The 57,671-nt window shown below is 43.2% G+C and carries 55 protein-coding genes and 1 riboswitch (1 of these 56 running past the window's edge); of the genes, 19 read left to right on the forward strand and 36 right to left on the reverse strand.

Features of this window, described 5'->3' with window-relative positions:
• Positions 1-292 precede the first annotated feature (292 nt).
• Positions 293-1,156 (reverse strand): nucleotidyltransferase-like protein, encoded by an 864-nt coding sequence (locus ACIQXH_RS16870; RefSeq protein WP_402871363.1) that lies wholly within the window; start codon positions 1,154-1,156, stop codon positions 293-295.
• Positions 1,157-1,345: 189 nt separating this feature from the next.
• Between ACIQXH_RS16870 and ACIQXH_RS16875 the strand changes: the two genes are divergently transcribed.
• A complete protein-coding gene (locus ACIQXH_RS16875) occupies positions 1,346-1,699 on the forward strand; it encodes a YgzB family protein (RefSeq protein WP_402871365.1) in 354 nt (117 codons plus the stop codon).
• Between the two features lie 67 nt (positions 1,700-1,766).
• Here the strand turns inward: ACIQXH_RS16875 and perR are convergent, their stop codons facing one another.
• From perR to ACIQXH_RS16900, 5 genes are all read right to left on the reverse strand, one after another.
• Positions 1,767-2,210 carry a peroxide-responsive transcriptional repressor PerR gene (gene perR / locus ACIQXH_RS16880; protein WP_402871367.1) on the reverse strand — a complete coding sequence of 148 codons (444 nt, stop codon included), beginning with the start codon at positions 2,208-2,210 and terminating at the stop codon, positions 1,767-1,769.
• A 144-nt stretch (positions 2,211-2,354) separates the two neighbouring features.
• Positions 2,355-3,299 carry a D-2-hydroxyacid dehydrogenase gene (locus tag ACIQXH_RS16885; RefSeq protein WP_402959285.1) on the reverse strand — a complete coding sequence of 315 codons (945 nt, stop codon included), beginning with the start codon at positions 3,297-3,299 and terminating at the stop codon, positions 2,355-2,357.
• Between the two features lie 145 nt (positions 3,300-3,444).
• Positions 3,445-4,554: an aminopeptidase gene (locus tag ACIQXH_RS16890; protein ID WP_403124869.1), complete on the reverse strand. Its 1,110-nt coding sequence runs from the start codon at positions 4,552-4,554 to the stop codon at positions 3,445-3,447.
• A gap of 11 nt (positions 4,555-4,565) precedes the next feature.
• A complete protein-coding gene (bcp, locus tag ACIQXH_RS16895; protein WP_403124873.1) occupies positions 4,566-5,036 on the reverse strand; it encodes a thioredoxin-dependent thiol peroxidase in 471 nt (156 codons plus the stop codon).
• A gap of 62 nt (positions 5,037-5,098) precedes the next feature.
• Positions 5,099-5,521, reverse strand: coding sequence for a potassium channel family protein (locus ACIQXH_RS16900; protein ID WP_402871377.1), 423 nt, complete (start codon positions 5,519-5,521; stop codon positions 5,099-5,101).
• A gap of 282 nt (positions 5,522-5,803) precedes the next feature.
• Positions 5,804-6,001: riboswitch (cobalamin riboswitch) on the forward strand.
• A 140-nt stretch (positions 6,002-6,141) separates the two neighbouring features.
• On the opposite strand from ACIQXH_RS16900, the gene metE reads away from it, so the two are divergent.
• Together metE and ACIQXH_RS16910 are read left to right on the forward strand one after the other, a co-directional pair.
• A complete protein-coding gene (gene metE / locus ACIQXH_RS16905; RefSeq protein ID WP_403124876.1) occupies positions 6,142-8,448 on the forward strand; it encodes a 5-methyltetrahydropteroyltriglutamate--homocysteine S-methyltransferase in 2,307 nt (768 codons plus the stop codon).
• A complete protein-coding gene (locus tag ACIQXH_RS16910; protein WP_402871382.1) occupies positions 8,441-8,917 on the forward strand; it encodes an acyl-CoA thioesterase in 477 nt (158 codons plus the stop codon). Before metE ends, ACIQXH_RS16910 begins: the two co-directional genes overlap by 8 nt.
• Positions 8,918-8,957: 40 nt before the next feature.
• Here the strand turns inward: ACIQXH_RS16910 and ACIQXH_RS16915 are convergent, their stop codons facing one another.
• Genes ACIQXH_RS16915 through ACIQXH_RS16925 form a run of 3 tightly spaced genes read right to left on the reverse strand, consistent with a single transcriptional unit; the run spans position 8,958 to position 11,588 of the window.
• Entirely contained in the window at positions 8,958-9,743 is a 786-nt protein-coding gene (locus tag ACIQXH_RS16915) for an ABC transporter permease (protein WP_402871385.1), read from the reverse strand.
• A 4-nt stretch (positions 9,744-9,747) separates the two neighbouring features.
• Positions 9,748-10,539, reverse strand: coding sequence for an ABC transporter permease (locus tag ACIQXH_RS16920; protein WP_402871388.1), 792 nt, complete (start codon positions 10,537-10,539; stop codon positions 9,748-9,750).
• A gap of 41 nt (positions 10,540-10,580) precedes the next feature.
• Entirely contained in the window at positions 10,581-11,588 is a 1,008-nt protein-coding gene (locus ACIQXH_RS16925) for an ABC transporter ATP-binding protein (RefSeq protein ID WP_403124879.1), read from the reverse strand.
• Positions 11,589-11,738: 150 nt separating this feature from the next.
• Between ACIQXH_RS16925 and ACIQXH_RS16930 the strand changes: the two genes are divergently transcribed.
• On the forward strand, positions 11,739-12,059 hold the full coding sequence (locus tag ACIQXH_RS16930; protein WP_402988845.1) for a hypothetical protein: 321 nt from the start codon (positions 11,739-11,741) through the stop codon (positions 12,057-12,059).
• 50 nt (positions 12,060-12,109) lie between these two features.
• Here ACIQXH_RS16930 and chbG read toward each other — a convergent pair whose 3' ends face one another.
• On the reverse strand, positions 12,110-12,856 hold the full coding sequence (gene chbG, locus ACIQXH_RS16935) for a chitin disaccharide deacetylase (protein WP_403124882.1): 747 nt from the start codon (positions 12,854-12,856) through the stop codon (positions 12,110-12,112).
• Positions 12,857-13,075: 219 nt separating this feature from the next.
• On the opposite strand from chbG, the gene ACIQXH_RS16940 reads away from it, so the two are divergent.
• The 4 genes from ACIQXH_RS16940 to ACIQXH_RS16955 all read left to right on the forward strand — a co-directional run bounded on the left by ACIQXH_RS16940 (position 13,076) and on the right by ACIQXH_RS16955 (position 21,764).
• On the forward strand, positions 13,076-14,365 hold the full coding sequence (locus ACIQXH_RS16940; RefSeq protein ID WP_402959298.1) for a glutamate-1-semialdehyde 2,1-aminomutase: 1,290 nt from the start codon (positions 13,076-13,078) through the stop codon (positions 14,363-14,365).
• 345 nt (positions 14,366-14,710) lie between these two features.
• Positions 14,711-19,183: a glutamate synthase-related protein gene (locus ACIQXH_RS16945; RefSeq protein WP_403124885.1), complete on the forward strand. Its 4,473-nt coding sequence runs from the start codon at positions 14,711-14,713 to the stop codon at positions 19,181-19,183.
• 301 nt (positions 19,184-19,484) lie between these two features.
• Positions 19,485-20,576, forward strand: coding sequence for an FUSC family protein (locus tag ACIQXH_RS16950; protein WP_402871399.1), 1,092 nt, complete (start codon positions 19,485-19,487; stop codon positions 20,574-20,576).
• Between the two features lie 267 nt (positions 20,577-20,843).
• On the forward strand, positions 20,844-21,764 hold the full coding sequence (locus ACIQXH_RS16955; protein WP_402871402.1) for an EamA family transporter: 921 nt from the start codon (positions 20,844-20,846) through the stop codon (positions 21,762-21,764).
• A 500-nt stretch (positions 21,765-22,264) separates the two neighbouring features.
• On the opposite strand, the gene ACIQXH_RS16960 is transcribed toward ACIQXH_RS16955, so the two are convergent.
• The 5 genes from ACIQXH_RS16960 to fabL form a co-directional block, all read right to left on the reverse strand.
• Positions 22,265-24,010 carry an ABC transporter ATP-binding protein gene (locus tag ACIQXH_RS16960; RefSeq protein WP_402871405.1) on the reverse strand — a complete coding sequence of 582 codons (1,746 nt, stop codon included), beginning with the start codon at positions 24,008-24,010 and terminating at the stop codon, positions 22,265-22,267.
• Between the two features lie 113 nt (positions 24,011-24,123).
• Entirely contained in the window at positions 24,124-24,654 is a 531-nt protein-coding gene (gene ntdP / locus ACIQXH_RS16965) for a nucleoside tri-diphosphate phosphatase (RefSeq protein ID WP_402871408.1), read from the reverse strand.
• A 226-nt stretch (positions 24,655-24,880) separates the two neighbouring features.
• Positions 24,881-25,135: a YgaB family protein gene (locus ACIQXH_RS16970; RefSeq protein ID WP_402871412.1), complete on the reverse strand. Its 255-nt coding sequence runs from the start codon at positions 25,133-25,135 to the stop codon at positions 24,881-24,883.
• A gap of 279 nt (positions 25,136-25,414) precedes the next feature.
• Complete coding sequence (locus tag ACIQXH_RS16975; protein ID WP_402871417.1) at positions 25,415-25,591, reverse strand: gamma-type small acid-soluble spore protein; 177 nt, start codon at positions 25,589-25,591, stop codon at positions 25,415-25,417.
• Positions 25,592-25,661: 70 nt separating this feature from the next.
• The gene (fabL, locus tag ACIQXH_RS16980) at positions 25,662-26,411 is read right to left on the reverse strand and encodes an enoyl-[acyl-carrier-protein] reductase FabL (protein WP_403124888.1); all 750 of its coding nucleotides are present in this window, start codon (positions 26,409-26,411) and stop codon (positions 25,662-25,664) included.
• 64 nt (positions 26,412-26,475) lie between these two features.
• Here fabL and ACIQXH_RS16985 point away from each other — a divergent pair, with 64 nt between their 5' ends.
• Positions 26,476-26,700, forward strand: a complete 225-nt coding sequence (locus ACIQXH_RS16985; RefSeq protein WP_402871421.1) for a hypothetical protein — start codon at positions 26,476-26,478, stop codon at positions 26,698-26,700.
• A 111-nt stretch (positions 26,701-26,811) separates the two neighbouring features.
• Here ACIQXH_RS16985 and mutY read toward each other — a convergent pair whose 3' ends face one another.
• The gene (mutY, locus tag ACIQXH_RS16990; protein ID WP_403124890.1) at positions 26,812-27,924 is read right to left on the reverse strand and encodes an A/G-specific adenine glycosylase; all 1,113 of its coding nucleotides are present in this window, start codon (positions 27,922-27,924) and stop codon (positions 26,812-26,814) included.
• Positions 27,925-28,124: 200 nt separating this feature from the next.
• On the opposite strand from mutY, the gene ACIQXH_RS16995 reads away from it, so the two are divergent.
• The gene (locus tag ACIQXH_RS16995) at positions 28,125-29,102 is read left to right on the forward strand and encodes a metal-dependent hydrolase (protein ID WP_402871425.1); all 978 of its coding nucleotides are present in this window, start codon (positions 28,125-28,127) and stop codon (positions 29,100-29,102) included.
• 61 nt (positions 29,103-29,163) lie between these two features.
• On the opposite strand, the gene ACIQXH_RS17000 is transcribed toward ACIQXH_RS16995, so the two are convergent.
• On the reverse strand, positions 29,164-29,430 hold the full coding sequence (locus ACIQXH_RS17000) for a YfhJ family protein (RefSeq protein WP_402871428.1): 267 nt from the start codon (positions 29,428-29,430) through the stop codon (positions 29,164-29,166).
• 113 nt (positions 29,431-29,543) lie between these two features.
• Here ACIQXH_RS17000 and ACIQXH_RS17005 point away from each other — a divergent pair, with 113 nt between their 5' ends.
• On the forward strand, positions 29,544-29,699 hold the full coding sequence (locus ACIQXH_RS17005) for a small, acid-soluble spore protein K (RefSeq protein WP_402871431.1): 156 nt from the start codon (positions 29,544-29,546) through the stop codon (positions 29,697-29,699).
• A 42-nt stretch (positions 29,700-29,741) separates the two neighbouring features.
• Here ACIQXH_RS17005 and ACIQXH_RS17010 read toward each other — a convergent pair whose 3' ends face one another.
• Both ACIQXH_RS17010 and recX read right to left on the reverse strand, forming a co-directional pair.
• Complete coding sequence (locus ACIQXH_RS17010; protein ID WP_402871434.1) at positions 29,742-30,053, reverse strand: YfhH family protein; 312 nt, start codon at positions 30,051-30,053, stop codon at positions 29,742-29,744.
• 73 nt (positions 30,054-30,126) lie between these two features.
• Positions 30,127-30,924, reverse strand: coding sequence for a recombination regulator RecX (gene recX, locus ACIQXH_RS17015; protein WP_402871436.1), 798 nt, complete (start codon positions 30,922-30,924; stop codon positions 30,127-30,129).
• Between the two features lie 124 nt (positions 30,925-31,048).
• On the opposite strand from recX, the gene ACIQXH_RS17020 reads away from it, so the two are divergent.
• The 3 genes from ACIQXH_RS17020 (at position 31,049) to ACIQXH_RS17030 (ending at position 32,431) form a co-directional block, all read left to right on the forward strand.
• Positions 31,049-31,957, forward strand: coding sequence for a TIGR01777 family oxidoreductase (locus ACIQXH_RS17020; protein ID WP_403125022.1), 909 nt, complete (start codon positions 31,049-31,051; stop codon positions 31,955-31,957).
• A gap of 53 nt (positions 31,958-32,010) precedes the next feature.
• The gene (locus ACIQXH_RS17025) at positions 32,011-32,133 is read left to right on the forward strand and encodes a YfhE family protein (RefSeq protein WP_402871438.1); all 123 of its coding nucleotides are present in this window, start codon (positions 32,011-32,013) and stop codon (positions 32,131-32,133) included.
• 112 nt (positions 32,134-32,245) lie between these two features.
• The gene (locus ACIQXH_RS17030; RefSeq protein WP_402871439.1) at positions 32,246-32,431 is read left to right on the forward strand and encodes a YfhD family protein; all 186 of its coding nucleotides are present in this window, start codon (positions 32,246-32,248) and stop codon (positions 32,429-32,431) included.
• Positions 32,432-32,688: 257 nt separating this feature from the next.
• Here ACIQXH_RS17030 and ACIQXH_RS17035 read toward each other — a convergent pair whose 3' ends face one another.
• From ACIQXH_RS17035 to ACIQXH_RS17060, 6 genes are all read right to left on the reverse strand, one after another.
• A complete protein-coding gene (locus ACIQXH_RS17035) occupies positions 32,689-32,880 on the reverse strand; it encodes a hypothetical protein (RefSeq protein WP_402871442.1) in 192 nt (63 codons plus the stop codon).
• 82 nt (positions 32,881-32,962) lie between these two features.
• Positions 32,963-34,528, reverse strand: a complete 1,566-nt coding sequence (locus ACIQXH_RS17040) for a fatty acid--CoA ligase (RefSeq protein WP_403124894.1) — start codon at positions 34,526-34,528, stop codon at positions 32,963-32,965.
• Between the two features lie 90 nt (positions 34,529-34,618).
• Positions 34,619-35,776, reverse strand: a complete 1,158-nt coding sequence (locus tag ACIQXH_RS17045; protein ID WP_403124897.1) for a thiolase family protein — start codon at positions 35,774-35,776, stop codon at positions 34,619-34,621.
• A gap of 25 nt (positions 35,777-35,801) precedes the next feature.
• On the reverse strand, positions 35,802-36,947 hold the full coding sequence (locus tag ACIQXH_RS17050) for an acyl-CoA dehydrogenase family protein (protein WP_403124900.1): 1,146 nt from the start codon (positions 36,945-36,947) through the stop codon (positions 35,802-35,804).
• Positions 36,948-37,001: 54 nt separating this feature from the next.
• Positions 37,002-37,769 (reverse strand): 3-hydroxyacyl-CoA dehydrogenase, encoded by a 768-nt coding sequence (locus ACIQXH_RS17055; protein ID WP_402871453.1) that lies wholly within the window; start codon positions 37,767-37,769, stop codon positions 37,002-37,004.
• Positions 37,770-37,801: 32 nt separating this feature from the next.
• Entirely contained in the window at positions 37,802-38,182 is a 381-nt protein-coding gene (locus ACIQXH_RS17060; protein ID WP_402959310.1) for a MerR family transcriptional regulator, read from the reverse strand.
• Between the two features lie 161 nt (positions 38,183-38,343).
• On the opposite strand from ACIQXH_RS17060, the gene ACIQXH_RS17065 reads away from it, so the two are divergent.
• From ACIQXH_RS17065 to ACIQXH_RS17075, 3 genes are all read left to right on the forward strand, one after another.
• Positions 38,344-38,769: a universal stress protein gene (locus tag ACIQXH_RS17065; protein WP_402871457.1), complete on the forward strand. Its 426-nt coding sequence runs from the start codon at positions 38,344-38,346 to the stop codon at positions 38,767-38,769.
• Positions 38,770-38,929: 160 nt separating this feature from the next.
• Positions 38,930-39,814 carry a cidABC operon transcriptional activator CidR gene (gene cidR, locus ACIQXH_RS17070; protein WP_403124903.1) on the forward strand — a complete coding sequence of 295 codons (885 nt, stop codon included), beginning with the start codon at positions 38,930-38,932 and terminating at the stop codon, positions 39,812-39,814.
• Between the two features lie 165 nt (positions 39,815-39,979).
• On the forward strand, positions 39,980-40,351 hold the full coding sequence (locus ACIQXH_RS17075; RefSeq protein ID WP_402959312.1) for a hypothetical protein: 372 nt from the start codon (positions 39,980-39,982) through the stop codon (positions 40,349-40,351).
• Between the two features lie 64 nt (positions 40,352-40,415).
• Here the strand turns inward: ACIQXH_RS17075 and ACIQXH_RS17080 are convergent, their stop codons facing one another.
• The 6 genes from ACIQXH_RS17080 to ACIQXH_RS17105 form a co-directional block, all read right to left on the reverse strand.
• Complete coding sequence (locus tag ACIQXH_RS17080) at positions 40,416-41,138, reverse strand: amino acid ABC transporter ATP-binding protein (RefSeq protein WP_402871463.1); 723 nt, start codon at positions 41,136-41,138, stop codon at positions 40,416-40,418.
• Entirely contained in the window at positions 41,135-41,791 is a 657-nt protein-coding gene (locus ACIQXH_RS17085; RefSeq protein ID WP_402871465.1) for an amino acid ABC transporter permease, read from the reverse strand. Before ACIQXH_RS17085 ends, ACIQXH_RS17080 begins: the two co-directional genes overlap by 4 nt.
• Positions 41,792-41,867: 76 nt before the next feature.
• The gene (locus ACIQXH_RS17090; RefSeq protein ID WP_403124905.1) at positions 41,868-42,686 is read right to left on the reverse strand and encodes a basic amino acid ABC transporter substrate-binding protein; all 819 of its coding nucleotides are present in this window, start codon (positions 42,684-42,686) and stop codon (positions 41,868-41,870) included.
• Between the two features lie 306 nt (positions 42,687-42,992).
• Positions 42,993-44,021 (reverse strand): AI-2E family transporter, encoded by a 1,029-nt coding sequence (locus ACIQXH_RS17095; protein WP_402871469.1) that lies wholly within the window; start codon positions 44,019-44,021, stop codon positions 42,993-42,995.
• A gap of 206 nt (positions 44,022-44,227) precedes the next feature.
• Positions 44,228-44,461 (reverse strand): excisionase family DNA-binding protein, encoded by a 234-nt coding sequence (locus ACIQXH_RS17100; protein WP_402871471.1) that lies wholly within the window; start codon positions 44,459-44,461, stop codon positions 44,228-44,230.
• A 131-nt stretch (positions 44,462-44,592) separates the two neighbouring features.
• Positions 44,593-45,597 (reverse strand): Ig-like domain-containing protein, encoded by a 1,005-nt coding sequence (locus ACIQXH_RS17105; protein ID WP_402959316.1) that lies wholly within the window; start codon positions 45,595-45,597, stop codon positions 44,593-44,595.
• A gap of 265 nt (positions 45,598-45,862) precedes the next feature.
• On the opposite strand from ACIQXH_RS17105, the gene ACIQXH_RS17110 reads away from it, so the two are divergent.
• Positions 45,863-46,783, forward strand: a complete 921-nt coding sequence (locus tag ACIQXH_RS17110; protein WP_402988878.1) for a glycine-rich domain-containing protein — start codon at positions 45,863-45,865, stop codon at positions 46,781-46,783.
• A gap of 128 nt (positions 46,784-46,911) precedes the next feature.
• Here ACIQXH_RS17110 and ACIQXH_RS17115 read toward each other — a convergent pair whose 3' ends face one another.
• The 5 genes from ACIQXH_RS17115 to ACIQXH_RS17135 all read right to left on the reverse strand — a co-directional run bounded on the left by ACIQXH_RS17115 (position 46,912) and on the right by ACIQXH_RS17135 (position 56,752).
• Complete coding sequence (locus tag ACIQXH_RS17115; RefSeq protein WP_402871480.1) at positions 46,912-47,766, reverse strand: transglutaminase family protein; 855 nt, start codon at positions 47,764-47,766, stop codon at positions 46,912-46,914.
• A gap of 73 nt (positions 47,767-47,839) precedes the next feature.
• Complete coding sequence (locus ACIQXH_RS17120) at positions 47,840-48,802, reverse strand: alpha-E domain-containing protein (protein ID WP_403124908.1); 963 nt, start codon at positions 48,800-48,802, stop codon at positions 47,840-47,842.
• Positions 48,795-50,252 carry a circularly permuted type 2 ATP-grasp protein gene (locus ACIQXH_RS17125; RefSeq protein ID WP_402871486.1) on the reverse strand — a complete coding sequence of 486 codons (1,458 nt, stop codon included), beginning with the start codon at positions 50,250-50,252 and terminating at the stop codon, positions 48,795-48,797. Before ACIQXH_RS17125 ends, ACIQXH_RS17120 begins: the two co-directional genes overlap by 8 nt.
• A gap of 189 nt (positions 50,253-50,441) precedes the next feature.
• Positions 50,442-55,118 carry a caldesmon family protein gene (locus ACIQXH_RS17130; RefSeq protein WP_403124911.1) on the reverse strand — a complete coding sequence of 1,559 codons (4,677 nt, stop codon included), beginning with the start codon at positions 55,116-55,118 and terminating at the stop codon, positions 50,442-50,444.
• A 437-nt stretch (positions 55,119-55,555) separates the two neighbouring features.
• Positions 55,556-56,752 carry an MFS transporter gene (locus ACIQXH_RS17135; RefSeq protein ID WP_403079873.1) on the reverse strand — a complete coding sequence of 399 codons (1,197 nt, stop codon included), beginning with the start codon at positions 56,750-56,752 and terminating at the stop codon, positions 55,556-55,558.
• A gap of 261 nt (positions 56,753-57,013) precedes the next feature.
• Between ACIQXH_RS17135 and ACIQXH_RS17140 the strand changes: the two genes are divergently transcribed.
• Positions 57,014-57,671, forward strand: the start of a protein-coding gene (locus ACIQXH_RS17140) for a hypothetical protein (RefSeq protein ID WP_403079874.1). The gene runs 686 nt beyond the window's last position; 658 of the gene's 1,344 nt are visible here — the first part of the coding sequence; the start codon lies at positions 57,014-57,016; its stop codon lies off the right edge, out of view.

The following is a 57,671-nucleotide window of genomic DNA, read 5'->3' on the forward strand; positions in this document are numbered from 1 at the left end:
GAAATGTTTGACTTGCTCATTTTGCTTTTTTATAGTGTGTGCTCACTCAAAATTTACGTTGGCGCTTTGTTTTGTTCAGTTTTCAAAGAGCAATTTCGTTGTCGTTTACTTCGTAAGCGACTTATACATCTTATCATGTTTTCGTTTAAGTTGTCAACATGTTTTTTGATGTTTTTTTATTTCGTAAAGCTTCGTTGAAGCTGCGAAAGCTGATGTCCCGCAGCGACATGTATTAATATAACACCTATATTATTATTGGTCAATACTAAAAATGATTTTTTAGTATATTTTTTTAAACTTTATAAAATCGGTGATAAACATCGTGCCCTTTGGTCTCGACTATAATGGTATCCACTACTTTCTTTTCAATTAAGTATTCTAAAAGAACGCCTAGATCGATTGAATAATAACTTAGTTCTGGATGCTCCATTAACTCCGCTATGGTCCAAGACCCTTCTCTAGCATTCATTATTTCCAGTAGGTGTTGAGAACCGGCATTGGTACGGGAATAAATAAGGAACTCACTAGCTAGAAAAAGAAGCTCCAACCTTTTCTCCAGGGTTTCTTCACTGCTAATCAGTTCTTCGTACAACTTATATATTTCAGGTTCCATATGCTTCACTTGATTCCAAACCGTCACCTCTGGATGAAAACCTTGTTCTATTATTTCCAATCGGGCTAGATGATGTAGCGAGTGAACAATATGGTTATAGGCATCCAGGTAATGGCCATTCTCAAAAAAGTCTTTTCCATCCCTATACCTACGAATTAACTTTGCAAATTCCATTCCCATCTTCAGCTTTCTTCCATAGAAGGGAAACTCACGGATTTCGGTTTTTAAATGCTCCAGGTATTCATTTCGGTCGAATAAAATCTTCCCATTATAAATCCAATCCACGACTTTACGATTCGACCCTAATAAAATCCATTCCTTGACTTGCTCTTCTTTCACAACATGTAAAGCCGCTTTCTTATCCTGATAGGTATAGTGCTTTAAAAATACAGGTTCCTCTGCATCATCCACGATGACAAATAGGACATAATCAAACGTATCAGTGATGGGGCTTTTGTGCTCCCTTTTTTCTATTAACAAAATCCCTAATGTGGACTTCAAACTTGCTCGCTCTTGATAAATCGGGCGAAGGATATCTTCCATAATAAATTCCTCCAAAACCATTTTTCTTTTTACATTCGACAATTCTCTTCAAAAATCCTGTTTTCTGAACCTAGATGTTCTTTCCTATTTTTCCGATGGCCAACCATAAGTAATTTGTATCCTTTATTTCTTTTTTGTTCCAACCTTAGTTTATGTTATAGTTAAAGTTATATTTTAGGAGGGTCTAACATGGCTAAATATTCTAGCAAAATCAATAAAATCCGTACATTTGCTTTAAGTTTGATCTTCGTTGGCTTTATCGTGATGTATATCGGTCTATTCTTTAAGTCGCACCCTATCGTCATGACGCTCTTCATGGGTCTTGGACTTCTATTCATTATCGCAAGCACGGGCGTTTACTTTTGGATTGGGATGCTGTCCACAAAGTCGGTACAGGTTATCTGCCCGAACTGTGGGAAGCCTACGAAAATATTAGGTAGGGTCGATATATGTATGCATTGCAATGAAACGCTGACCCTTGATAAAAAGCTGGAAGGCGAAGAGTTCGACGAAAAATATAATCGCAAAAGCCTGAACGACTGAATGGAATGGATTTTAGTTACAGTGCTTTTGCAACAAAAAAAGTTCCAACCAAGTGGCGGAACTTTTTTTAATGCGCTTCTTTCTTTGCACAATCCGTGCATTCCCCATAGATTTCCATCCTATGGTGACTTACGTTGAATCCGGTGACCTGTGCTGCAAAGTGCTCGACCTCATCCAATGCAGGATAATCGAAGTCGACGATTTTACCACAGCTTTCGCAGATAACATGATAATGATTCGTTGTTACGAAATCAAATCTAGCTGACGAATCGCCATAGGTAAGCTCTTTGACCAATCCCACTTCACGAAACACACGCAGGTTGTTATAAACCGTAGCCACACTCATATTCGGAAACTTGCCTTCTAACGCTTTATAAATATCATCAGCAGTAGGATGCGACATGGAGTCTATCAAATACTCAAGAATTGCATGGCGTTGAGGAGTTATTCTTACACCGGTATCTTTAAGGGAATCCAACGCTTCTTTCAACTGAACTTCAGACACCGTCATCCACCTCTTTTTCTAATTAAGTATGAATTATTACATTGTAATGTTTATAAATAGTGTACTCCCCATAAGCAAGCTTTGTCAATATATCTACACCCTTAGTTTATTCCTCATTCATTTAATTATTTCCTGTTTTTCTAGTTGGTCCTAGTATCCCTTTTTAGGGTCGATGATATTAATGAAATCCTTTCCGTCTTTTAGGTAGACTTTCATGTTTTCCTCAAAGATTGCAAAGGTCCTTGGTAAATATTCGCCGCTTTTGCTTGATAGGTGCGGGGTTACCGTGACCTGCTCCATTTTCCAGAATGGGTGGCCCTTCACTAGCGGTTCAGGTTCGAATACATCCAGTATCACATGAGCGAGTTCATGCTCCTGCATGGCCTCTATGAGCACGTCTTCCTTGAACAGATCTCCCCGTCCTATATTCACGAAGACGGCTGTACGTTTCATTGCTTTAAAATGTTCTTTCTTTAACAAATCCTTCGTTTCATCCGTACTAGGCAAGACGCTTACGATATAATCCGCTTTGGGCAATGCTTTCTCAAGCTCCGTAAGGGCGTATAGATGATCGATGTGTTCGACGGCTTTCCCACTACGATTCACTCCGAGGGTCGTCATTCTAAAAGCCTTGGCAAGACGTGCCACTTCCCCTCCAATTGCCCCCGTTCCTAGGATCAGCATCGTTTTTCCATTCAACTCGCCTACTTCTATCTTCCGGTCCCAGATTTCTCCCGCTTCATTCTCAATTAGTTGTTTTAATTTCTTTTCATACTGTAAAAGCATGCCGATTGTATATTCAGCCATCGGGATTTTATGGATGCCCCTAGCGTTGGTCACCATGATTCCGCGTTTCTCAATGGCGGCAAAAGGCATTAACTCCAATCCGGCACTCATGACCATGATCCATTTCACGTTCACTGCCTCTTCAATGATTTCATCGGTTAAATCTTCTCCATATGTAATAAGAACTTCGGCTTCTTGGAGCTTTTCATCCGCCCAAGTTTCTTGATACATAAATGTCAAATCGGGAAATGCTTGTGCCATCTTCTTTTGAATGTCTTCATTCGGAATGATTGTTGAAAATACTAACATGATTATCTCTCCTTTTCTTTACATAAAAAAACACGGGCACTGAATGTCCCGCGCAACTTTCTATGAGGAGGTATTCCCTTACTAAATCATATTCAGGGGTCCTCTATTTGAGTTGGACAAACGCCTCTCCCTATTAAAAAGGGCTTTATTTTAATTGATTTGGATTCAATTCGCATAATTCCCGTGGCACGAATAAACCGTCCTTACGAACCAGTATATCATCAAAGTAGATCGCTCCGCCGCCATATTCGGGTCGCTGGATCAAGACCATGTCCCAATGAGACGATGATTGATTTCCATTATCGGCCTCTTGGTAAGCTTGACCAGTGGCAAGATGGAGGCTGCCGCTAATCTTCTCATCGAATAGGATATCACCCATCGGTTCCATGATATACGGATTGATTCCCAGGGCGAATTCCCCGATGTACCGGGACCCTTCATCCATATCGAGCAAACGATTCATTTGGTCCGACTGATTGGAAGAAGCTTTCATGATTTTTCCCTTTTTAAATGTAAGGGTTATCCCATCAAATACCTCTCCTTGATAGGCGGAAGCAGTATTGAAGGAAATCGTGCCATTGACACTGTCTTTTACCGGTGCCGTGAACACTTCACCATCTGGAAGATTGTTTTTACCAGCGCAAATGACAGCGGGGATATTTTTAATGGAAAAAGCCAAGTCAGTCCCCGGCGATATGATCCGGACTTGATCCGTTTGATCCATCCAATCCTTTAGAGGCTTCATGGACTTTTCCATTTTGTGATAATTCAGTGTGCACACGTTTAACAAGAAATCTTCATACTGTTCAAGGCTCATGCCGGATTTTTTTGCAGAACCAATGGTCGGATAATTCAGTAACACCCAGCGCCGGTTATTGACGAAGAACATGGTGGACGTTTTCATGGCATCCTCCTGAAGGCGATATCTCTCATGAGGGACACTCACTCCTCGCCCTTCGTTTCCATCGCCCGATATGATGATGACTGCATCCACATCTTCGTATTTCTTATAATTCCATTTCGATAAGGTATCGAGCTGTTCCTTAACATTCCCTTTTAGCAGATGACTGGTAATTTCGTCATCTTCAAGTTCCGCATAAGGATAGGCCCCCATTCTATAGGCTTCGTCAATCAGTTCCTTCAATAGGGCCTTTGCTGCAACAGGCCCACGGATCAAGACCCGCTCTTTCGCCTGCAGCCTCAGTGAATGATGAATCAGCTGCTTGGCAAGCTTGATAAGTCGCTCATCCTTCATTAGCCTGTACCTTATTTTTCTAGGTCACGAAGAGTTTCCAACGCTTCTTCGACGTGGCCCTTTACTTTGACTTTACGCCATTCTTTAACGATCGTTCCTTCCTTATCAATCAGGAAAGTCGAACGCTCAATGCCCATGTATTCCTTACCGAAGTTCTTTTTCAATTTCCATACGCCATATAATTCAGCGGCTTCTTGCTTTTCATCAGCAAGCAACAGGAAAGGCAACCCATGTTTTTCAATGAATTTTTTATGACGTGTTACCGGGTCCGGGCTAATGCCTATGATGACAGCATCAAGCTCTTCGAATTGTTCATTAGCATCACGGAAATCACAAGCCTCCGTCGTGCAACCGGGTGTCATGTCTTTTGGGTAAAAATATAATACAACGTGTTTACCCTTGAACCCTGATAGGGTAACTTGTTCTCCGTTGTTTGCTGGTAATTGAAAGTCTGGTGCTTTTTCTCCAATTTCGACCGTCATTCTAAACCCTCCATTTCTTTCATCATGGTAAGCGTACCCAATAATTGAAAGAAACACAACTTTCATTTCTTGTTCTTTCTTTCCTTCTGTTCAAAATCGATGACAGCCCTGATCACAAATGCCGCAGGTAGCGTATAGCCAATGAATGCTTGGATTGTCGCGATCATCCGGCCAATACCGATTGGGGAGATATCCCCGTATCCGACGGAGAACATCGTCATCGCACTAAAATAAAATGAAGTCTTCAGCTGCTCGGAAAAGGTCCCATCCAAGCGATTGCCCATATCAAGAATCACCGAATGATTCTGAAGCTCGTATAATAAATAAATCAGTGCAAAACCGACTAATAATGTCGCATATAAATTGCCGAGCCACAGCATATCTTCAAGAGAAAACTTCTTTGCCTCCGACTCAGAAAGAAATAAGGTCCGAATGCTCATCACCATGCAAAAGATAATCCCCACAATCAAAATATAAAAGGTCATCCCCCACGCCTCATTTCAAAAACAACCCACTTCCCTTATACATACTCTTTTGCGAGTCAATATATGCTCGTTTTAGGGGTCAGACCCTATTTCCCAGCTGCTGCACCATCTAGGAAACATAGATACAGCATGGGATCTCGTGCCACATGGTGGGGGTCAGACCCCATTTCCCGACTTTTTCCTTGTTGACCCATTTGGTCGGGGTATGCTAAGATGGGTTAAGTTTTTATAATATTTTGTAAATTTCAGCGTCCGTGTTTATGCGGACGGAGTTTTTTATGAATTTCATATGTGGAGATAGGTTCCTAAGCTTTTAGGATTAAAAGGGAAGTCCGGTGTAATTCCGGCACGGTCCCGCCACTGTAATGGGAATGTATAGCGCTTTTGTTTGATGCCACTGGTCCTTTTGGATTGGGAAGGCTCTTAGTGCTAAGTAAGAGTTCCCTGAGTCAGGAGACCTGCCTATTTCGACAACACTGTTTTAACCTACGGGAGATAGGGAAGTGTTAGGGACCTTATAATGATAAGGGGTATTTTCGTGCCCCTTTATTTTAAGCATTTCTAACTTTCTCTTTTGACGGTTAGGGGTGCTTTTTTTGTTGTTATTTCATTAAAAGGAGATGGATGTGTTGAAAAGTAGTAATATAGGGTACCCACGAATCGGTGAAGATCGTGAATGGAAACGTACATTAGAGGCCTATTGGGCTGGAACATTAAATGAAACGGAATTCATGGCGCAATTGGAAGCGATCCGTTTAGGCAATTTGCAAAAACAAAAAGATCAAGGCATCGATATCATCCCGGTCAACGACTTTACGTTATATGATCAAATGCTCGATATGTCCGTCATGTTCGGCCTGGTGCCAGAACGCTATTCGGCTTATAAGGGTGGCACGGTCCCCCTTTCCGTTTATTATTCAATGGCCCGTGGGAACAAGGATGAAGTCGCTTCCGAAATGACGAAATGGTTCAATACAAATTATCACTATATCGTTCCAGAGCTAAAACAGTCCCAGCTTACGTTGACAGAAAACAAGCCGCTCGCCGCTTACCGCGAAGCCAAGGAAAAACTAGGAATCGATACGAAACCGGTTATAGTCGGACCTTACACATTCATTTCTTTGTCAAAGGGCTATGAAAAAAGTGATCTTCCGGCCATCATCCTGAGCCTGTTGCCTTTATACACAAAAATTTTGCGAGAGCTGGAACAAGAAGGCGTGAAGTGGGTGCAGATCGATGAACCTTCCCTTGTTTCTTCCCTTTCCAAAGACGAGATGAAAACTGTTACATACCTGTATGAAAAATTGAACGAAGCTGTCCCCAACCTGAACATCATGCTGCAAACATACTTTGATGCTGTAGAACACTACCAAGAAGTGATCGACTTGCCCGTTCAAGGAATCGGCCTTGATTTGGTCCATGACAAAGGAAAAAATCTCAGCAATCTTCAAACAGTCGGTTTCCCGCAAGATAAAATACTTGGGGCCGGTGTGATTGACGGGAAAAACATTTGGCTTTCTGACTTGACGAAAAAAATCAAGTTGGTCGAGTCCATTACGAAACACGTAGCCGAAGATCGAATTTGGCTTCAACCTTCCTGCTCCCTGCTACATGTTCCAGTGACGGTTCGAAACGAGACAGAACTGGCTAGCGAAGTGAAAGAAGCCCTTGCCTTTGCTGATGAGAAACTAGAAGAAATCACACTTTTGGTCAGAGGAAACAACGAAGGTCCAGAATCAATCGAAGAAAAGGTGACGGCAAACAAAGCTGCATGGCAGACCTTAAATAATTCAAAGGCCAGAAACCATAAAGACGTTCAATCCGCTGTCGAACAGGCGAAGCAGCAATCCCATGGCCGTACCCTGCCATTTAAACAGCGCTATCAAAAACAACAGGCGTATTTCAACCTGCCCTTCCTTCCAACCACGACAATTGGAAGCTTTCCGCAGACCGCGGAAGTTAAACAGGCCCGCGGGAAATTCAAACGCGGTGAATGGACGGCTGATCAATATGAAGCATTCGTGAACGAGGAGATTGGCAGATGGATTGATATCCAGGAAGAAATCGGATTGGACGTCCTTGTGCACGGCGAGTTTGAACGAACCGATATGGTCGAGTTTTTCGGCCATAAATTGGGCGGCTTCGTCTTCCTTGAAAAAGGCTGGGTTCAATCATACGGCTCCCGCTGTGTCAAACCTCCCGTTATCTATGGAGATGTCCATTTCATCGATCCGATGACGGTCAAAGAAAGTGTGTATGCACAAGCCTTGACGAAAAAAACGGTGAAGGGAATGCTGACCGGTCCTGTTACGATTCTGAACTGGTCGTTCGTCCGTGACGATATTTCACGGGAAAATATCTGCTATCAATTGGCATTGGCCTTGAAACAAGAAGTAGAGGCACTGGAATCAGCAGGGATCAAAATGATCCAAGTCGATGAACCAGCCCTGCGTGAAGGCCTTCCATTGAAAAAAAGCGACCGTGATGAGTACTTAAACTGGGCGGTCCATTCATTCCTGATTTCCACTTCGAGCGTCGAAGACACAACACAAATTCACACCCATATGTGCTATTGTGATTTCAATAGCTTCATGGATGTCATCTCTTCCCTGGACGCTGATGTGATTTCCATTGAAACGTCCCGCAGCCACGGCGAGCTCGCTTCCGCATTCGAGGAGAAAACATATGAAAAAGGAATCGGCCTTGGTGTGTATGATATTCATAGCCCTCGCGTTCCTGCAGTGGAAGAAATGGTCGATATGATCGAACGTGGCATCAAGGTACTGGATAAAGACCAATTTTGGATCAACCCTGACTGTGGCCTGAAAACAAGGGGCGTTCCAGAAACCGTCGCTTCACTGAAAAATATGGTCGAAGCCGCAACGGTTGTCCGGAATAAGCTATTGGTCCAACAGGAAAATGACTGATTTAACAACAGGCATTCCCGTTCAACAGTCACGGACGTTTTTAACGGACCTCGTTTTTCCACCTGATACGAACCATCACAATACCATCTTTGGTGGAAAAGTGATGGCGTATGTGGATAAAATCGCCTGCATTGCAGCGATGCGCCACTGCCGGAAACCGGTCGTAACCGCTTCAAGCGACTCCTTTGACTTCCTGGCCCCCATCAAGACCGGGGATGCTATCAATTTGGAAGCCTATGTCACCTGTGCCCATCGAACGTCAATGGAGGTATTCGTAAAAGTAGAACGGGAGAACCTGTTGACTGGCGAAAAGCAACTCACCGCCCGCGCTTTTTTAACGATGCTTGCGATAGACGAAGATGGAAAGCCTATACCGGTTCCACAAGTCCAACCGGAAACGGAAGAAGAAAAGCGGCAGTACGTCCAAGCACAAGCTAGATATCTCGAGAGAAAAAACAAACGCATATAAGCAAAAAATCCCTTCAACAAAATTGTTGAAGGGATTTTTTTTAGTTTCCTGCTCCGCGGTACCTTTTCACACCCTGATTCCAAATGAAGATTGAGATCATGAAAAAGACGACCCCTATAACAGGTGTGGCGAATGCATACGCGTACCACTCTTCTTTTCTAAGAAAATAGGAAGCGGGATACACACCGACAAAGGCAAACGGCAGCACCCAAGTCAGAACAAAGCGGATGACCTTATTATAAATATCAACCGGATAGCGCCCGTAGTTCCCGATGTTGTACATCATCGGCATGATGGACGTTTTGGCATCAGACCAGAAGCCGATGCTTGCAATCGCAACAAAGATGGCGGCATACGCGAGTGCCCCGCCGATTGCAAAGATGATGAAGAGAATCGGGTCATACCAAGTTAGTTCCAGGTTTAACGAAACACCGGAATAGAAGATGATGATCAAACCGGTCACGACACCAAATAATGATTCAAGCTCAATCCGCTCTAAGATGACTTGAAACAGGCTGTGAATCGGCCTTGTTAAAATCCGGTCCATCTCCCCTTTGACGATGTAGCGATCGTTGAAATCCCAGATGTTGAAAAAGGATGAAAATAACGCAAACGGGATAAGGAAAAAACCGTATATGAAAATGATTTCATCCCGGCTCCACCCACTTAGGAACTCCGTATGTCCGAAGACCACTAAGATAAACACCAGATTCACGACTTGGTTCAACAAATCAGAAAGAATCTCGATGACGAAATCAGCCCGGTACTGCAATCTCGTTTTCATATATTGACTCACATATTGAAAAAACATTGATACGTAGAACATCCCATCAACCTCCCTGAATAATCAGCTGTTTTTTTGCGACTATCCATAAAACCTGGATGGGGATAACGAGAATGATGACCCAGATCAATTGCTGTAAAAGAGCCATGCCGATGTCTCCCGTTCCGTATCCATTTGTGAAAATCATGCTCGGGACATAGCTGATTCCTTGAAACGGCAGAAACTTCATGATGTCCTGTGCCCAGATTGGATAAAAGCTGATAGGCAATAACAAGCCTGAAAACAAATCAACAATGACACGTTTTGCCCGGATCAATCCAGCATTATTATATAAGAAAAATGTCGTGATTCCCGTTAGCAAATTGATTTGCGTATTGATGATGAAGCTGAATAACAGGGAAATTCCGAAAAGCCCCCATGTTGCCGGTTCATTTGGCAAATGGATGGGGAAAATGATGGCGACGAGCAGCATACCTGGTATGGAGAAGAAAAAGAAACGGAAAATCCCCTCACCCAGGCCTTGCATCGTCTTCATTCCTAAGTAGTTATAAGGTCGAATCATCTCGATTGCGACCTTGCCGTCCTTGATCTCATCGGCAATCTCACGGTCAATATTATTGAAATAAAAGGCACGCGCCATCCAGGCAACCGCCACATAGGTGGTCATCTGCATGCTGGATAGCCCTTCAATGGAACTTTTTTCTCCATATATCGCATTCCACAAGAAATAATAAGCACCAATATTGATGCTATAAATTAAAATACCGGTATAATAATCGGTTCGATACGCAAGCATCATCAAAAAACGCATGCGAATCATCGCAAGATACTTTCCCATGGTCCTCTCCCTTCTTGGTAGACACACTTTTTCTGAAAGAGTCAGACCGTGCCTTCTTCATAAATATTACGAACAATCTCTTCGATGGACGTTTCATGGATTTTGACGTCCTTGATTTTAAAATGTGAAACGACAGCGGCGACAAGTTGTGAAATATGATCACTTTCCTCTTTTAACACGGCTATGTATGCATGATTCTTTTCATCGTGCTCCCAATTGACATGAAAGGATAGCGGTAAGGATTGCAGTTCATTCAGTTCGACAGGTTCGATGAATTGGAAGTGGACCTGTTTTTCCTCTGCCCAATTATCTTTCAGGCTTTGCAATTCCCCATCATAAATGATTTGACCTTCATCAAGCATGATCACCCGCTCGCACAAGGCCTCGATATCCCCCAAGTCATGCGTGGTCAGAAGGATGGTCGTGTTGTATCTTTCATTGATTTCCTTCAGAAACTCACGGATTTTCATTTTCACTAACACGTCAAGACCGATCGTCGGCTCATCCAGGAAAAGCAACGGTGGATTGTGTATCAAGGCAGCAGCCAGTTCACAACGCATCCGCTGGCCAAGGGACAGCTTACGCACCGGCTTATCGAGTAACGGCCCGATATCCAACGTCTTGATTACATGTTCCATATGATCGTTATATTGTTCATCAGACACCTTATATACTTTTTTCAGCAGCCGGAAGGATTCCTGGACGGCGATATCCCACCAAAGCTGCGATCGTTGCCCGAAGACGACCCCGATGGTCTGGGTGAACTTTTCCCGTTCTTTATGCGGATTCATGCCATTGACCATGATATCACCGGACGTCGGCTCCAAAATCCCCGTCAGCATTTTGATCGTCGTCGACTTGCCTGCCCCATTTTCCCCGATATACGCTACCATCTCACCCTTTTTTACAGTAAAATTGATATCGTTGACAGCAGGCACGATTTTATAATTTCTTGTAAGTAAGTCGCGGAAGGCCCCTTTTAATCCGGAACGGCTTGAAACCGACTTGAATTCCTTCCGCAATTGATTAACCTGAATTGCATTGCTCATTATGTTATTTTCCTCCATATTCCTTGTCCTAATCAAATAGTTTAGCCAACCTCAGCTTTTTAAACAATAAAAATGCCTGGATTCAGGATATCCTGGGTTGGGCGAATTTCAACGATGTATGTATTACCTATAAAAAGGAGACTAATCGCTATGAATATAAAAAAGTTATTGCTCACGCAAATCGAAAAAATCGTACTGGAATTACGGTATGATTTCTTGTACGAGGACGAATACGACCAACTATTGTGCCAGATCGTCCAAAGGGATTCGTCCGGCTCCATCGAAAATACCCCACTAAGCTTTCATTTACATATTAATGAAGAAAAAGGAACAGGACACGCAACCTACTACCAGGCCCAAGGAGAAATCAAACGCCAAACCTTCAACATCGAAAACCCAAGCACCATCCTAGATATAATGTCCTTCATAAGTGAAACTTTGGGGTCAGACCCCATTTCCCAAACGAAATAATTCAACCAAAAAGCTGTACCATCAAGGGTTACAGCTCTTTGTATTGGGGGTCAGACCCTATTTCCCAACTCTTTATAGGAGACTAGTTCGATGTCACGCGCGGCTATGGCTTTTTGGATCAATGGGTCTGTCAGGATGGCCATTTCCTTTACACGTGGCAGGGCGTAGGAACTTCCGTTTAGTATCGATTCGTCTATATACCCGGGATGGCACATGATTTCGACTGTCTCGGAGGATAGACTTGTATCCAAAATATCAACTAAATGGCCTGTCGTCAGGTCCGATCCAAAGAAATCCGTTATCAATTTCTCTGTCCTTTTCACGCCTTGATAACCATGAAGTGCCCCATCCAATTTCCGAACCGGCAAGCCATGCGCTTTCGCTATCTTTTCAACGATGGGATAAACCTTCTCCAAGCCGTGAACATGGTGATGGCTATCAATGTGAGTCGGTTTCAGCCCCAATGATAGGAATCTCTCCATCTGGCTGTTCAATTCTTTTTCTATATCCGCAGGTTCAGCAAACTTATGCATATCGCCGCGTCGATGAAACGCACCATCCTCCGTCACCAGCGAAGGAACATCGCTTCTCACTGGATAGCCGCAGGTCAAAACCAAGTGAATCCCCACGCCAAGATTCGGATTTTCCTTAGCCAGCGCTGCCGCATGCTCGGCACCCGGCATATTGGCCATCAAAGTTGCCGACGTCACGACACCATTCTGAAAACATTCTATAATTCCCAAATTAATTCCCTTACAATACCCAAAATCATCCGCATTAATAACCAACTTCGGCATCCTTATCCCCCTCCCAATTCCCTAACCTACTACTATGAATATACCAGACCATGGGGGGTCAGACCCTATTTCCCAAACAAAATAAAAAGCATGGAAGCTTGGTATATATGGGGTTCGGTCAGCTTGTTTGGGGGTCAGGCCCCATTTCCCAGGGATTTTAAAGTGGAAAAGTGCTATGATTAGGAGTGATTATGTTTGTATTTTTAGGAGGTTTTTAGATTGGATTTTACTAATTCGGAAATTATACATAAAGAGGCGTTGGAGCATATCGTCGGTGGGGTTAATAGTCCTTCCCGTTCTTATAAAGCCGTGGGCGGCGGTTCGCCGGTGGCCATGGATCATGCCAAAGGAGCTTATTTCTGGGATGTTGATGGCAACAAGTATATCGATTATTTGGCGGCATACGGCCCGATCATCACAGGTCATGCACACCCCCATATCACAAAGGCGATCACAAAGGCTGCAGAAACAGGTGTTTTATACGGTACGCCTACAAAGCATGAAGTCACCTTTGCCAAAATGTTAAAAGAGGCGATGCCTGGCCTTGATAAAGTCCGTTTCACCAATTCTGGTACGGAATCCGTCATGTCCACCATCCGCGTAGCCCGCGCTTACACGGGTCGCGATAAAATCATCAAGTTTGCCGGCTGCTATCACGGTCACTCCGACCTTGTGTTGGTTGCTGCAGGTTCTGGTCCATCCACACTTGGAACACCGGATTCCGCTGGTGTCCCTAAAAGTATTGCACAGGAAGTCATCACGGTTCCTTTCAATGATATCGAGCCATTCAAAGAGGCCCTGAAAAAATGGGGCAACGAAATTGCCGGTGTCCTGGTCGAGCCGATCGTCGGCAACTTCGGCATCGTCGAACCGCACCCTGGATTCCTGGAAGATGTGATTTCCTTATCTCATGAAGCTGGAGCACTCGTCATCTTTGATGAAGTCATCACTGCATTCCGCTTCATGTACGGTGGGGCTCAGGACTTACTTGGCGTTCAACCCGATTTGACCGCTCTTGGAAAAATCATCGGTGGGGGTCTTCCAATCGGTGCTTATGGCGGCAAAAAAGAAATCATGGATACGGTCGCACCATTAGGACCTGCATATCAAGCAGGAACGATGGCCGGAAACCCTGCTTCCATGCTATCCGGGATCGCTTGCTTGGAAGTGTTGAAGGAAGAAGGCGTTTACGACGAGCTTGATCGCTTAGGGAAGCTCCTTGAAGACGGCATCCTTAAAGCCGCTCGTCAATATAATGTACCTATTACCATCAACCGCCTAAAAGGTGCTTTGACGATCTATTTCACTACAGAAACAATCGAAAACTACGAGCAAGCTGAAAATACGGACGGCGAAATGTTCGGTAAATTCTTCAAGCTGATGCTTAATCAAGGAATCAACTTGGCACCATCCAAATATGAAGCCTGGTTCTTGACAACGGCCCATACGGATGAAGATATCGCTTATACTTTAAAAGCGGTTGAACATGCATTCAAGAACTTGATTTAAGCTGAACAAAAGAATAAATATGCACCAACCATTCAACCCCAAGATGGATATCCATCTTGGGGTTTTCTCATATCGGCTAAATAAAACTTTCAAATTGGCTTTCACGGAGTTTTTTCTAAATAACACACTCTTCCACCCTATCCAATATACTGTATAAAAAATTGATTTCTGAATATTTAAATGATATGATACCAATACATTTATATCCATTTATTCTATTTTATATCATTCAATCAAAAAGCTTGAACAGTTGTTTCAGTTTACTAATATGAACGTTTCATAAAATCAAAAGCCACAGGGGGTGAACGGCAGCAAATAAGGGTTATCCTTATTGACGCCAAACATATGAATCAACAATGGACACCTGCTACATTCAAAGAATTCTATAGAGAAGAACATGATGCCTGCGGTATCGTAGCCCGTATCGAAAAAAAGAAAATCCCCACCAATGAGAACATTTTCGCATGCATCGATGCACTGGTTAAGATGAATCACCGTTGCGGATTCATCAATGGCGAAGGCGATGGCGCCGGTATCCATATTGATATTCCACGTGCTCTTTGGAAAAAGAAACTTGAAAAGGAAAACATCGATTCCGGCATCGTCGATCAAGATGATTTCATAGTCGGTCACCTATTTTTAAGCAGAAAAACAGATGCAGGCAAATTAAAAACCGAAGTCAAAGAAAAGTTGCAGAAACGTGGGCTATCGCTCGTTTTTGAAACGGATAAAGCATACCGCTCTGAAGCTTTGGGCCCGATTGCCATCCAAGAAGATCCTGTGTTCTGGCAAATTGCCTGTTCATCCACGACTAACAATCAACAGGAACTCACCAACATCCTTTTCGAGTTGACGTCCGACATCGAAAATAGTGATTACATCCATGTCGCTTCCTTAAGCCAGCATCATGCCATCTACAAAGTAATGGGTGCCGGAGATACACTCCCTGCCTACTATCATGATCTTGCCGACCCCCTTGCAGCCTCAACTATGACACTGGGCCATAACCGTTTTTCCACCAATACTCTATCAAGTTTTTTCCGTGTGCAGCCATTCAGTGTCCTTGGACACAACGGCGAAATCAATACCATTGCCAAATTGCGTGATGAAGCCAAAATGATCGGGGTTCCGATTGCTAAAGATGGAAGTGATTCCCAGGATTTGAATAAAACGATTGAAACATTCATCTGCCGTCACGGCTACTCTTTATTCGAGGCAATCGACCTGGTTTTTCCGCCAATCATCAACGAAATCAAGGAATACCCTGAGCATTTGCAGAACCTTTATACGTATCTAAGGGAAGCATGGGGGCATTTTGCACAAGGCCCAGCTGGAATCATCTCCCGATTCGGAGATGAAGCCGTATTCTCCGTAGACTCGTTAGGCCTTCGTCCGCTTTGGAATATCGAGACGGCTTCTTCCTATATGTTCACTTCCGAGCCTGGGATCATCCCCTCTTCAGAATATACGGGAGACCCAAGACCGATGGGACCAGGGGAAAAGGTCGGGTTAAAATGGAATGGCGACCTTATTGAACTATATAACTATAAAGAATATCAAGGGAAAGTGTATGAGCGCTTCAATGAACGTTTTGTTCTTTCCGATGACCTCGTTCGCCTGCAGCCACCAGTTTTCGAGAAGGTAATCACCATGACGCAGCCACAGGCCATTCATAACGGACAATATAAGGCATTCGGTTGGGAAAGGGAGCACGTTCAATTAGTCGAGCAGATGGCTGAAAAAGGTGCAGAACCCATCCGTTCATTGGGTCATGACGCACCGCTTGCCGCCCTTAATCCACAGCGGACCAACCTGTCGGATTTCATTAAGGAAAGCGTCGCCGTCGTAACCAATCCAGCCATCGACCGGGACCGGGAAACCGAGCACTTTTCCACGAGAACCATTATTGGAAGACGTCCTTCTTTATTTGAAGCAAAGAAGGCCGGTCACGTTACCGAACTTCTGACACCTTTATTAATCGAGGGACTGACAGGGTATGAATGCTCCTCCACCCTTTCACAACCAAGCTATGATCAATTTGTCCGTCACAACCAGGATCAAAAACTGGCACATTTCATTTCAAGCACGTTTACAGAAAAGGAGAGTATCCCTGAAGCGTTAAAAAGGATAACGGATGAAGCCGTAAAATCGGTCGATGCCGGGAAAACGCTGCTCATCCTCGATGATGCCCTTGCTCATCAAAACGGGAACCTATGGCTTGACCCTCATCTTGTCACGTCAGCTGTCGATCAAGCATTGGTCAATTCCGGCAAGCGCCGCGATTGCTCGATCCTGTTACGTTCTGCATCCCTAAGGTCACTGCATGATATCATCGTTGCCTATGGCCTCGGTGCCAACTTGATCAGTCCCTATTTCATGTTCCTTTCACTATCTTCCGGGGACCTGAAAGGCGTTATGAATCTATATAACTCGTTGACTAAAGGACTGGAAAAAGTGATCTCCACCATCGGGATTCATGAATTGCGCGGCTATGGCCGGCTATTCTCAAGCATTGGGTTACATGAGGAGATTGCCTCTTATTTGAATGTGGCCAATTTCTTCGGAGCAAACCATTTAGACTATGATTTTGACAAAATCAAAGAGGATAGCATCCAGCGTGCATTAGATTATGATAATGAAAAAGAACGGATGGGTAAAACCTTTCATCTATTCCCGCGGATTTGGAAATCCATCGGCGAAGTCGCTTCCACGGGAAATTATGACGCCTATCGTGAAAAGATCACGGAGCAAGAAGAATCAAACCCGACGACAATCCGTCACCTGACATCACTTAAGTTGTCAGACACACCTGTCCCAGCCGAAGATGTCAGTCTATCCATTGGCGATCAGGAGTTGCCTTTCGTCATCGCCTCCATGTCATTCGGTTCGCAAAATGAAATAGCTTTCCGAGCGTACGCAGAAGCGGCAGACCGTTTGGGCATGATCAGTATGAATGGCGAAGGCGGGGAAATTAAGGATATGCTCGGAAAATACCCGAAATCACGTGGGCAGCAGATTGCTTCCGGAAGATTCGGTGTCAACGCCGAACTCTTGAACTCTTCTAATCTCTTGGAAATTAAGATTGGGCAAGGGGCAAAACCTGGTGAAGGCGGACATCTTCCCGGTTCGAAGGTTACGGCAAAAATTGCGGAAGCACGGAATGCGACGATCGGTTCTGACTTGATCTCCCCTTCCAATAACCATGATATATATTCGATTGAAGATTTGGCGCAAATGATCCATGAGCTGAAAACGGCCAACGACAAAGCCAAGGTGGCCGTCAAGGTACCGGTTGTTCCCAATATCGGAACGATTGCCGTCGGCGTTGCCAAAGCCGGTGCCGATATCATCACGCTTTCCGGCTTTGATGGCGGAACGGGTGCAGCACGGATTCATGCCCTTGAACATGTAGGTCTGCCTGTCGAAATCGGCGTAAAAGCCGCCCATAATGCGTTGCTTGAATCCGGGATTCGGCAAAACATCGAAATCTGGGCTGACGGTGGATTGAAAAGCTCGATGGATATCCTGAAATTGATGTTGCTCGGGGCCAACCGCGTTGGTTTCGGTACCCTATCGATGATTGCCGTTGGCTGTACAACATGCCGTGGTTGTCACCTGGATACATGCCATGTCGGGATTGCCACCCAAATCGAATCGGAAGCACAGGCAAAAGAACATGGATTGCGCCGCTTTGTTCCTCGAAAATTTGATTTGGCGGTACAAGGATTGACGAATATGTTCACGGCATTCGGCCAGGAGCTAAAAACCCTGACTGGATCACTGGGCGTGAAGAACCTTCAGGATATCGTCGGTCGCTCTGATTTGCTTGAGCAAGTGAAAGGCCAACAATCGCTGGATCTGACCTATTTATTAAAGAACCTTGATATCACGCCATTCTCCAATAGGGAAAAAGAAGCTTATTTGAATGAAAGTTCCCTACAGGTGGCGGTGGGAGCGGAATATCTCGATTCACATGTTGAAGAATTACAGCAATCCCGCAGTTATAGCGGCATCACTTCCGAGCAACGGGTCCTTGGTAGCCGTGTTTCGTGTCACCGCGTCCGTAACAGATTGGATGGTTCGTATAAGAATCTGCCTCCCGTTCATCTTTCCTATCAGGATGGTTCCATCCCTGGTAATGGCCTTGGTGCCTATAACACCGAGGGAATCACCATTAGCGTAAATGGAGGAGCCCAGGATGGAATCGGCAAAACGTCAATCGGTGGGAATATCGCCATTTTCAAATCACAGGGCAAAGATGGCAACCTTTACAATGGCTCTGTCGGTAAAGGTTTCGGGTATGGGGCACAGCACGGACTCCTTATCGCCCAAGGTGATGCCGATGCAAGGGCGGGAATCCGGCTTTCAGGTGCCGACATGATTATCGGTGGCCTAGTGAAAAAGCCGATTCCAGAAAATGAACATGGCAATATTGCGGTAACCTCGAACATCAAGGGATTTGCATTTGAGTATATGACAAATGGCAGAGGATTGGTTCTAGGGGATCCGGGTCCATGGATTTGTGCAGGCATGACCGGCGGTGTCGTTTATTTAAGGCTTCAGCCGGAAGTCGGCCTAACGAAAGAAGTTATCCAAAGAAGGATTGCGAAGGGTGCGAAAGTGTCGATTGAATCCCTTTCCAAAAAAGGACTTCAGGACGTGAATGAGCTCCTTGGCAAATACGTTGCCCTTTTAAAAGAGCAAGGGCAAGAAGAGGAAGCAGCCTCTCTTGGAGCCTTGCTCCATAATCCGGGAAACCACTTCCTTCAAGTTGTTCCCGTTAAGGAACAAGCAGATCCATCTGTATCAACCGAGTGATGATAAAAAAGCTAATGTCTTTTTACAGGACATTAGCTTTTTTCCATCTTTGTAACTCCCCACAGCCAGGGGAAAAAAGCACCTCATTTACATATGTCATAAAATCTTCATTTTTTCCCTTCCGTAAAAAGCTTATAATTACTTTTACGGCTGCTTCGCTCCATTACTTTTTGTTTACAACATTAAAAATTAGTGTAAAGTACTAACATATAAGTTAGAATACAACTTTACGAATATCCTGTATAAAGAAAGAGCTTCTTATCAGGAACAATAACATCACAAAGAAAGGATTTACCTATATATGAAGTTTGGTGCCCGCATTCTCAAAACAGGAATAGCGATTGTTTTAGCGCTTTATATTTCGGAACTGCTTAATCTTCCTGCTCCTGTCCTTTCTGGGATTGCTGCTATTTTTGCCATCCAGCCCACCATCTATCGTTCTTACCAGACGGTGCTGGAACAAATTCAAGGAAATATCATCGGTGCCTTAGTCGCCATTTCCTTCGTTTTATTGTTTGGTAATGATATTTTCATTATCGGATTGGCCGTAATGGTAGTCATTACGATAAATCTGAAATTGAAAATGGATAAGACGATCGTACTTTCCATCGTGACGGTTATTGCCATTATGGAAAGCCAAGAAGGAGAATTTTTAAACTTTGCATTTGTGCGTCTTTCATCCGTCTTACTTGGGATTATTGCTTCATTTATTGTCAATCTCGTTTTCATCCCGCCAAAGTATGAGGCAAAGCTATATACGCGCATAACCGATGTGACAGAAGATATTTTGAAATGGATCCGAATAAGCACTAGGCATGCTACAGAACATACCTTATTAAAAAAGGATATTAGCAGATTAAAAGAAGATTTGCTTGATTTAGAGCATATCTATTCCATGTATAAAGAAGAACGTGAATATTTCAAAAAGAAAAGTGTAGCTAAATCAAGGAAGCTTGTCGTGTATCGTCAAATGATCATCACGACGAAAAAGGCGTTTGAGACCTTGAGAAGGATTCATAAATTCGAGAATGAAATCTATCATATGCCTGAAGACTTCCAGAAGACGATTTTACATCATCTTGATTCCCTCATACGTAAGCATGAGCAGCTGATTTTATTGCATATCGAAAAAATCAAAAACATTGAGGAAATCGATGATTGGGATCAGGGTTCCCTCAGCCGCAAAGACCTTCTTGCCCTCTTCTTTGAGCAACAAAACGAAGTCGACGAAATGCATGATGACCTCGGGCATCTTTCTGCCCGCCTTGTTCCATTGATTTCTTACATCATTGAGTATGACGAACAATTGGAGCATCTCGAAAAGCTGATTGTCAGCTTCCAATCCTTCCATAAAGATGAGAATGAAGTGTCTATCCAATATGAAGAAGATTAATAGAGAGACGGCTCACTAGATAACCGTCTCTTCTTTTATGTTGGGCTCCCAACATTTTCTCTCCAATATATGTGAATAGTCTAACTATATAGAAAATATCATTCCCCATTGACATTTATTCACAAACGAATTAAGCTAAGATAACTCAACAATAATGTTTAAACTCAGCACTTGCTGAGAGACGGAATTTTAAAAGGATTTCCTTTTTTCGTTCGTCACTTGCCATCTAGGCAGGTGGCGATTTTTATTTTTTAGGGGTGAAAAAACATGCAACTTTTGAAGTATTCTATAATGGTTTTAATTGGTTCCATCTCATACGGCACATTATCCACCATGATGAAATTCGGATTCAAGGATGGTCATTCTTCCGGGGACCTAGTCGGCAGTCAATATTTGATTGGATGGCTGATCGTCGCCGTTTTGTTCCTTTTTTCGTTTAAATATAAAATTTCTTGGAAAAATGCCGGTTTGCTTGCCATTACTGGGATGATGTCCGCTTTTGTCGGAAAAGCCTACGCGGTGGCTGTTGCGGAGCTTCCGGCTTCCATTGCCGTAGTATTTTTATTTCAGTTCACCTGGATTGGTGTCCTTATTGAAAGCATCATAAACAAAAGACGTCCAGATCGAAGCAAGGTCCTGGCCATCTGCTTGCTCTTTATCGGGACATTATTTGCAGGTGCCATCTTTGGCCAGCCTCTCTCTGCCCTTAGTTTGACGGGGGTATTATTCGGGCTTCTGTCTGCCTTGCTCTTTGCTCTTTACATGTTCTGCAACTCTAAGTTCGCCGTTGAAGAGCCCTCGATGAAACGTTTGTTTTTCATTGCGACAGGTGCCATGCTGACTGCGGTATTCACAACCAATCCGGTAACGCTTGCCACCAATCTTGTCGAAACCAACCTTTGGCAATTCGGTCTATTGCTCGGTACACTTGGTGTTGTGGTTCCCTTCTTTTTCTTTGCCGTCAGTATGCCGAAAGTCGGCGTCGGCCTGGGGACGATCCTATGTGCCGCAGAATTGCCTTCCGCGATGGTCGTTTCCGTCATCTTCCTTGGAGAAGGCGTAACATCCCTTCAATGGTTTGGAATGTTCTTGATTATCGTCGGAATCGCCTTGCCGGAGTATTTAAAGTATTTGTTGAAAAAGACTCATACCAAGAAAAAGCCTTTGCACGAAAAAAGGGTTTCTTAATGTAACATTCATACGAAAAAAAGAGAAGGATAGCTGAAGCAACTATTATTTGCCTCAGCTATCCTTTTTGCCGTTTCAGTATAATGCCTTGATGGATAATAATAGACATATACATGCTAACGTAAAGAAAAGAACCGAAATTTTGAGATTCTTTCTCATATTAAATCCGTAGGCACTAAAGAAGATGGCAGCGGCTAATTTGGCAAAACCTTTGAAATAAGCATGATCTGAAAAAAGAGTACTGCTAAAAACAACGGAAATCACCAAAGTTACAAAGATTAGAATTTTAAACCACAATGGCTCTCTCAGGAAATGTCTAACCATAAATTTTATCCGCTGCATGATTGTATAACTCCCCTTCGATACTCTTTATTAACTAATTGTATGGTATTTTTCACAAGTTTATTAGAATACTCTGCCTCGAAATTCATCTGCATCCTATGTATTCCAAAATGATCAAAAAGACCATCCCGCAACAGCGAGATGATCTTTTTTTGATGTCAGTTATCCAATTGCTGCACCTGAAAGAGTTTATAATAATTACCTTGTTTTTGCATGAGTTCTTCGTGTGAGCCGATTTCAGTTATTTCCCCGTTATCGATATGGACAATTCGATCGGCATGCGTGATGGTGGAGAGACGGTGCGCCACGATGATCGTGGTTCGGTCCTTCGCCAATATATCAAGGGCTTCTTGAATATTATGTTCACTTTCCAGGTCAAGGGCCGATGTTGCTTCATCCAGGACAAGGATCGGTGGGTTTTTTAGAAAGACCCGGGCGATGGCTACCCGTTGCTTTTGGCCACCTGAAAGTTTCACGCCCCGCTCGCCCACTTTCGTATCATAGCCTTCTTTCAATCCCATAATGAATTCATGGGCGTTAGCTGCTTTGGCGGCTGCAAATACCTCTTCGTCAGTGGCATCGGGTTTCCCCATCAGGATATTGGCCTTCACAGATTCACTGAATAAGATGTTATCTTGCAGCACCATCCCGATTTTATCGCGCAAGCTTCGAACTTGATAGTTCCGGATATCGGTTCCGTCCAGTAAAACGGCCCCTTCCGTAACATCATAGAACCGGGAAATCAAACTGACGATGGAGGATTTTCCCCCACCACTCATGCCGACAAGTGCAATGGTTTCGCCAGGCAACACATCCAGGTTGATATGTTTTAGAACAGGTGCCTCCTTCTCGTCATAAGCAAACGAGACATCCTTGAAGGTGATCCGTCCGTCCACATGCTTCAGTTCTTTTGAATCCGGTGCATCATCGATATCGTACTTCTCATCCACGAACTCGAATACCCGGTCCATGGAAGCCAATGTTTGCGTCATCGTCGTCGATGAATTGACTACGCGACGTAGAGGATTATAAAGCCTGTCTATGAACCCGACGAAGGCGACCATCGTTCCGAGTGTCAGCTGCCCCTGTATGACTTGATATCCGGCAAAGCCAATCACCAGTAATGGGGCAATGTCCGTAATCGTATTCACGACGGCAAACGATTTTGCATTCCAGCTTGTATGCTTGAGTGCCTTATCGAGGAAATTTTTATTCTGCTTCGCAAACAGTTCCTGCTCGCGGTCTTCTATCGCAAAACTTTTGATGACAGACATCCCCGAGACACGCTCGTGAAGATGACTCTGCACATCGGCCAGAGCTTGTGACCGTACTCTCGTATAGATCCTAAGCTTGCCGAAGAAATGCTTGATCGAAAACGCATAAAAAGGCAGCATGAGAATCGAGACGATCGTCAGCTTCACATCCATCGTAAACATGATCACAATGACAATGGCGATGGTGGCGATATCGAGCCAAAGGTTCATCAGGCCCGTAATCACAAAATTCTTCGTTTGCTCGACATCGGTGATCATCCTTGAGATGACCTCGCCCACCCTCGTATTGGAATAATATTTAAAACTTAATTTTTGTACATGAGTGAATAAATTATTGCGAATATCATATAAAATCTTCGTTCCGGTCCATTGGGCAAAATACTGTCGGTAATATTCAATTGGAGGCCTTATTGCCACGAAAATGAATACCATGATGCCCATCGCCCACAGGAGGTGTTCGGTTTTCTCTTCTGTCGTCAGATTTCCATTAATGATGTCATCTACAACATATTTACTTAATAAAGGAATCAACAGTGGAATTCCGAATTTTAACAGACCTATGAAGACTGTCCCGATAATCTGCCATTTATATGGCTTAACGAATTGCATATATCTCTTAATGCTGCCCACGGGGTCCCTCCATTTTCATCTATTTTCTCTTCTTACTATACCCTATTACCCTTGATCGACCGACCATCTGCAAAAGAAAAAGCCTGCAATGTTAGCAGCAGGCCATCTCACTGTTATCGATACGTTAAAAAACGTTCATACCAACTATCAATGAATTCCGCTGAGAATGGTCCCTTTCTCTGGCGAATCATATATATTAGATAGTCTACATTCTGCTTTAGTATTTTATCGATAGCTTCAGGATAATTCATTTCTTTCGAATGTCTTTCATATTCATCCTCATCCAGCAAATTAAACGTCATATCTGGGAATACTTTGATGTCCAGGTCATAATCAATGTATTTCAGTGCTTCGGGATCGTATGTGAACGGAGAACTGATATTACAGTAGTAATACACCCCGTCCTCTCTCAACATGCCAATCACATTAAACCAATACTTTGAATGAAAGTAACAAATCGCCGGTTCCCTTGTGATCCAGGTCCTACCATCAGATTCCGTCACGATCGTTCGGTCATTGGCCGCAATCACCAAGTTTTGAGTTCCCTTCAAGACGGTGGTTTCTTCCCAGATACGATGGATATGTCCATTATGTTTATAGCTTTGGATTTGGATTTTTCCTCCTTCAGCAGGAACAATCCCCATTTATCTCTCCCTACTTTCTATAGACACCTTCAACGTACTGTGCCCTATTCCGTTACAATCGTGTGGATTCGTTTATATACATTTTTCCATTTACCCTATATTCCTATATTATAGCGATTTATTCGGAAATTTAAAACAAAAGAGGCTAATCTACAGTAAAAATGTGTAAAAAGATTAAAAAAAGCAATCTTTTTCCTCATTCTCATCTGAAAATTAGCCAATGTTTTTATTGAACTGCCGCTTGTTCCTGTTGATAACATCGAATGACATCCTCCGTTTGCCGCTCGAACGTTTCATGAATCGTCTTCAATTCCATTTTTCTATGTTGAATTTCCTCTTGAACGGTGACCGCTTTATCTTCTTCCTGATTCGCAAGGAATTTTTTCTCTATATCTTGATATCTTTCGATTTCGGATTGTACATATAAAAGTCGTTCCATCGTTTTCAACTGGGCGTTAATGAGCCGGTTAAATTCCTCCATATTTGCACCATCCTACATCTGTATTTTTCCCATAGTATGTATATTCTATTTATTTACAGTATTTCCTTTTACATTTAATTTAAAACTTATCCCTTCTCTAAATTTTAACAAAATCCCCTTTCATCTATTCGTCTGGGCAGGCAAGATTAAAACGGGACCAAGGGCGCCAAGCGTGAAGTGGAACTAACATCAATTTAAGGTATAGGTTTTCCATGGCAAATGATCACAATAAAAAGGCACCCTTCATAAGAAGGATGCCTGGTCGTGGTTGGAGTTCAATTACCCTTGGCTTTTTTTGCTTTGGGATTTTTGATTTTGTTGTTTCACATCTTGTACATTTGTTTCACTCGCAAACTCTGTACCGTATTGGCCTTGGCCTTGTTGAGATTGCGCGTTTTGTTTTTTAACTTGTTGAATGTCAGTACCTGATTGTGTTTTGTTTTTGTAATTAGCCATTGATATCACCTCCACGGTAATAAGGTATCCATCATCACCGTGGGCTATCCGGCTAATTTTTACCAATTGCTTAAACAAGCAGGGAAATTCCGCCATCGACGATAATCGTTTGACCACGGATCATGCTTGATTCATCCGCTATCAAGAAGAGAATCGTGTTCACCATATCCTCCACTTCGACCATCCGTCCTGCAGGTGTTTGTTCGGCGGCTTCCGCAAGCATTTGTTCGCGGTTTGGGAATGACTTTAAGGCATCCGTATCAATGACACCGCCTGAAACCGCATTGACGCAAATGTTTCTTGGTGCCAATTCAACGGCCAAATACCTTGTCAATGCTTCGAGCGCAGCCTTTGATACTCCGACTGCAGTATAGTTTTTCAGATAGCGAATGGACCCGAGTGAACTGATGCTGACAATTTTCCCTCCGCCGTTTTTTTCCATTAGCTTTGCCGCTTCCTGGGCACAAAATAAAAGGGCTTTCGTATTGATATCCATGGTCCAGTCCCAATGTGTTTCTTCAAGCTCCATTAAAGGACGCTGTACGCCAGATGCCGCATTATTGATGAAAACATCCAAACGCCCGTAATGGGCATCGATTTCGGCGAACATGTTCTTCACTTTTGCGACATCGCCGACATTGGCCTTTACGACAAGCGCTTTTTGCCCCATGGCTTCGATTTCAGCAGCTACTTCTAATGCTTTGGACTTGCTCCGGGCATAATTAATAACAAGGTCGTACCCTTCTTTTGCAAGCCGTAATGCCGTGCTTCTTCCTAGACCCTTACTGCTACCTGTAACGAGTGCTACTTTTTGTTCCATATGTTTATTCCATCCTTTCTGAGTGAACATTAAAGTATAACGAATAAAAAAGGAGTGTGTGTCTATGTATGTTGGACGAGATATGACAGAGTTGTCCATGATGGAGAAATCGGATTGGGAAAATAGCGAGCTTGCCTATTTTCATCACTCCCTTCAACAAATGGTACCTTATTTGAACCAAGAAGGACAGAGTATCCATAAGGAAATCGTTCAAGAAATCGAAAGAAGGGGCGGGCTGAAAAGGCAGGAAGCCGATTACACTCATGGTACCGAGACAACCTACGATTGACTTGAATTTAAGAAAGATGCCGAAAGCAAAGCTTTTCGGCATCTTCTTTGTTGAGTTCATTCTAAAATATATTTACGTTAAGCAGTTTTTTCTTCATAAGGCAAAATTGAATTAGCCCCTATCGTTATAGGCTTTCATCATCTTTTGGTGAGAGACTGGAAATGCAAATTCCTCCATCGCCTCTTTACTCACCCACTTCAGCTGATTTTCCGCTAAGATGTCATCACCGATTGGTTCCTTCACCACTCCGGTATACGTATCCATCTTCCATACCAGATGGGAAAAGACATGTTCAATTTTGACGAGCGAATCGATTAGTTCCGGTTTGCTACCGTAAGTCTCAAGAAAACGCGCCTCAAAAAATTCCCGTTTATGTTGAAGGGTTGTGTGAATCTCGAAGTTCGGGTATTCCCAAAGGTTCGCAAGCAAGCCTTCCGACGCCCGCTTATGAATGAGGAATTCACCTTTTTCATTCGTCAAAATCGCAGCCACGATCGGTACGTCACGCGACTTTTTCTTTTGGATCTTGACCGGCAGCTCTGACTGTACTCCCGCCTCAAATGCCAGGCAATGGCTTTGCACAGGGCATAGCAGGCAAGCTGGCTTGCCTGGCGTGCAAATGAGTGCACCCAGTTCCATCAGGGCCTGATTGAACTCAGACGTATGATTGGGGTCAATTAGCTTGCGTACGGCAACCTCGAAGGTTTTCCTCGTCTTCGGCTTAGCGATGTCTTCATAGATCATCAAGATCCGGGACAACACACGCATGACATTTCCATCGACGGCCGGTTCTGGCTTTCCATAGGCAATGCTTAGGATCGCTCCGGCCGTATAAGGTCCGACACCCTTCAGTTTCGAGATTTCCTCCGGGCTATCCGGTACTATCCCATTATAGGATGCTTGGACTTCCTGGACGGCACTATGCAGATTGCGGACCCTTGAATAATAACCAAGGCCTTCCCACGCTTTTAATACCTTTTCCTCATCGGCAACCGCGAATTCACCAAGAGTGGGGAACCAGTCCATAAACCGGTTAAAATACGGGATGACGGTATCCACCCTGGTTTGCTGCAGCATGATTTCAGAAACCCATACCCTGTATGGATCCTTATTTTCACGCCATGGCAAATCCCTTTGTTCTTCAAGGAACCAGTTGACCAAATCTTTCTGAAACGCTTCAATATTTACTTTTTCTATGGTTGGGATCATTATTTCTTTCTCCATTTTGTTCCTCCAAAGATGTTAACTCTTATTAAAAAAGGGAATACACCATAATGGGCATTCTTTTTTAACAGGCACTCATTTCGTTTTATTGTAAGGGGCAAGGTAAGAAAGTCAAATATATTCATTTGATTGATAATATATAAATACGGTATGATGGAAAGAAGACATATTTTTCTATATTGTGGCAGGGAGGTTTTGCTTTGGATACAGGCACTCACTTTGTCATGGGGATTGCTCTTGGAGGACTTGCCACATTAGATCCTGTTATTGCGCAAAGCCCCATTACTTTCAGTGCGGTAATGGCTGGTACGGTTTTGGGTTCGCAAGCTCCTGACATCGACACCATTCTAAAATTAAAAAATAACGCTGTTTATATACGAAATCACCGGGGAATCACGCATTCGATTCCTGCCGTGTTACTTTGGCCCCTGCTTATCAGTGGCACCCTTTACATGATCATGCCTGAGACGAATTACCTTCATTTATGGCTATGGACATTTCTGGCCGTATTCCTGCATGTTTTCGTCGATATCTTCAACGCCTATGGGACACAGGCGCTACGGCCCATTTCCTCGAATTGGGTGGCACTTGGGGTCATCAATACGTTCGACCCGTTCATCTTCGGGATCCATGTTGGCGGCTTGATATTATGGGGATATGGTTTTCCCCCTGGTTATCTATTTCTGACGATGTATGCCATACTCGTTCTTTATTATCTCGCCCGTTTCAGGGAAAGAGCATTCGTAAAGAGGGCAGTCAGACAGCAGATTCCCGGTGCCCGGAAAATTCTCTTATCACCAACGATGAGCTATCACCGCTGGAGAATAGCCGTGACTGCCGAAAAGCATTATTATGTGGCCCGGGCTGATCGAGGCTACGTGACGATTCTTGATACGTTTGATCGAATCCCGCTTCCTGAAAGCAAAGTTCTTGAAGCCGCCAAGCATGATATCAATTTGGCAGCCTTTCTCTCTTTTTCCCCCGTCTACAGATGGGAAATTGAGCAGAACAAGGATTATTATGAAGTCCGGTTCATCGATTTAAGGTACCGCAGCAACGGTTATTATCCTTTTGTCGCCGTTGTTCATTTAGACGATGACTTGAATATCTTGAATTCATTTACCGGCTGGATCTTTAGTGAAGCGAAACTCAAGAAGAAATTGAATATCATTTTGTAGTACCTTCATAAGAAAAAAAGGCTGATTCCGAGGGGGAAATCCCCAATGGAATCAGCTTTTTTTAATGAATTTGGTTCTGTTGATCCAGTAAATGCTTATATTTAGGATTTTTTGCAATGAATTCGTGGAATCGTTCCCCGTAGTTGTCGATCCAAGTCTGGACAACTCGTGATGTCATTTCTTCGCCCGCATATTCATGTCCCGCTTTCGCATAGGTCGCCTCGAAATCTTCCCATAATAATTCAACCCAAGTTAGAGCCTGCTCATACGTTATGTGATCATTTTTCTCGAGCAAAATCTTGGTTAATCTTTCATGGTAATCATTCATCTAAACCACCCCGTTGCCAATATTTTTACAGACTGAATTTTACTGTTCCTTACCCATACTAGTAGAGAACAGAAACACTTTTTTACTTATTCTAATGCTTGGAGGAGAAAAACTTGAGAAATAAACAAAAAGGTTTTCCTAACCAAAACAATAATAAATTCCAAGGCGAACCTCGCGCAAAGGCGAGATATGCTTCAAAACGGGCGGATGGCAGCATCAATACACATCCACAAGAACGTATGAAAGCTTCAAGCGAAAGAACGGAATAAAGATACTACCAAAAGGAATCGGGTTCGTCACGATTCCTTTTTTTATTTCAACATCGAAATGGGCAACGCTTCCTCTTTCCCACTTCCACCTAAACGGTATCCCCAGGCAAAAACGCCATTCATATAATCAATTTTGAAGTAGACACCCGGGTCGCCTTCAACTTGATAAATTTCACCTTTTTTAAAATCATCCGGATTTAACAGATAGGCTTTAGCCATGGTCACTTTCCGTTCCAATACGGAATATTCGTTGACCATTCCCAGTTGCTCGGCTTTTCTCGCCTTTTCCGTCAGTGTGGCAATTTCTTGCTGCAGCTCGTAATCCGACATCGTGCTATATCTTACCTCGCTCATATATAAGGCTCCTTAATTAATAATATGTACTTCTATATTAAACAAAATTATGCGTTTTGGCTATGCATGTACCTTAATCGACATCAGAATCGTTCAAATAGCGGTCGATCAATTCGATGGGGAACCCTTTTCGATATAGTGCCTGCTTCATCTTCTGCTTATACTCAAAGCCTTCATAGTTCCGGTAACGGCGTTGAAGTTTTTCGGCATGATGCGTAAGCGAGGTCCATTGCTCATCCTCGTCTTTTTCCACGCCCACCTCTTCCAAGGCCTCGTGTATGATGTCCCGGGGATATCCTTTACGGGCTAATGTTTGTTCCACTTTTTGCTGTAATGCCCGTTCCGAGATATTCTTTTCTTTCCTGATCGACTTTTCGGCAAGCTTTCTTGCATGCTCCACTTGAATCTCGTGGGGGTATTCCAACAAAGCTTGTTCGATCAGCTTATCCTGAATCCCTTTTTCCTTCAGCTCCTGCTTTAGCGTGATTGGTCCTTTATTGCCACCGTTCACATGCGTCCGGACATATGCCTTGGCAAAATCGAGATCGTCGAGATAGTGAAAGCTGTACAGCTTATGTATCGCTTCTTTTATAATCGGTTCTTCGATATCCTTCTTTTTTAAATACAGGCGGACTTCCGATTCTGAACGCATGCGGTAGGATAAATAATGGAGGGCATCGGTAAACGCCTTTTGTATTTCATCATGAAACTGCACTTCGGCAAGAAGCAAATCATCGAGTACCGTGCCTTTTTTCAACTGGAACTTCAGAAGGACCTCTTCGTCCACACTGAACGCATATTTTTCATCGACAAATATATTGTAACGGTCTGTTCTTTTCTTTTGGGTCGTTATTTTCGTTATGTTCGGCATACTTTCCACCCCCTTCTTACTTTACCCGTTTCTGTGAACCTTTTCTAGACAAGCACGTCCAAAAATGAAAAAAGAACCCGAGCGTGTTACAGTGAAGGAAAGACAGAAAAAGGATGTGATTTTCATGAAAATAGCCATTGCCGGTGGAAGCGGTTTTGTCGGCTCTGCCCTTATTGACGAATTATTAAAAGAAAATCATGAATTATATATATTGACAAGGCATCCAAATAAATATGATAAGCAAGAGCATATTCATTACGTAGGCTGGCTGAGCGCAGGATCAAGCCCTGAGAGACAGTTGGGAGATCTTGATGTGTTCATCAACCTAGCCGGCGAATCATTAAATAGCGGCCGTTGGACACAGGAACGGAAACGGACGATTGTCGAAAGCAGGGTCGAGGCTTCCAAGGAAATGAACCGGATCCTCTCTAAGCTTCCGAAAAAAATCCCGTGCCTGATCAATGCCAGCGCAGTGGGATACTATGGCATATCCGACCAGGAAACCTTTACAGAGGAATCGGATTCCATCGGGGAGGACTTTCTGGCCCGCACCGTCAAGCTATGGGAAAAAGAGGCGATGAAATCCAGCCCCTACTGCGAACGTGTCGTCCTCACAAGATTTGGCGTAATCCTGGGGAAAAAAAAAGGGGCACTCCCCATGATGACCCTTCCCTACAAACTTTTCGGCGGTGGAAAAATCGGCAAAGGCACCCAATGGCTTTCCTGGATTCATATTCAAGACGTCGCCCGTGCGGTTTCTTTTTGCATGAAGGAAAAGAATATCCAGGGACCAGTCAATTTCACAGCGCCAAACCCCGTTCAAATGGATACGTTCGGTAAAACGATTGGCGCCGTCATGAAACGGCCTCACTGGTTCCCGGTCCCTCCATTCCTTCTAAAAACCGCACTCGGCGAAATGAGCATCCTGGTCCTTGAAGGGCAAAAGGTCCTACCAAGCAAACTAATGAAGGAGGAATTCACATTCTCCTTTCCCACTCTTAAAATGGCCCTAGAAGATATTTTACATGTATGATTGAAGTTATTTGGGAAAAAATAGGATTATCACATGAATTGGAGATGATCTAAATGGCGAAAAAAACGGATAAAGAAAAAAGTTTCCTAACAAGCATGCAAGAGATCACTTACTCTCGCGAATTCAAACAAGCAGATCGAGCCGGCGGTTTTACAGAAAAGAAACCCCGTCGTTAAGTTTGGCGCTTTTTTCCGTACATGATGATCTACCATTCAACACACAATAAGCTGGAGATGATTTAAATCAAATCATTTCCAGCTTATTTACTTTCATCGAGGGGGCGCTAACATGGGACGAAATAACATTCACCATAATCGGGATAAAAACAAACAAAAACTGCCACAGGTACCCAAAAACCTTAAAAGTGACGGAATTGATGTCGAATTTTCTACCGAACTAGCCGACCAAGATGATATGGAGGCTCAAGCGCGCGCCAATGCCGCTGACCGTCGAGCCCATAACCGTAAATCATAGCGTTTAGAGGAGGCTGCTTATTCAGCAGCCTCCTCTTATACACACCATCTTATCCACAGACTTGTTAATATTGTGTATATTTTCTGAATATACCGATAAATAATGGGTAATACGCACCTCTTGATTATATGAAAATAATGTAAATTATGGATAACTCTGTGGATAATGTGGATAACAAGCTATATTCCTTGAATCGTAAGCTTTTTACATGTGGATAACATTTAAAAGGAGACTCCTATGACTGGAGTCTCCTTTTCTTATTCATTCACTAATTCAACTAATGAATCGATCATCACCCATTGTTGCCTTAGACGGTATTCTGTGGATTTTTCATAAACCAATTTGCTTGCGGCAGCTTGATCGCTTTCGGCATTCACTAAACTGCGTCCTTCGAGAATGGAATGTTCATCGACGACCGCATGCCATGCAATTCGAAATGACTTACTCAATTTGTTCCCCCCATTATGTTTTCTCATGTTGTCCTTTATTTTATCGGCCACTCGGATTTTTATTTTAAGGGGAATCCTCAAATTATTGTTCTTCCACGACGTTCTCTTCCAACTGTTTGCGAAGCATGAATTTCTGGATTTTGCCACTTGCGTTTCGCGGCAGCTCCTCACAGAAAATATATCGTCGTGGACGCTTATAGTTAGCTAGCGTTATGCTATTCCTGCACCAATCCTCTAAATCCTTCTCAGTTAACGATGGATCTTTCGCCACGATAAACGCCGTCACCGTTTCTCCCCATTTATCATCTGGTTGACCGAGCACGGCACAGTCGAGAACCCCCCGATGTTCATAGAGGGTATCTTCCACTTCACGAGGGTAAACGTTCTCGCCACCCGAAATGATCATATCATCCACCCGGTCCTTGACCCATAGAAAACCGTCTTCATCAAGGAAACCGATATCCCCGGAATGGTACCACCCTTTATGAAGCGCTTTTTCCGTCTCTGGCTCTCTTTGAAAGTACCCTTGCATGATGCAAGGTCCTTTCACGAGGATTTCCCCTGTTTCCCCAGGACCCATGGCATCATCGGGATCCGCTGGCCCATCTTCATTCGGACGGGCAATGACGATTTCATGGCCACGGCATGCCTGGCCGGCTGAACCGGCTTTCCGGATTTGGTCGTCTTCCAGCAGCAAGGTGATGGCTGGACCCATTTCGGTCATCCCGTAAGCCTGGATGAACTGGATGCCCAGTTTTTCCTGGCAAGCGAGCACAAGCGTCGGGGCCATTGGGGCTGCCCCGTACAATCCAAGCTTGAGGCTTTGAATATTATAGTTCTCCAGGTTCTCCTGAAGCAGCATGTTCCACATCGTCGGGGCTGCGAATAGTTTGGTGATTCCTTCCGCTTCGATCAGCTCAAGTGCCAGCTTGGGATTGAACTGATGCATAATCACATTCTTAGCTCCGACCTGAACGCGTGGTAAAAATGAACAGTGCAATTCGGCACAATGGAACATGGGTGCGGTAATCAGACCGACGTCTTGACTTTCATATCTCATCGCCTCTGTTATTATGGCTGACTGCTCGACCATATCCTTATGAAGATGGATCACTCCCTTAGGTCTTCCTGTCGTCCCGCTCGTATACATGATGGCATAGACATCATTTTCATCCACGGCTACATCAACCGGTGTGGAAGATGCATGGATCAGTTTTTCCTGATAACTCTTGGCATAGCTAGGAACTTTCTTATCAATGAACCAGAAAGCAATGCTTGGAAAACGTTTTTCAATCGCCGCCACGGACGATTGCAACTCCTCCTCGAATATCAGCACCTTTGGCTTTGCATCACTGATGATGAAGGCCAGCTCTTCTGCCATCAATCGAAAGTTAATTGGATTAAAGACAGCCCCAATCTTGGCACAGGCAAAAAACGCGGTGGCCAGTTCTTCATTATTATATAAATAAGTAGAAACCCGGTCTCCTTTTTGGACACCTTCTGCTTGGAGCGCAGCCGCCAGTCTATTCACCTTGTCGTTCCACTGGATGTATGTATATCGGGCATTCCTTCTCACGTCGTAGATAGCTTCTTTAATGGGGAATTTTTGAACCGTCTGATCGAATATGGTGTTAATCGTAACCGACATCTTTTTTCCTCCTCCAATACCTGCCATCATCCGGGGGATTCCTGATGATGACAGCTTTCTACTTCATCCAAACTTGACCTTCACGTGAATTTACCGATTACTCAACCTTTCGATGATTGTTGCATTGGCCATCCCATGCCCTTCACACATCGTTTGCAGTCCATAACGGCCGCCTGTCCTTTCCAGTTCATGCATCATGGATACCATCAGGCGGGCACCGCTTCCGCCAAGGGGATGTCCCAGGGCAATTGCCCCTCCGTTTGGATTCAGCTTCTGCGGGTCTGCGCCCGTTTCCTTCAACCAAGCAAGAGGTACAGGTGCAAACGCTTCGTTGACTTCAAAGATATCGATATCTTCGATGGAAAGACCTGACTTTTCCAAAGCCTTTTGCGTAGCCGGAATCGGACCCGTCAACATCAAAGTCGGATCTGAGCCGACAACCACCCGCGTATGCACTTTAAAACGTGGTTTCAAACCAAGTTCTTCTGCCTTACTTCTCTCCATTAACAGTAAGGCCGCAGCCCCGTCGCTGATCTGGCTCGAGTTCCCGGCATGGATCAATCCATCTTCTTTAAAAACGGTTTTCAGTCCAGATAGGACCTCTACCGTCGTTCCAGCTCTTGGTCCTTGATCTGCCGTGACGTCAATCGGGTTGCCTTCTTTATCCGTACCTGTAACGGAAATGATTTCCCGGTCAAAATAGCCCTCTTTTTGCGCGCGTATTGCCCTCTCATGGCTTTCAACGGAAAATGCATCACATTCCTCGCGTGTGATTTCCCACTTTTCGGCGATTCGTTCAGCTGAAAGTCCTTGGTTGATCACCTCATAGTTGTCAACATACTTTTGGCTCGTAGTCGCGCCTTGGTAATTGAATCCCATCGGAACACGGGACATATTTTCCACACCACCCGCTACGACCACATCCATATCGCCTGATAGGATGGCTTGGGAAGCGAAGTGAACAGCCTGCTGGCTTGATCCGCATTGACGGTCGATGGTCGTTCCTGGCACTTCAATCGGATAACCGGCAATCAAGGCAGCCACACGGGCAATATCTCCAGCCTGCTCCCCGGCCTGTGTTACACAGCCTAAAATGACATCTTCAACGATGGCTGGGTCGATTCCTGCTTTTTCAACCAGTTTCCTTAACACTTCTCCAGCTAATTCGTCAGGACGAAAGTCCCGCAGGACCCCATTCCTTCTGCCAACCGGTGTACGGATCCCCTCAACAATAACCACTTCACGCATCTAATCGCTTCCCTTCCATTCTTTTTTAGAGGCCAAGATTCTTAGCTATGATTTTTTTCATGATTTCATTGGTTCCTGCGTAAATGCTTGCTACAGGTATATCCCGGTAGCGCCTAGCAATCTTGTATTCTTCCATATAGCCATAGCCACCGTGAAGTTGCATGCATTCCGTGGAGATTTTCCTGGCGGTTTCCGTCAATCTCCATTTCGCCATCGACACTTCGGTTACAACGTTTTCCCCTGCCATATGGTTTGCAATCAGTTGGTCCAGAAAAGCTCTGCCCATTTTGATTTCCGTTGCCATCTCGGCTATTTTAAACTGCGTGTTCTGGAACTGGCTCACCGATTTGCCGAATGCTTCACGGCTTTTCACGTATTCGATTGTATCCGCAAGCATGTCCTCCGATGCAGCTTGGGCACAGATTGCGACCACAAGGCGTTCCTGTTGCAGTTTCTCCATTAAATAGGTGAATCCCTTGCCTTCTTCACCAAGCAGGTTTTCCTTTGGCACCCGGCAATCCTCGAAAATGAGCTCTGCTGTATCCTGACAATGCAGGCCAAGCTTTTTCAACTTCCTTCCCCGTGAGAACCCGGGTGCATCTCGTTCCACTACGATCAATGAAACGCCTTTATGCTTCGGAACAGCATTTGGATCGGTTTTACAAGCTACGATAATCAAATCAGCATGGATGCCATTTGTGATGAATGTCTTTTGCCCGTTAAGAACATAATGATCTCCATCCAAAGTCGCCGTCGTTTTAATATTGGCCAAATCCGATCCCGTCCCCGGTTCCGTCATGGCGATAGCCGTAATCCTTTCCCCTGTCGTACATGCAGGAAGCCAGCGCCTTTTTTGTTCCTCGGTTCCATAGGTGGAAAGATAGGGTACCGTAATATCGCTATGAAGCCCGAAACCGATTAATCCCGAGCCCACCCTTTCAAGTTCTTCATTGATGATGACCCCAAAGCCCCAATCGACTCCTGACCCACCAAACTCTTCATCAAGATCAGGACAGAGAAAGCCTTGCTCGCCCATCTTCTCCCAGAATGACCGTGGGATGAGTCGCTCTTCTTCCCACTTTTCATAATGTGGAACCGCTTCTTTTTCTAAAAACTTCCGTAATGATTTACGGAAAATCTCGTGATCTTCTGTTAAGTAAGAATGCTTCATCTGTTCTCGCTCCTCTTTCTTTTCTCTTCTTCTATCATTACTCCGGTGTCATGGTCACCTTGGTGACATCCTGATGGCCCCGTCCAGCCGGATCGTTTCCCCATTCAGCATCGGGTTGGTTATGATGCTTTCCGTTAGCTTCGCGTATTCGTTTGGATAGCCGAGCCTTGAAGGGAACGGTACCGTTTTCCCAAGGGAGGTCCTCGCTTCTTCCGGAAGCGAATCGAACATCGGTGTATGAAATAAGCCCGGTGCGATCGAGACGACCCGAATGCCAAAAGAAGCAAGATCCCTTGCTATCGGTAAGGTCATGCCGACGATTCCCCCTTTTGAGGCACTATAAGCAGCCTGCCCGATTTGGCCTTCAAAGGCAGCTACGGAAGCCGTATTAATGATCACGCCCCGTTCGCCCTCTTCATTCATCGGATTATGGACCATTTTCTCCGCTGCGAGACGTATGACATTAAACGTGCCGATTAAGTTGACCGTCACCACTTTTGAGAACGCTTTCAATTCATGTGTGCCTTTTCGGCTGACGACCTTCTCGGCGATGGCAATCCCCGCACAATTGACGACCGTGTTAATCGTCCCGAATGTTTCGATTCCTTGGTCCATGGCGGCTTGGACACTATCCTCTTGCGTCACATCCGTTTTAATGAACAGGACGGAATCCCCTAATTCCTCGACCAGCCTGGCCCCTTTTTCTTCCGAGAGATCAAGGATGATCGCTTTCCCGCCTTTATGGATGATGTTTCGCACCGTTGCCTCACCCAGTCCTGAAGCCCCACCTGTCACTACTGCCACTGTCTCTTGAATATTCAAGTCCTCCACCTCTTTCCCTTTGTTTTTGAAGCTTATGATTCAACCTTCAAGTTATGAAGGGTTTTCTTAAAATCATGGATCATATATTCAAAATCCCGCTTCAATTCATCAAGTTCCCTCATTCGTTCATTGATTTCTTCTAATTTCTGTCCCGCTTTTTCTATCGTTCTCTCCAGTTGCTTGACCCCTGTTCTGTCCTGCTCGAAAAGGACCACAATGTCTTTTATTTCATCTAAAGAGAACCCATACTTCTTGCCACGCATGATGATTTTAAGCTGTGCGAATTCTTTCTTTCCATATACTCTGTTCCCTGTTTCGGTCCGCCTCGGCTTTAGCATGCCTAATTCCTCATAGTAACGCAGCGTCCTCGTCGTCAATTCAAACTCTTTGGCTAACTCAGAAATCGTGTACATCCTATAACCACACTTTACAAAGGGATTATTTACCTTTATCTTACCATTGACGTTAACGTAAACTTCAACAAATATTCATAAAATTTCATGAATCAAAAGAAAAGGGTCGTTTTACCTGTTATACTAAAGATATATTCTTGTAAATGAAGGGATGGATCAACATGATCTGCTCGAAAATACTAGTTGCCTATGACGAATCTGAATTAGCTCTCAAGTCTTTGGAAAAAGCGATTGAATTAGCCAAGCTGGATCCAGCCATTGAAATTCATGCGATACACGCTGTAACGCTACCGATTCATCCAAGTATATATGGAAACGCTTTTCAAGAAATCGAGGAATCCATGCTGAAGTATGGAGAAGAAGTCATCTCAAAAGCGGATGCGCTATTATCGGAAATTCCGAATAAAACCCAGACATTTGTCGTGGAAGGCTCCGCCATCAAAACGTTATTGGAACATGCGAAGTCCCAAAACTGCGACCTTATCATCATGGGTAGCCGCGGCTTAAGCGGGTTCAAGGAATTCCTGGGAAGCGTCAGTCATTATATCGTGCAGAACTCCCCGGTACCCGTCTTATTGGTTAAGTGATTACATAGTACGACTCGTTTTCAAAAAAGCTGGGCTCCTTGAGACCAGCTTTTCTGCTAGCTTGACAATAGGATGTAAACGGCAAAGAGATTCTTATTTTACAAACCCTTATTTCTATGGGTAAAATGAAAGTACTTTGAAGAGATAAGCAGGTGAAGCGATGGATATTAAGCATTTACAATACTTCATAGAAGTGACTAATTTTAACAGTTTCACTCGGGCAGCCGATCATTTATTCATTACTCAGCCGACCATCAGTAAAATGATCAAGAACCTCGAAACCGAACTTGGGGTTGAACTTTTCGATCGTTCCCGCAAGCAACTCGCTCTGACCGATGCCGGTCGGGTCGTATTAGAGCAGGCAAAACTGATTGATAAAGCTTTTCATAATTTGGAAACAGAGATGGATAATTTATTAGGCCTGAAAAAGGGACATATCCGAATCGGGTTGCCGCCGATCATCGATGCTTCTTTCTTCCCCCGAATTCTTAGCCGTTTTCATGAGGATTATCCCAATATCACCTTTCAATTGGTTGAAGATGGTTCAAAAAAAATTGAAGAGTCCGTTCAAAATGACCAACTGGATATAGGCGTAATCGTCCTGCCGACCAACACCGTTCTATTTCACCATTTTGCCTTTTTAGAAGAAGACATCAAGTTGATCGTTCATCCCTCTCACCCACTTGCTTCCGAGGATGAAATCGATTTGATAGATCTTCAAAATGAGTCCTTTATCTTATTCAATAAGGATTATGTTTTGCGTGACCTCATCATTTCATCTTGTAAGGAATCAGGTTTTTCTCCACACATCGTTACCGAAAGCTCTCGATGGGACTTTATAGAAGAAATGGTTTTCTGCAAGCTTGGCATCGCCCTTTTACCAGAAAGCCTCTGTCGGTTGGATAGTCGTGTTAAGACCATTAAGGTTAAAAATCCATCACTGAGCTGGAACTTGGCATTCATTTGGAGTAAGGATCAATACCTTTCATACGCCGCAAAGGAATGGCTGAAATATACAAAGGAAGCATTGGCTAAAAAAGAGTGATCATACACCTTCAATAAGAAAATAATGTAAGCACTATCATAGATATGAGTTATCTTCATGATAACATCTAACCATTTTACTTTATTTACTTGCCGAGTTAGACTTGGTAGTGAGTAAAAAGCACTGCAATACCGATATATCGATATTTTCTGAAAGGAGATATTTATGATCACTTTATCTAGTGTCGATGAGTTACAAGCAACCGAAGAAGCGTTGGAAAAAATTAAATATTCATACCCCGAATTATTTAAAAAACTGCTTCATGTCGTTGCCTTAACACGAGCTTTCCAATTTAAATATCAATTTATGGGCACATTAATCATGGATGAAAACCCTAACGAATACACCCCTGAATTCGTTATGCCCTCCGTTATCACTTTATATAAAGAGGAAGTTCAAAAGTTAAAGAATGATCCGAATATCGAGGTTCTTCGACAAACCCTCTCCCAAAATGAAAATATTGGATATGCGAAAATCAGTATGCTAGTGCTCGGTAAAAGCCCTGAATCACTTTTAGGCGCTTCATACATTAAATAATACCCCCTGATATGTTCCTAAAAAAACCTCCCGTTTTCGGAAGGTTTTTTTCTTTAGCTATACGTCAAAGGACTTTACTCAAAAATGCCTTCGTTCTTTCCTGCTGCGGATTGTCAAAAATCTCGCTAGGCACATTTTCCTCAACGATCAACCCTTCATCCATGAATATCACTCGATCCCCCACTTCTTTTGCAAATCCCATTTCATGTGTCACCACAACCATCGTCATGCCTTCTTTCGCCAATTGCTTCATGACTTCAAGCACTTCACCGACCATTTCCGGGTCTAGAGCGGATGTCGGTTCATCAAACAACATGATCTTTGGGCCCATAGCCAGAGACCTAGCAATGGCTACACGTTGCTTTTGCCCTCCTGACAAAGAGTCCGGATAGGCGTTCGCTTTATCCGACAGGCCCACCTTATTAAGCAATTCCATGCCCGTCTTTGCTGCCTGTTCCTTGGAAACTTTACGCACTTTTATCGGCGCAAGCATGATATTTTCAAGAACCGTTTTATGCGGGAATAAGTTAAAATGCTGAAAGACCATGCCGACTTCCGTACGGATTTTATTGATATCGACTTTCTTATCCGTCGTATCAAGCCCCTCAATGTAAATGTGGCCACCCGTTATCGTCTCTAGCTGATTGATGCATCTTAGGAAAGTGGATTTCCCAGATCCCGACGGACCAATGACCACGACGACTTCCTGAGGGGCAACGGTTGCACTGATATTCTTCAATACCTCATTGTCACCAAATGACTTATTTAAATTTTCCACCTTGATCATTCTGTTTTCAACCTACTTTCAAGTCTATTTAGTACGAAACTTAGAACGAGCGTCAGGCAAAGATAGATGAAGGCACAGGCCAAATATGGCTCCCATACTTTAAAATACTGACTGCCCATCGCTTTTCCCCAATACATCAATTCCGGGGCAGCAATGACACAAACCAAGGAAGAATCTTTCAATAATACGATGAATTCATTACCTAGAGGAGGAATCATGCGTTTGAATGCTTGTGGAAGGACAACGGAAATCATGGATTGAGTGTGCGTCAAACCTAAAGAACGTGCCCCTTCCATTTGTCCTTTATCAATGGATTGAATTCCGGCCCTGAATATTTCAGCAATATATGCCGCTGCATTTAAAGAAAGTGCAATGACTCCCGCTGCGACGGCATTCGTTTCGCCGGTAAAGAAAGGAACCACCCCAAAGTGGATCAAGAAAATCTGGACCAGTAATGGTGTCCCCCGGAAAACCGTGACATAGCAGTAAAATGGAAAGGCGAGCCATTTATTTCTTACAATCTTCCCTAATCCAATCAGCAATCCTAGAAACGTCCCGATTAGAATCGAAGAAACGGATAGACCAATCGTAAGCAACGTCCCCTTCAATAAGAAAGGCGCATATTCAAAAATAATATCCCAACGAAAACCCATTCTATGTACCTCCTAAAGTCCAAAAAAACTGCGTAACTTCACACGTAAAGTTACGCAATTTTTCTCATAACCTATATTATTGTTGTGCTTTTACCGTCTCGATATCTGGATCTGTGCCAAACTGTTTTTTATAGATTTCGGCGTACTTGCCATTATCGAGCATGGTATTGATCGCTTTATCGAAATCGGCCTTTAACTCACTGCCTTTAGGGAATAGGACTCCATAAAACTCCTCTTCAAAGCTGCTGCTGTCTTCCACGACCTTCAACTTTTGATCAGGATTATTTTTTACGTACTCTTCAACGACCGTATTATCCGCCACGACCGCTTCAGCCCCACCCTTGAGCAATTCCTGAATGGCTAAGTTATTATTCTCGAATTTCTTGATATCTTTATGGTTTTTCCCAAAAAGGGCTTCCACCGCTTCTTGACCCGTTGTACCTGTTTGGACAGCTATCTTCTTCCCTTTCAGATCTTCTCCCGATTCCACATCACTTTTTTCGGGAACCAAGATTTTATTAGTGGAAAGGAAATAAGGAACCGAAAAATCATACGATTGTTTTCTTTCATCATTCACTGTAATTGCCGATACAGCTAAATCTGCTCTTTTTGATTCAATCTCCACAAAAATCGGATCCCAGCCTACATGCTCAATCTCGACTTTATACCCAGCTTCCTTCGCTACGGCATTGATAAAGTCAACATCGAATCCGACGATTTTATCACCTTCGAGGTATTCAAAAGGCGCATATGCCGCATCCGTCACGACTCTAAGCGTCTTTTCCTTCGGCCCTTCATCACTTGTAGTGGAAACTTCCTTTTCCTTGCCACATCCGGTCATGATCAAAAGCAAAGAAGATATCACGACCAACATGTATACAGATACCCTTTTCAACATAATCCCCTCTTTTCTCCCGTAAACTCTCACTCAAAATAGTCTAATAATTTTGACTTGAATGATTATTCAGTATTTTTTGCTTAAAAATAGTATACGTTTTTTTGAGTTTTCATGCAATAAAAAGTAAAAAAATAACTTTAGTAGAATACAAGTTTATTACAGTAAATGACAAAACCGAGTATCATAATGGACTTTGAACATGTGAGCAATCGATTCATCTTCTTTTTCCATAAAAAATAGAAAATTATATTGAAAACGAATATAAAAAAATAAGCAACCACCCATTTAGAGGGTTGCTGCTTATTATGGTTCGTCCAGTGCACGGTTAGTTTCTTCATCAATATCTAACATATCCAATAGGAAGATAAAGATTGGTATCCCGATGATCAATCCCCAAATTCCAAGGAAGTGTTCGGAAAACAGTAAGATCATAAACGTGAAGAACGTAGGAAGATTTGTTTTGGCCGACATGAATTTCGGGTTCAAAATATAGCTTTCAAGCGCATGAATCACCACAATCATGATCAACACTGCAATGACCTTTGGCATGCCTCCGATACTATAGGCAATCATGCTTAGTGGAATCAAGGAAATAATGACCCCAGCCACCGGAATCAAACCAAGGAAGAAAATCATGATCCCCAAACCAATTAACTGTGGAAAGCCAAGTATCCATAAGAACGCAACGGATAGAATGGCATTCGTAATGGCAATTAGGAATTGAACCTCAATGACTTTTCCGAATGAGTTAACGAACTTCACACCGAAATGTCCAATATTAATGAAGAAGGAATTGAATTTCCCCCGCTTAAACTTGGAAGTGAAGCGGATGATTTTATCCTTTTCCAACAAGAAAAACAAGCTAAGCAGTATAGAAATGAAGATTTGAAACGCCAGTTTTCCAAAGTCAGATATATAAAGATAGAGCGTATTCATCTGCTTTTGAAGATCCAGAGGTGATTCAAGTTCATTCATTAAACTAATGGCATATTGAATGACCTTGCTATCAGGCGGATGTTGAAAGAAGAATACAATCTGCGTAATCAGCTCAGTAAATTGTGTCGTAATAACCGGCAAGTACTTATAAAGGACGATAGCTAAAGAAGCAATGAACACTATATAAATGAAACTTATGACCACTTTGGAATTGATGGGCATCACTTTTTTCAGATGAAGCATGATGAACTGTTCAAGCCTTCCCATCAGGAAAGTGAAAACAAATGTGAATAAAACGATATTGACCATACTTCCGATGCTTACAAGAAATAAAAACAGCACAAGTAAGGTAATGAATCTTGAAAATCCTTCGCTTTGTAAATACTCTTTTACCACTTACCTATCTCCTATCTACCATTTTGCCGTAATCTATCTTTGTATTTATTATTTTACACGGAATGGAGGAAATCTACTACAAATACCTTCCAAAAAATAATAATTTGAAATATCTTGCCCGGACTCCCTCAAAAGCCCCGGCTTTGTATTAACTATAACCGGTACAAAAAAGGGATGCACCTATTATGCATCCCAATCAAGAAGACTTAGTCTTCGTCCTTAATGTCTAGATCTTCCGGAATCGGTTCATTCGCCAATTCTTCGACTAACATTTTATATTTCTCCAGCTGTTCAAAGTGCGTCTTGAACTGGTCCTTATAGATCAATACTACACCCTCGCCGTCATCCACCACTCTAATTTTTCCTTGTAAGATTAAACTTTCGACATATGGTATGGACACCGATAAGTAATCAGCCGTTTCCTCTACTGTTAAATACACGTTTTCGTCACTCCTACTACTATCTTTATAGCTATTATACCAGTAGTTCACTTTTTCTGCTTTTCTCCTATTGCCCAATATCCTCCGTCCATTTGAAAAGGGCCTTTCCCAGATTGAGAAAGGCCCTTCTATTATTTCACTGTCACTTTGACCGTTTTGGCATTTCCGGCCTTATCGGTTGCCACAACCGATAACTTTGTCTTTTTCTTTTGTTTTTTCATCGTCACTTTATATTTGCCATTTTTATCGGCTGTCGCCTTTCCGAGAACCTTGGATCCCACTTTAACCTGCACGGTTGCTTTGGCCTCTGTTTTACCGGAAACCGATTTACTTGAACTCGTCACTGCGCTGACTGTAAGCATTTTGGGTGCCGTCACGTCTTTTACCGTCGTTTTGACCGGGGTGGTCTGGTACTCTTTTCCACCCACGGTTCCTGTAGACCAAACAGAGACTTTGGTTCCGGCTTTTTGTTTACCAATCGTGACAGAATACTTGCCGTTCGCTTTTATCTTTGTTCCCTTTTTATTGACAACTTTATTATTGACCTTCACATATACTGTGGTATTCGGTTCAGCTTCCCCGCTTATCTTTGTATCCTTATCCCCGACCTTTTTGATGGTCGGCCCAGACATGGTTGCACCTACTGCGTATTCTTCCTGGCTTTTTAAACTCCCTGTGTCTTTCACTTTAATATAATATGTTCCCGGAGATACGGAATAGAGTTGAGTATCCGCTTGATCTACACGGTTGGAACTTTCCAGGCTCACCGCTTTATTCTTGGCATTATATAAGGAAAAATCTAGCGAACTATTAAACTCCGTAGCAGCGACCACATATAAGAAACCATAATGCTTTACTTTGATTTTATAGTAATCTACATCGTTCGCTTTATTGAAAATCCCCAAACCAAATTGTTTCAGGCTTATTGAGTTAGACTTTTTAATCGTATTATTCGGTTCTTTTTCAATGAGATACTCACTTGCCATCTTCTTGTATGACTGATTATGTACACGCTCGAAAGGACTTTTCAGGCCTGTTCCCTTTTCAACTGAAACTGTAGCGGCTCCTACCGCCCCTAAATTAAGCGAAAATAGACTGAATACCAATGCCAGAATAAAAACAAATGATTTTTTCATAGTTCTCTCCCTTTTTAATAAAGTAAAAGATTTTCTTCTTTTCCCCTTGTCTCTACCCACATACAAAAAGGAAATAAACCCTCTTTTACCAAAATATACTAATAATTACTCTGTGCGTAAAGGGACTAAAGCCTGATATGTCCACCTTATTTCCTGGTTCGTGAATATCAAGGAAAATAAAATGCGTTTATACCTTATAAATCAAACCCATAAAATGTAAAATAGTGTTAATGTAGGAGTTCTATAGACTAGGAGGATTGAAAAAATGACCTTATTTTATGTCATGCTTGCAGCCATTTTCGCGATCATTGTGGTTATCCTGGTAAAGCGAAGAAGTGAGCCGGTTCGAATGGAACGGTATCAGCAAGAATTCCGGAGAAGGTATGAGGAGACGTTGAACATAGGCGGGAATGCTATCGTATCGGAAGCCTTAATAGAAAAGCTAAATCAAGCCATGGAAATCGAGTATATGGAAAAGGTCAATACCGATTTCCGTATGAGACACCCACGTTATACACAGGGGAATGTCAACGAGTTATGGCGGGAATTAAAACGGTACTTCATCATGACGGCCGTGTTCGGTAAAATGGAAATGTTTCATGCCACAGTCGATGAACTCTGGCATATCATGCTGGATGATAAACAGAAATATGATAGGTTCTGTCGGGACTTCCTTGGCCAGATGATCCTACATCATCCCCACACAGAGCCTGTCTTTAAACCAGTGGAACGGACACTGTTCGACTTTTACTATGTCCAGCTGTTCACTATTGATTCGCCCTCGATTCTAACTTGGGGAAAGTTCTTCAAACATGATAAAGCAACCTCCTTGCTCCACGATTTCGAAACACTGGAAGTTGACCAGTTAAAGGAAAAATACATGCGAAAACCGACGAGTGTGGAAGCGGAAGAAACTTTTGATAGGTTCTCGGGCCTCATAAAAAGTGACCGCACAGAACGGAGTGTGGATTGGCAAAAACGGTACAATCAAATGGATTATGCTGCACCCGCTTACTTCATTTATGCAAGTGCGGATGCATGTGATTCGGACTTCAAGCATCTGTTTGGTGACGATCCCGCTCACGGTTCCCATTCTGGAAATGTAGGTACCGACAGTCATGGCAGCGTTCATGATAGTGGATCCGATTCCTCTAGTTGTTCTTCCTGTAGCTCGTGCTCTTCATAAAAACAGCACCACCGTTTGTTAGATGGTATCTAGGTGCTGAACAGGCTTTGTCCAATCAATAAAGTACCCGTTACCATTTAAAAATGCCTCCTTTTACTCAAGGAGGCATTAATGGATATCAGTTTTGCTTATTCATGTTCCAGTTTCTTCACCTGCACTTTTACATCAAGCGTTTGGTTCCCACCTCTGTAAACTCCCTGCAACGGGCTGACATCTGAATAGTCCCGCCCAGCGCTAAGACAAATGTGATTTTCAAGTGCCTCTACATTATTCGTAGCATCGAGCCCAATCCAGCCGATACCAGGAGCCATGAATTCAACCCACGCATGGGAGGCAGCATCACCAATCAGCTCCGAGTTTTCACCGACGTAGAGATAGCCGCTTACATATCTGGCCGGAATCTTCCTGGCTCTAAGAACGCCCAGCATAATATGAGAATAATCCTGACATACACCTTTTTTTAAGTCAAACGCTTCATTAGCCGTTGTGCTTACATTAGTCGATTCTCCGTCATAGTTCATGACCTCATGAAGATACCTCATTAACTGAAGGGAGAATTCAACTGGATTTTCAATATCACCTACCGCTTGGATAACTTGGTCGATTTGATACTGATATAAGAAGGTATAGCTTGTTTCGTTTAAAAAACTCTTATAATGATCATGAAATAATTCCGAATGAAAGATATATCTCATTTCTGGAGAATACTCGATTTGTCGAATAAATGGCGACCTTTGAATACTGACAATGGAGGTCGTCTTCACTTCCAACTTCGTATGTTTTTGAGGGATAAAGAAACTCTCCACGTGATTCCCCCATAAATCCACATGTTCCTTTGGCATCGATACAGGTGTGATTTCATTTTTATAAGATAATAAACGCTGACATTCATCCGTCCTAGGCTTCAAACGAATGGTATTCATACTTTGGTCTACTGCTGTATCATAGTAAAAAGTATTTACATGTTCAACTTCATATTTCATGGCCATTTCTCTCCCTGATACTATGGTTTTACTGTCCTGTAAGAGGAAGGGTTTTTTCTGGGAATGCTCCCTTTCATTTTACAGGATCAGCTTCTAAGTAATACGTTTCGGAGAATAACTTTCCAAATTCCAGGCACTGGCTATAAGCCGAATCAATAAAAACCCCAATCTCTTCCGTATTCAGTTTTTTGATGTCCACATCTTTGAATTCACTGATCATATTGTCAATGGCCGCATACATCTTCCAAGAATAATGGGCCACCTTTTCGCCTTCAAGTCCTTTAATCACTTCTCTGACATGTTCCATGCAATAACAGAGGGAACGAGGAAAGCTATGATCGGATATCATGAATTGCAGGACAAATTTGGGTTCCATCAAAGGTCTGAATTTCTTAGTAAAGTCCTCATATCCATTAATGAGCTGTAGACTTGTACGCCAGTCCAATTCTTGCCCTTCCAAGTCACAATATGGAACTGATTGTCGATACATCATCTGCATGACAAGAGCTGTTTTTTCAGCCCGTTCCAGCCATTTTCCTATCTTAATAAAATGATAGGGTAAATCTCGTGACATGGTAGAATCTATTATTCCAGTCGCAATCATTGAAGTGGTTTTAATACGCCTGATATAGGAATGAATCTCTTGGATGGAGTAATCCTCCCTTGCTTCGGCATTTTCTTGCTCTAAGTAAAACTCATTCCATACCTCCCAAAGCATGTTAGGGATTCTATCTCTTGTCATCTTGGCATTTTCTCGAATATTCTTGGTCATCCTCGATAGCGAATTGAAGTTATCTTCTGAAAAGGCCAAATAATGGACGACATTTTTCATCGTAATTTCTTCATAAAGAGAATCGAATTCCTCTTTATCCCCACAAATCCCGATGATCGCTTCCAAGTCATGTTTGACCAGGATTTCATGCTCGGATGCCTCTAGCATTTTTATTAACTGAACCTCAAGGATATCTGCATTACTTTCCATCCGTTCACAATTCCTTGCCATCCAAAATAAAGAATCGGCTACACGACTAAGCATGCTGCATCTCCTCCTTTAACACCCAGGTATCTTTTCCGCCCCCGCCCTGTGAGGAGTTCACAACGAGTGATCCTTCCTTTAAAGCCACTCGCGAAAGTCCGCCCGGCAGTACATGTACTTGTTCCCCTTTCATGACGAATACGCGTAAATCTACATGGCACGGGTAGAATCGGCCTTTTTGGTACGCCGGGGCCCGTGATAATTTAATGGTAGGCTGTGCTATGTACTGATAAGGATTTTCAATGATTTTCTGACGGAATACTTCCCTCTCTTCCTCGGTAGCATGGGGTCCGATTAGCATATCGTAGCCACCAGAAGCCCCTACATTCTTCACGACGAGTTCATCCAACCTTTCAAGAACCCACTCCCTCTGGATTGGATCGCTTAACAGGTAGGTATCCACGTTTTTAATGATCGGTTCTTCCTTCAAATAATATCGAATCATATCCGGTACATAGGAATATATCGCTTTATCATCGGCCACACCGTTTCCAATCGCATTCAAGATGGAGACATTCCCCTCTTTATAAGCAGCAATCAATCCCGGCACCCCGAGTAACGAATCTTCACGAAACGCCTCCGGATCAAGAAAATCATCATCTATACGGCGATAGATGATATCCACCCTTTTTAATCCCCGAATGGTTTTCATGTAAACCATGTTGTCTTTCACGATCAAATCTCTTCCTTCTACAAGCTGGATATTCATTTGTTGTGCTAGAAATACATGATCATAATAAGCCGAATTATACATTCCGGCTGTTAAGAGGACTGCTCTAGGTTCAGTGTTTTTCGAGATGTTATTTGGCACATGCGACAATAAGGAGTGCTGTAAATGAGCAATTTGATTTTCAAGTGTGTTGAGAGAATGTTCAGAAAAAAATTCGGGGTAAACCTGACGCATAACATAACGATTTTGATACACATACGAAAGTCCTGAAGGATTTCGTAGATTATCCTCAAGAACTCGATATTCACCATGTTCATCTTTGATTAGATCGATTCCTGCCAAGAAGATATGATTTTGTAACGGGATATCCACCCCGCCTACCTGTTTATAGTAGTAATACGGGCTATTTTCTACCAGATATTTCGGAACAACATGATCTTTTAAAATTTGTTGATCATGATAGATATCATCCAAAAAGTGATTAAGTGCTTCGACTCGTTGAATCATGCCTTTTTCAATCACTCCCCATTCTTCAGCAGGGATGATAATTGGTATGAAGTCAAACGGCATGGTGCGCTCCGTTCCGCTTTCTTCCCCATACACCGTAAAAGTAATTCCCTGTCTTAAAAAACTGAATTGAGCTGTTTCATGCTTTTCCCTATACTCTTCTTCTGAAAACTGTTGAAGAATTGAATGGAAGTATCGATAGTGGTCTTTTGGCTCTCCATTTTCCTGAAGCATTTCATCGAAAAAGGAGCCCGTTTCATAAGTTTTGAACAATGCTACACGCCTCCAAAAAATGTTATGTAAAGAGTAATGACTATTTAATTACGACAAATTTCATGGGATATCCTTCTTTTCTAACAATATTTTTACTAATAATTTAGATTTTTCTAATAATTGTCGATTGGTACCGTTTACATTTCTTCCTTTATAAATTTACAAGAAAAAAACTAATAGGTTGCCCTATTAGTTCCATCGGTTGAACCAATTTTTGATTCGTTGTTTATTCTTTTCGAGAACTTCCTGCGATGTTTGGTTATCTTTTTGTTTTTTCCATTCAAAGAAAGAAGCAATGGCGATGAGGAGCCCTCCGCCGATGACTAAGTACAACCACCATGGCATCTGTCCCCACATCGAATTTGTATTCATATAGATATTGAACAAGATCGTTACGGTTCCCGCCAAGAAATATGATTTGTATTTCATCGTAAATCCAAGGAGGATCGCCGCTAAAGATATCGTCCCGATAACCAGTGCATCATATAGGGTATTGCTTGCCATGGCATCTCCTATCATGATAATAAAGAGGACGAAGACGACGCCCATCTCGATATACTGCGTTAATTTGCCTCTATTAAAAATTTTCCGTAATAAGATGGTACTTATGATAAAGAGTGGCAGGATCTGTGCCTCTACCTCCAGGACATCCGGGAATGGAATCTTATCGATGATGACCCAATATGGATATAGACTGAGCACTATGGAAGCTGCCAAATAAATTTCCCTTTCCTTTACTCTCACCGTCATCGCCCTCATCAAGATGAAATAAACCGGCAATAAAAGAGAAACAAAAATGTCTAGAATGATGGATTTAGATTCTCGATTATGAATATCCATCATCATCGCTACAAGGAAAAGAAATCCGTACACCCGGTAAAAATCGATTTGCAAGATGATCGCGCCTTTTTTCACGATTCCACTAAAGGATCTTCTACTTACTAACACCATTGCCGCCGTACATCCGAAAAGGACCCCAGTGCCAATGAATATGTCCAATGTTCCTGCATAGGTCATGATGGTCCAATACGGGTACAATCCAAGAATCCCTGCCAGCAATGCGTATGTCTCCCTCTCCTTTGCAGGGATCGTAAAGTGCCTCATCAAGATGAAGTACCCAATCAAGAAACAAGAAACAAGGACCTTGAGTGGCCAATACGTCGGTTCATTCATAAATGCTTCGACATTCATGGTCAGTAAAAAAAGCAAGCCATATATCCGGTATACATCCACCTTGATTCCTGATTCATCCTTCCTTACCAAGCCTGTAAAGAAATGTCTGCTCAACAGGATCATCACGAGCATACAAGCAAAAAGAACGCATTCACCCGTAATCAACGAAACCGTATGAATGTAATCCACGATGATAATGAACGGATACAGACTGAGGATCATCGCAAGAGCGGAATACACCTCCCTTTCTTTCCGTCCATTTGTAAAGCTTCGTATCAGGATGAAATAGCCTGGGATCAATAGCGCTACAAGGACTTGTAAAAGTGGATTAGATGGTTCATGCACGAGCACTTCCCCATTCATGGCAAGTAAGAATAATAGTCCATAAATGCGGAATGCATCGATTGCCGTCCCCGTTTCGTCCGTCTTAAACAGCCCTTTGAAGTATTGCCTGCTCAACAACAGCAACACGACCATACAGAGGAAATCAATAACCAGAGCTGTCACGATTGGCAGCGAGTGGACGTAATCCCATATGTTGAAAAACGGATACAATCCGATGACGGCCGCTACACCTGAATAGATACCTCTTTCCTGTCTGCCTATCGTAAAGGTTCTCATCACGATAAAGTAAATCGGCAGCAACAAGGATACCGTTATTTTCAAGATTTCAAATTCCGTAGAATCCCAGAATACTTCCCCATTCATATCAAGTATAAAGAACAAGCCGACTATTCTATAAAAATCAATGATTTGCTTGTCACCTGCTTGGTTGACCAAGCCCGTGAAATATCGTTTACTCATGAACACCATCCCAACAGCACAGGCAAACAGGACGGCCATTCCAAGAAGTATCGATAAAGTGCCCGCATACATCACATAGAAAATGAAAGCCATGCCGAGTGGAAGCACCACATAATTTTGCCAGTTCCTTCTCATGAGTAAATACCAAGCAAAGAGAAGCTGTATAGTCACCAAACCTACCCAAATGATTTCTCGATCAAGAGGGAATTCATACAGAGCCGTTTCAACAATCGACATGGCAGCCGTTATATGAATGAAAGGAATCAAATAAAACTCGATGATGCCTTTCCACTCTTTTTTGGAGACCGCCCATAAACCCGTAATGATTCCCGCCGTAATCATCAAGCAAATCGAAAAGACGAACCGTGTTGGCTCCATGTCGGTAAAAAACAGCTGGATTTGTAGAAACAGGACGGTAAATCCAAGATATGTGAAGAGGAACCTTTCCCATTTCACCTGGGTTCGCAGTGCACTCACATATAGGAGAAGTTGTGTGATAAATAGAAAGGGTGAAACATCAGACATCGTGATCAGGATGAATCCAAGCGGTATGGCAACAAGGTTGGCCAAATGGCTCGAATAAAGGAAATACTTTCTTCCAGTCTGTGAATGCCTCCCTATCCATTCCCCGACAAGGAAAAAGATGAATGGCCCAAACAGCACAAAACCAATCTGGTATGAAGTCTCACTGAAATCAAAGACCTCATATAGAGAACCATACAATCCCGCACTTGTAACGATGACCGGAAGCCAATAAAGAGATGTACGGTGCAAATAAACGGACCACCCGTTTATAGCCGTCGAAATAGCCAGTAAAACGGTGACCTCCAAAGGACTCAATGCACCATATCCGACCAGCAAGAAAGCCATGAAGGACAGGAACTGGCCACTAAAGAAAAAGGGAGGGAAGAAGATCCCCAATGATTTTTTCAAGGCATACGCTGCTCCGATGGAAATCAGGGCTACCATCATTAGATGCATGCTGAATGCCATATTCGACTGAAACCAATCGCTTCTTTCCATCAAATACGGGTAAAACGCGATAAGCCCCAGTAAGAAGGAAATCGGAAATCCATATACACTGACTTCCTTGATTTGTCGAGCATCCCCTTTAAGATAGGTAAGAAAGAACGTGCCAGATACTACGATAAGACCGATGCCTACTTCTACCCAGGCCATCTCGCTAAATTTGATTGTCAATATTCCCACCATGATCAAGGAAGAAATAAGCAAGACACTCTGTTTAAACAAGCCGTACCTTGCATGGCGATTGTATACATACAGACCGACATACAAAAGGATCTGAAGAAGGAACATCAGATTCAAAACAGTGGGGAAAGCAAGTGAAAACGCAAAACAAAGATAAAAGCATCCAAAGTTAAAGACAGCAACCGCCGGATAGGTGAAGTTCCTATTTTTCGTGTGCAGGGCAACATAAACCAATTGGGCAGTCACGATCATCAGAGCGATAAAAATCTGGGCATATTTTTCCTGGTAGGCCATCGCATTGATATATAGGAAAACGATTCCGACCTCGACCAGGCTGGTCACCATGAAGCTTTTGGATAGCCCAGGCTCATTCCTTCTTGCCATATAAGTTGAAAGTGCCATGAAAATCAGCGGGATACTCGCATAAGCGATGACCATGTAATCGCTTAGAACAGAGTTAAAGACCAAATGGATATATCCATAAGTGAAGATGAAATTGAATGCCAGCTCATGATACTTCTTGTGGAATTTCACGGCCAATATCAAAAACAAGATAGAGATGACCATCAATGTAATCGAATAGACCAAGTTACTCGAAAATAACGTGAAGGCGACAAAGCTTTCCACGATGATCTTAAACTGGATGAATCGAAACAGATATGGCCTGAATAGGGCCAACACCTTTCGATTCTTCAGATATTCGACGTTCCATACCAGCAATAAATTAAATACACTGACCATCAATAACAACCACTCGATTGTCGGCGTCAAATAGGCAAAACCGAAATAACATGTGATGGCAAAAGTGAAAATGGAAATGAAAATGAATATTTTCGATTTAAAGTATGCTGCAATTCTGTAATAAATCCCTAAGCAAAGGAGACCGCCAAGAAACCCAAGCAGGCCTCCTCCCCCGCCTTCCAGGGATAAATACTCTCCGAAGATCTGATAATAGGAAGCTGATAAAATCGTAATCGGGATAAATAAACTGGCCAATGTCAGAAAAGCAAAAGCCGTTTGTTCAATTTTCAGCTTGGAAGCGATAAAGGCCATGCCAGTGAATACAACAGACACCATACCAATGAACAAGACCTTCCACACCGCGTTCAAGTTCCCCCATGAACTGGTAGCCAAAATCAATCCGCCAAATAAGAGAAGAATGACTCCGGTAAGGAGAACGACGGAAATATTCCTCTCCCGTATCTGCTCCGGTGTCTTTTTCGGTTTTTCTGGGCGCACAACCTTTTTCTTCTGAGTCACCTGTGGCTGGGGAACAGTTTTTTCCACGGGAGCGCTTATGATGACCGGTTCCTCTAGAGGCCTTGAATCCTTTTTCTCTTCGGTGGATTCCTCGACTCGTGGAAGATTTGGCAGATTAGGAGTCTCTTGTACCGTTTGCTCTTCCCTAGCCACATCATCAACAGGGTGAACGGATGTTTTCTCGTCTTCACGCTCCTGACTTTTCCTTGCAGGCTCTCTTTCAAGTTCAGCTTTCTTTTTTGCATCATTCAGGCGCTTTTCCTGATAGATGGCCAGTTGAACATGCCTGTCATATGCCCGGCTGATCCGGATATATTCGGTTTTAGGAATGAGCCGCTTTTCCCATAAAGCTTGGAGCTCTTCTTGGAAAATCTGCTGCCTTCTTTCTAAACCCATTTCCTCATTTGAAGAATCAACCATCCAGAAACCCCTTCCTTCGCCATAGCTTCTTCCCATTTTATGTATCTACTACTTTTGATAATAACAAAAATTACCTATTTATAGAATATTAAACCATTTAATAACGAAGAAGCCATCGATTTGACAGCCAAGGTTAGTCCCCTTACCCTATGTGTCCAGTTTCCTAGAAATAGAGAAACAAAGATAGCCCAATGCCACTAGTACGATAAAAATAGGAATGGCAAAAGGCGTCAAAAAGCAAAATACAAAGAAAATGCTGCTAATCGCGAATAGAATCCAGCTTATGATTAGGAAAAGACTCGAAAAAAGTCCGCCATTGCATTGATCACGCTGTTCACCCCCACCTTAAGTTCATTGAATCATATAATGCTACAATCCTTCTGGAGAGAATATCCAAGTACAAAAAGGGCGACCCACTAACGGTCACCCCCCAATTCCTATAACATTCTTAACTTATCCTCACTTCTTACGATCCATAAATAGACCATGATTGAAATCACAATCGAAAAAGCTGCCGTGACATAAATGCTTCGGTACCCGAATAGATACCCGATCTGTCCGAACACGATGGCTCCTATTCCAACGCCCAGGTCGAAAAAGGAAAAGTACGTGGCATTCGCCATCGCTTTACGATTGGGGGCCGTTTTCTCGATTGACCATGCCTGCAAGGCCGGCTGCACAGAACCGAACCCCATTCCATAAAGCACGGCTGCGATGTACAGAACCGATTCACCCGGCATCCATGCCAATAGGAACATCCCCGACATAATAAGCAATGCGGAGGGCACGAAAATGGCCCGGTGGCCTCTCCGATCATATAAACGTCCGGAAAATAACCTCGTAACCATGAGTGCCAAGGCATACAGCAAAAAGTACCACTGAATGCCACTGACCCCTTTTTCCGCCGTATAAAGTGGCAGGAACGTCGCAATTCCTCCAAATGTGACGGATATGAAAAAGATTAACAGCGAAGGCTGCAACGCACTTTTTTCATAAATATCAAACCGTTTAGCGCTCAATGCGGCAATCGGATCTCTTTCCACTTTCTGATAGGTGATCAATGATGCCATGATCATGGCCAGTATTCCCAACAGCGAGCAGATCAGGAATAACTGTTGAAATGGAAGGACTGTCACAAGGAAAAGGCCAAGTGTCGGTCCAAGTGCAAGTGCTAGATTACCAGATAATCCGTAATACCCCATCCCTTCACCGCGACGTTTAGCCGGAATGATGTCAGAAGCAATCGTTCCGGACGCCGTTGAAGACAACCCCCAGCCGACTCCCTGAACAATACGCATCAAAAATAACAAGCCGATGCTTCCCATGAAACCGAAGGAACCCACAGAGAAGGCGAATATGGCCAACCCAATCAGAAAGATGATCCTTCTTCCCTTCGTTTCCAACATCTTGCCCGCAAATGGCCTTATAAGCAATGCAGAAAACGTGAATACCCCAAGGACTGCCCCAACCAGGCGGTCATCCCCTCCAAGTTGCTCAACAAACAGCGGGATCGTTGGCATCGTCATTTGGAAACCCATGAAGATACATAGATTCGCCAAACAGATCATGACAAAGTCACGCGTCCATATTCTTTCCGAACCTTTAACCCGTTCCTCGGCTAATGGTTCCCCCATATGATTTCACCTTCTATCCGAAATAGTCATTTCCAGTTTACTAAAAAAGGAAAAAATTAGCGATGAATTGAATTTTGAAGTGCCAAACGAATCAAATTATAACGCCCGTTCAAAACGGGACCCCTTGTATCCTTATTTCTCCCTGCCCCTTACTTTTCATGAAAAATTTTTTTAACAGCATGCTACTTTTTCCTTTTTAGAGTTTATATAGACAGTGAACTCAAAATAAACCTCAATGGGCTAAAAAGGAGCCGAAAACTAATGATCTATGAAGAAACGTATCGCTATTTATTACGAAATGTAAACTCCACTGAATTCGACACATGCTTATACTCCGTATTGCATATGGATTGGGATGGCGTAATTCAAAGCCCGATTCACCAAATGGCCAAAGGAATAGGAACGACTGAAAAATACCTAAAGAAAATCATCAAGAGGCTATCATCGCCGCAGCCCGGTTGCGGACGTAGAATCTTCCTTCCGGTCGATCAGGGAATGGTGACGAAATACCAATTCAATTTAGGTCCAACCGGCAGCTTCACCAACAGAAAAGATCGATATTGTAAAAAATACCGTTTCTTCTATACTGATGCCTTTCGCAGTCTCCCCCTAGCGGCCAAGAGACTTGTACTTATGGCTGCCTTCACGATGTCCGTGAAAAAATCCGAAGTTGTCTCACTGAATTACGAGGAAGTCATTCAGTCGGGAAGTTCCCTGGCTAAAAGAAAGCATATTTACGAAGCGATGAGGATCATTAACGAAACATTGAACGGCACCATGGCCTTTACCATGGCTTCCTCCACTTTCAACCGTAAGGAATTCATCGTGGTTTCCTTCAAAACGGGCACACTTAACGAGTACCTCGAAAATCGGACAGAAAGAATGATGTTGAGAAAAACCATATATGAAGCGGGGTTTC

Source organism: Peribacillus sp. NPDC097225, from assembly GCF_044761955.1.
In the GTDB taxonomy this organism is placed as follows: domain Bacteria; phylum Bacillota; class Bacilli; order Bacillales; family DSM-1321; genus Peribacillus.

Bases quoted from the DNA above. Each gene is read 5' to 3' on its own strand.
- ACIQXH_RS16870 (WP_402871363.1), bottom strand. From the start codon at position 1,156: ATGGAAGATATCCTTCGCCCGATTTATCAAGAGCGAGCAAGTTTGAAG.
- ACIQXH_RS16875 (WP_402871365.1), top strand. From the start codon at position 1,346: ATGGCTAAATATTCTAGCAAAATCAATAAAATCCGTACATTTGCTTTA.
- perR (WP_402871367.1), bottom strand. From the start codon at position 2,210: ATGACGGTGTCTGAAGTTCAGTTGAAAGAAGCGTTGGATTCCCTTAAA.
- ACIQXH_RS16885 (WP_402959285.1), bottom strand. From the start codon at position 3,299: ATGTTAGTATTTTCAACAATCATTCCGAATGAAGACATTCAAAAGAAG.
- ACIQXH_RS16890 (WP_403124869.1), bottom strand. From the start codon at position 4,554: ATGAAGGATGAGCGACTTATCAAGCTTGCCAAGCAGCTGATTCATCAT.
- bcp (WP_403124873.1), bottom strand. From the start codon at position 5,036: ATGACGGTCGAAATTGGAGAAAAAGCACCAGACTTTCAATTACCAGCA.
- ACIQXH_RS16900 (WP_402871377.1), bottom strand. From the start codon at position 5,521: ATGACCTTTTATATTTTGATTGTGGGGATTATCTTTTGCATGGTGATG.
- metE (WP_403124876.1), top strand. From the start codon at position 6,142: ATGGATGTGTTGAAAAGTAGTAATATAGGGTACCCACGAATCGGTGAA.
- ACIQXH_RS16910 (WP_402871382.1), top strand. From the start codon at position 8,441: ATGACTGATTTAACAACAGGCATTCCCGTTCAACAGTCACGGACGTTT.
- ACIQXH_RS16915 (WP_402871385.1), bottom strand. From the start codon at position 9,743: ATGTTCTACGTATCAATGTTTTTTCAATATGTGAGTCAATATATGAAA.
- ACIQXH_RS16920 (WP_402871388.1), bottom strand. From the start codon at position 10,539: ATGGGAAAGTATCTTGCGATGATTCGCATGCGTTTTTTGATGATGCTT.
- ACIQXH_RS16925 (WP_403124879.1), bottom strand. From the start codon at position 11,588: ATGAGCAATGCAATTCAGGTTAATCAATTGCGGAAGGAATTCAAGTCG.
- ACIQXH_RS16930 (WP_402988845.1), top strand. From the start codon at position 11,739: ATGAATATAAAAAAGTTATTGCTCACGCAAATCGAAAAAATCGTACTG.
- chbG (WP_403124882.1), bottom strand. From the start codon at position 12,856: ATGCCGAAGTTGGTTATTAATGCGGATGATTTTGGGTATTGTAAGGGA.
- ACIQXH_RS16945 (WP_403124885.1), top strand. From the start codon at position 14,711: ATGAATCAACAATGGACACCTGCTACATTCAAAGAATTCTATAGAGAA.
- ACIQXH_RS16950 (WP_402871399.1), top strand. From the start codon at position 19,485: ATGAAGTTTGGTGCCCGCATTCTCAAAACAGGAATAGCGATTGTTTTA.
- ACIQXH_RS16955 (WP_402871402.1), top strand. From the start codon at position 20,844: ATGCAACTTTTGAAGTATTCTATAATGGTTTTAATTGGTTCCATCTCA.
- ntdP (WP_402871408.1), bottom strand. From the start codon at position 24,654: ATGGGGATTGTTCCTGCTGAAGGAGGAAAAATCCAAATCCAAAGCTAT.
- ACIQXH_RS16970 (WP_402871412.1), bottom strand. From the start codon at position 25,135: ATGGAGGAATTTAACCGGCTCATTAACGCCCAGTTGAAAACGATGGAA.
- ACIQXH_RS16975 (WP_402871417.1), bottom strand. From the start codon at position 25,591: ATGGCTAATTACAAAAACAAAACACAATCAGGTACTGACATTCAACAA.
- fabL (WP_403124888.1), bottom strand. From the start codon at position 26,411: ATGGAACAAAAAGTAGCACTCGTTACAGGTAGCAGTAAGGGTCTAGGA.
- ACIQXH_RS16985 (WP_402871421.1), top strand. From the start codon at position 26,476: ATGTATGTTGGACGAGATATGACAGAGTTGTCCATGATGGAGAAATCG.
- mutY (WP_403124890.1), bottom strand. From the start codon at position 27,924: ATGGAGAAAGAAATAATGATCCCAACCATAGAAAAAGTAAATATTGAA.
- ACIQXH_RS17000 (WP_402871428.1), bottom strand. From the start codon at position 29,430: ATGAATGATTACCATGAAAGATTAACCAAGATTTTGCTCGAGAAAAAT.
- ACIQXH_RS17010 (WP_402871434.1), bottom strand. From the start codon at position 30,053: ATGAGCGAGGTAAGATATAGCACGATGTCGGATTACGAGCTGCAGCAA.
- recX (WP_402871436.1), bottom strand. From the start codon at position 30,924: ATGCCGAACATAACGAAAATAACGACCCAAAAGAAAAGAACAGACCGT.
- ACIQXH_RS17020 (WP_403125022.1), top strand. From the start codon at position 31,049: ATGAAAATAGCCATTGCCGGTGGAAGCGGTTTTGTCGGCTCTGCCCTT.
- ACIQXH_RS17025 (WP_402871438.1), top strand. From the start codon at position 32,011: ATGGCGAAAAAAACGGATAAAGAAAAAAGTTTCCTAACAAGCATGCAA.
- ACIQXH_RS17030 (WP_402871439.1), top strand. From the start codon at position 32,246: ATGGGACGAAATAACATTCACCATAATCGGGATAAAAACAAACAAAAA.
- ACIQXH_RS17040 (WP_403124894.1), bottom strand. From the start codon at position 34,528: ATGTCGGTTACGATTAACACCATATTCGATCAGACGGTTCAAAAATTC.
- ACIQXH_RS17045 (WP_403124897.1), bottom strand. From the start codon at position 35,776: ATGCGTGAAGTGGTTATTGTTGAGGGGATCCGTACACCGGTTGGCAGA.
- ACIQXH_RS17050 (WP_403124900.1), bottom strand. From the start codon at position 36,947: ATGAAGCATTCTTACTTAACAGAAGATCACGAGATTTTCCGTAAATCA.
- ACIQXH_RS17060 (WP_402959310.1), bottom strand. From the start codon at position 38,182: ATGTACACGATTTCTGAGTTAGCCAAAGAGTTTGAATTGACGACGAGG.
- ACIQXH_RS17065 (WP_402871457.1), top strand. From the start codon at position 38,344: ATGATCTGCTCGAAAATACTAGTTGCCTATGACGAATCTGAATTAGCT.
- cidR (WP_403124903.1), top strand. From the start codon at position 38,930: ATGGATATTAAGCATTTACAATACTTCATAGAAGTGACTAATTTTAAC.
- ACIQXH_RS17075 (WP_402959312.1), top strand. From the start codon at position 39,980: ATGATCACTTTATCTAGTGTCGATGAGTTACAAGCAACCGAAGAAGCG.
- ACIQXH_RS17080 (WP_402871463.1), bottom strand. From the start codon at position 41,138: ATGATCAAGGTGGAAAATTTAAATAAGTCATTTGGTGACAATGAGGTA.
- ACIQXH_RS17085 (WP_402871465.1), bottom strand. From the start codon at position 41,791: ATGGGTTTTCGTTGGGATATTATTTTTGAATATGCGCCTTTCTTATTG.
- ACIQXH_RS17105 (WP_402959316.1), bottom strand. From the start codon at position 45,597: ATGAAAAAATCATTTGTTTTTATTCTGGCATTGGTATTCAGTCTATTT.
- ACIQXH_RS17110 (WP_402988878.1), top strand. From the start codon at position 45,863: ATGACCTTATTTTATGTCATGCTTGCAGCCATTTTCGCGATCATTGTG.
- ACIQXH_RS17115 (WP_402871480.1), bottom strand. From the start codon at position 47,766: ATGAAATATGAAGTTGAACATGTAAATACTTTTTACTATGATACAGCA.
- ACIQXH_RS17120 (WP_403124908.1), bottom strand. From the start codon at position 48,802: ATGCTTAGTCGTGTAGCCGATTCTTTATTTTGGATGGCAAGGAATTGT.
- ACIQXH_RS17130 (WP_403124911.1), bottom strand. From the start codon at position 55,118: ATGGTTGATTCTTCAAATGAGGAAATGGGTTTAGAAAGAAGGCAGCAG.
- ACIQXH_RS17135 (WP_403079873.1), bottom strand. From the start codon at position 56,752: ATGGGGGAACCATTAGCCGAGGAACGGGTTAAAGGTTCGGAAAGAATA.